Here is a 57,671-nt window from a genome sequence, read left to right on the forward strand (position 1 = left end):
AGTTATGAAAATTAATGTGCAAGAAGGCGATTTTGTAAATGAAGGAGATGTATTATTAGAAATTGAATAGGGAGATATAGGGGGAAGCGAATTGAAACTACCTAATTTTGCTGTCATTAAAGAAGTCGGGCCACGTGATGGCTTACAAAATGAAAAAAAGATTGTTGGCACAAAAGATAAAGTAAAATGGATTCAATTACTTACAGAGGCGGGATTATCGTACGTTGAAGTTTCCTCATTCGTTCACCCTAAATGGGTCCCTGCATTAGCAGATGCAAATGATGTGTTTTCTGAGCTGAAAAGGGATCCAAATGTTACATATGCAGCGCTTGTTCCAAATCAAAATGGTTTGGAACGAGCTTTTTTGCAAAATGTAGATGAGGTGAATGTTTTTTTATCAGCAAGTGAATCTCATAATAAAAGTAATATTAATAAATCAATTAAAGAAGCATTAGTTGTAATTGAAGATATAACAAAACAGGCAATATTCGAAGGGAAAAAGGTAAGAGGCTATGTTTCTACTGTATTTGGATGTCCTTATGAAGGAGATATAAGTGCCACAGCGGTTGACGAATTATGTAATCAACTATTTTCATACGGCATTTATGAAGTATCTCTTGGTGACACGATTGGTGTAGCGAATCCACTACAAGTAGAGCGAGTATTAGAGCATTTATTAAAGAAATATGATGCTTCGCAGTTTGCAATGCACTTCCATAATACGTATGGAATGGCTCTGGCGAATGTAGTTAAGTCATTAGAATATGGTATTACAACATTTGATAGTTCTTGTGGTGGTCTTGGTGGATGTCCATATGCACCAGGAGCATCAGGCAATGTTGCAACCGATGACTTAGTTCATATGCTTCATAAGTTAGGGGTCCAAACGAATATTGATGAAGAGAAGTTATTGAAAGCGAGTCAATTCATTCAAAGTAAATTAAATATCCAATTACCGAGTCATGTGTATAGAGCGCTTCAACATAAAACGATAAGTAGGTGAGAAGATGCTACAACTACAAAACATTTCAGTTAATTATGTAACACCTCACGTTATAAAGATTTCGTTATATCGTGAAAGACAAGCAAACTCATTATCTTTAGCGTTATTAGAAGAGTTACAAAACATATTAACTCAAATAAGTGAAGAGTCCAATACTCGTGTAGTTATTTTAACAGGTGCTGGTGAAAAAGCGTTTTGTGCTGGTGCTGATTTAAAAGAACGTGCTGGTATGAATGAGGAACAAGTTCGCCATGCTGTTAGTATGATTCGCACTACTATGGAGATGGTTGAACAATTACCACAGCCAGTTATTGCTGCTATAAACGGAATCGCCCTTGGTGGTGGTACGGAATTAAGTTTAGCTTGTGATTTTAGAATTGCGGCTGAATCTGCAAGTCTTGGTCTTACTGAAACTACACTTGCAATTATACCAGGAGCAGGTGGTACGCAACGTTTACCAAGATTAATTGGTGTTGGTAGAGCGAAAGAATTAATTTATACAGGCAGACGTATTTCAGCGCAAGAAGCAAAAGAATATGGTTTAGTAGAATTTGTTGTACCAGCTCATTTACTTGAAGAGAAAGCGATTGAAATAGCAGAGAAAATTGCTAGTAATGGTCCTATTGCTGTTCGATTAGCAAAAGAAGCAATTTCAAACGGTATTCAAGTTGATTTACATACCGGATTACAAATGGAAAAACAAGCGTATGAAGGTGTAATCCATACGAAAGATAGATTAGAAGGATTACAAGCATTCAAGGAAAAACGCACACCAATGTATAAGGGGGAGTAAATATGTTAGACCAAAAACAACAATCGAATACATTTGAAGAACGAGTTGAAGCGATTAAACAAGGCGGCGCACCAAAGTATCATGAACAAAATAAAGCAAAAGGAAAACTATTCGTTCGAGATCGCTTAGCTCTTTTATTTGATAATGGTGAATATGTAGAAGATGCATTATTTGCAAATTGTGAACAAACAGGATTACCTGCTGATGGTGTTATAACGGCAACGGGTAAAATACATGGTCGTACTGCATGCGTAATGGCAAATGATTCAACGGTAAAGGCTGGATCATGGGGCGCACGTACAGTTGAAAAGATTTTACGTATTCAAGAAACGGCAGAAAAATTACGTGTTCCGTTATTTTATTTAGTTGACTCTGCTGGAGCGCGTATTACAGATCAAGTAGAAATGTTCCCAGGGCGCCGCGGTGCAGGAAGAATCTTCTACAATCAAGTGAAATTATCAGGTAAAGTTCCTCAAGTATGCTTATTATTTGGACCTTCGGCAGCTGGTGGCGCATATATTCCAGCCTTTTGTGACATTGTTATGATGGTAGAAGGAAATGCATCTATGTACTTAGGTTCTCCTCGTATGGCGGAGATGGTTATCGGCGAGAAGGTAACTTTAGAGGAGATGGGCGGAGCTCGTATGCATTGCTCTGTATCAGGATGCGGAGATGTTTTATGTAAAACAGAAGAAGATGCGATTACACAAGCAAGACAATACATTTCATATTTTCCAAACAACTACTTAGAGAAGACTCCATTGGTTACACCTCAAGAACCGAAACAATTCGAAAAAACGTTAGAACAAATCATTCCAGAAAATCAAAATGCTCCTTTCAATATGAAAGATCTCATTAATAGAGTTATTGATGAAGGTTCTTTCTATGAAGTGAAAAAATTATTTGCTCAAGAACTAATTACAGGCTTGGCACGTATTGATGGTAAGCCAGTTGGTATTATTGCAAATCAACCGCGTATGAAAGGCGGCGTATTATTCCACGATTCAGCGGATAAAGCAGCGAAGTTTATTAATTTATGTGATGCATATCATATTCCATTGTTATTCCTTGCAGATGTACCTGGATTTATGATTGGTACAAAAGTAGAGCGTGCTGGTATTATTCGTCATGGTGCAAAGATGATTTCTGCAATGAGTGAAGCAACTGTACCGAAAATTTCTATCGTTGTTCGTAAAGCATACGGTGCTGGTTTATATGCAATGGCAGGTCCAGCCTTTGAACCAGATTGCTGCCTAGCATTACCGACAGCTTCTATTGCAGTAATGGGTCCAGAAGCGGCAGTCAATGCTGTCTATGCAAATAAGATTGCAGCTTTACCAGAAGAAGAGCGTGATAGCTTCATTGCTGAAAAACGCGAAGAGTATAAGAAAGATATTGATATTTACCATTTAGCATCAGAGATGGTCATTGATGGTATTGTTCATCCAAACAATTTAAGAGAAGAGTTAAAAGGACGATTCGAAATGTATATGAGTAAATATCAAGTATTTACAGATCGTAAACATCCTGTTTATCCAGTTTAAAAGCCCTATTTAGGGCTTTCTTGCTCAAAAAGTCAAGGAGGGGAAAACATTGAAACAAGCAGTTTGGTTTCCAACAGAAGAATATAAAGAAAAAACGCGTTTATATGGTTGGATGAAATCATTGGGCTATGAAGATTATGAAACGTTTTATAATAAATCTATTGAAGAAACAGATTGGTTTTGGGGAGAAGCTGAGAGAGCGGTTGGCTATCAATGGATGAAGCCTTATACAGAAGTGCTAGATTTAGAAAATGGTACGCCGTTTGCACAGTGGTATAATGGCGGAACATGTAACGTTGTAGAATCAGTTTTATCACGCTGGCTTGCAGATGATGAAACAAGAACGCAACCAGCACTACAGTACGTGGGGGAAAATGGAACTTCAAAATCATTTACATATGAAGAGCTTGACAACTGGGTAAGTCGCGTTGCAAACGGTTTGAAACATGCGGGTATTGAAAAAGGTGACCGTGTAACAATTTATATGCCGATGATTCCAGAAACAGTTGTTGCAATGTTAGCTGTTATGAAAATCGGAGCAATTATTTCACCAATATTCTCAGGATTTGCGTCTGATGCAGTCATGACCCGTGTTCAAGCGGCAGGATCAAAAATGATCATTACTGCAGATGGTTTTTCACGCCGAGGTAAAGTTGTTTCATTAAAAGACGAAGTAGATAAAGCTTGCGAACATTGTCCAACTGTTGAAAAAGTTGTTATTGTTCGTCATGCAGGAAATGATTTTACACCACATAATTATGATTTCCCATGGAGTGCGCTAGAAAAAGAAAAACCATTTACACATGCTGAAGAGATGAATAGTGATGATCCGTTAATGCTCATTTATACATCAGGTACAACTGGGAAACCGAAAGGAACAGTACATACACATGCTGGTTTCCCTTTGAAATCTGCATTTGATGCAGGATTTGGAATGAACATCAAACAAGGTGACCGCGTATTATGGGTAACTGATATGGGCTGGATGATGGGACCGTTTTTACTATTCGGCTCTCTCATTAATGGAGCAACGATGGTTATGTACGAAGGTGTTCCAGATTTCCCAGAAGCAGATCGTTTATGGGAGACCGTTGATAAATATGAAATTACACATCTCGGTATATCACCAACATTAATTCGTGCGTTAATGGCAAAGGGTGATGAGTATGTAAATAAACATTCGCTCAAGAGTTTAGAAGTATTCGCATCAACAGGTGAACCTTGGAATCCAGATCCTTGGATGTGGCTATTTGAAACAGTTGGAAAAAATAATGTACCAATTTGTAACTATTCAGGCGGAACTGAAATTTCTGGTGGGATTTTCGGAAACGTCCTTATTAAACCGATTGCACCGATTAGTTTTAACGCTTCTTTACCAGGAATGGCAGCAGTTGTGCTCGATGATCAAGGCAATCCAATTCGTGATGAAGTTGGAGAATTATGTTTAGAGAAACCTTGGGTTGGTATGACGAAAAGTTTCTGGGAAGACGATGAGCGTTATGTGAACACGTATTGGTCACGTTTTGAAAATAAATGGGTTCATGGTGACTGGGTGATTTATGATGGTGAGCAATATATTATTACAGGACGCTCAGATGATACGTTAAACATTGCTGGAAAACGTATTGGACCTGCAGAATATGAATCTATTCTTGTGAAGCATAATGATGTCATAGAAGCTGCCGCGATTGGTGTACCTGATGATGTAAAAGGTGAAGTTTGTCATTGTTTTGTAGTATTAAGGGACAATGTAACATTCACAGGAGAGTTAAAGAAAGAATTAATGAGTTTAGTAAACTCTCATATCGGAAAAGCATTGTGTCCAAAGGATATTCACGTTGTAGAAGATTTACCAAAAACACGTAATTCTAAAGTAATGCGACGCGTCATTAAAGCTGCTTACTTAGGAAAAGAATTAGGGGATTTATCATCGCTTGTAAATCCTGAAGTAGTTCCGTTTATTCAGGGGTTACAGTCTAGTAAATTATAAAATGAGGAATGAGCTCTATGTAAATAGAGCTCATTTTTAATGTTTATAAAAGAAACGAGGAAAGAAGTAAAATTGAAGTAACAAAATTTTACTATTAGTGTTAAGTATGTCTGTTTTATAGTTTTTATCAAAATACGATATTGTGTCATGTTTATTCATTGGAGTAATTAAATTTTGTTAAGGATGAAATTTAGTGAAGCGAAAAGTAATGAATAAAAAGAGAAATCCCCGGGGGACAGGTATTCACTAAGAGAGATGATATCATCGTAAATTTTCAGGGGATTGTAATAGTGGATATGTCAAAAATGTGTACAGATTTCCTATTAAAGTGATTTTTAATAGAAAAAGGGAAGAAATTAAGTTCACTCGTTCTTAAGATCTTTCCCCTTAACATGTACTATTTGTTCGTTGTTCTATATACGTTTTAATGTGGTAAATCTTCAACATGTAAAGATTGAGTACTGTCCTTTTTGTTTAAAGTATGTGCCTGCTGAGATGCTTCTTGCATTTGCTCTTGGGCCTTACTAGGAGTATTCAACGCATCTGATGACACATGTTCAAGTTGTTGACTTAATAGATCTTTTTTATCCATGTTATGTAGCTCCTTTTTTAACTTAGATATAAAACGAAGTGTTTTTAAGTAGTTACGTGGGTATTATGTATCTTTGAATGGAATTATATACATAAAATATATTGAGAATATAACTAATTATAAAAATTACTTGTGATGACAAGTTTAAGAAATATAAAGATTATTAGTTCTTAATAAAAACGTTATTTTAGTAGGGTGTTACGAAAACTCATTTGAAAGTAACATCCTAATGATAAAAAAGAGCACTGCAAATCAGTGCTCATCTTATCAGAAATTGTTTAGCTCTTAAAAATAAAATCATTACGGACAATTCACAATGGTAATAATGACGCTAGCCATTGTTCCAGGAGAATCAAGAAGTGAAGCAGTAACGGTTACTGTTCCAGGCCCATTAGCGGCTAGAAATACAGCGGTAAAGTTACCTGAAGCATTGGTAATGACAGCAAGAGGAACCATGAAAGCAAGAGAGGGGTTACTAAATGAAAAACTGACCACTACCCCTGGAGTAGGACTACCGTTTACTAATACTTGACCCGAAAAAAATAACGTATTATTTCCTTGAGTGGATACACATGCTGTGGTTTCGTTAGAAGTCAAGGTAATAGATGCAGGCCCAGCAGGAAGATTAAATCCAGTAGGTCCAGTGGGTCCAGTTGATCCGGTTGGTCCAGTTGATCCGGTTGATCCAGTTGATCCAGTTGGTCCGGTTGGTCCGGTTGGTCCGGTTGATCCAGTTGGTCCGGTTGGTCCGGTTGATCCAGTTGGTCCGGTTGGTCCGGTTGATCCAGTTGGTCCGGTTGGTCCGGTTAATCCAGTTGATCCAGTAGCTCCTGTAGAACCGGTGGGACCGGTAGGGAATTGGAAGGGTTGAACAGGTGGAAGTGTAGGTCCAATAGAACCCGGATTAAGTGCAGCAAAAGATAAAAACTCGTCCATTATTTATCACCTCTATAAATCGTATTACTAATAGTAAATGTAATGATAGAGCAAAGTGAAATGGACAAGTGGTTGTATTTTAACAAATTAAATAAAATAGTTATATGATAGAAAGAGAGATTAGTATGATTCCTTTAGAAATTAAATATAAAAAGGCGATTATCTTCAAATCGCCTTTTGGGTAATGCAGTGTAATTTTATTCAGTTATTTGAAATATAGTTTCATTCGGTTTAGAAAATCCATACAGTTTCCTTGCGAATTTTAAAATTTCTTCTTCACTACTTGTTAAAGCCTTAACGTCATTCTTAAGGGAATGACTATCCTTCTTTACAGAAGATAACTTTTGTTGCTCCGTATTAAGCATGATTTGTTTTTCTTTAATCATTTCTTGTTGGTTATTCAAAGAATATTGAAGGACAAAAATTATAGGTAATATAAAAGCCAATGTAGTTATAATACGGCGTCTTGTTTTTTTATATTACCTTGTTGGGTATTAGGGTTCACTTGCTGTGAGAGTATATTAGAATTTGATTGGTGTGATGATACTTTTGGGATGATTCCCATTAAAATGCCTCCATTACTGATTGTAGAATTTAAAACGTTTAAAAGTATTATAAATGTTCAATAGAGATTTTAGAAGATATTTTAATATAGGTGAGTTTTGTAAAGTTTAAATAAAACCTTTATTTAAATAAAAGAAACCCTGATTGTCTGTGGGGCTCCTGAAGACAATGAAAGTACGCGACTAATTAAAGATTCCATGAATTTTTTGGTGAAAATACTGGTAAATTCGCTGAATTAATGAGAGCATATAAAGCTTTATACGTATGTGAAGTAATTAAAAATCGACTTATAAGAGTCAGCTTGTTTTTTCTTAATACTTCACCCAATCAGTAAATATATACCTGTTGAAATCTTTACGTGTTCATTGACAAAAAGCTGACTATATTCAGTCAGCTTTTTGTGTAATACATTCTAGTATTTATCGGTTCCAAAAGACATATTGTTTCCTTTAAGTTGACATTGAAAACATTACCAATTTTTCCTTTTACAATGGCAACAAATAAAGAAACATTTACAACGACACTTATTTCGTTTAGAACTCCAATCATCATCACAATGACGCTTTTCTTTAGATTTCCACCAATCATCATTACAATGCTTTTCCTTAGAACTCCAATCATCATTACAATGAGATTTTTCTTTAGATTTCCACCAGTCATCACAACAATGATTTTTCTGAGAACTCCAGCAATCATTTTTCCAGGACATCCTTTTCTACCTCCTTTCAATAGGATTCATATTATTCTATGTTTTAATAAAAAAATGGCTTGTTTATTAACCTACTATTTTACCTTTATATAATAGAGTGCTTTCTACTTGATATAGAGTGCTTTCTACTTGATATAGAGTTCATACAAACTATGCTAATTTTCAAGAGATAGTAGAGAGAACTATTATTTATGATATTGTTCAATAAACACTTGTTGAAGAAAACGTTTTGATTATAAATAATATCTTATTTTGGAGTACGCTTTTCTGAATGTATATTTCACAATAGCGAAGGAAAAACATACTATATTAGCGCAAAAAAAGTCTATGTATATGTGAAGCGATGGGAAATCTGGTGCATCTTTAAGGGGCGACTTATTTAAAAGAAAAAAGATTTGTTTTAGAAAGTGGTGTCTAAATATTAAATGAGGTAGGACTAAATCCAAGGCCTCTCATCAAACAAGCTTTTAATTAGGCGAGGTATGTTTTTATAGTTAATAATGAAAGAAAAGTTTAGTACAATCGTTTGTTTTTTTCTTTCTATGTGTTTGCCTCGTACCCTTTTAAGTTAGTGGACATACTTTACTAATAGAAAGGATTAGGGGGTGAGGTATTGGGTTCTCGATTTAATAATTGTAAAAAGAAGTGTACATGTAAACAGGATGATTGTTGGGAAGTATTCGAAGAGTGTAAAAAAGAACAGCATGAGAAATGTGATAATTCTTGTGTACAAGGAATTAGAGATGAACTTAAGAAATTAATTAATCGAACAGTTCAAATTAACACAGAGGGACGTACTTATGTAGGTACTGTTGCGTCTGTAAGTTGTGATGTAGTTAAGCTGGCAGCTATTCCTGGATCGGTTGGAGTAATTATTTCCATTTGCAAAATTGAAGCAATTTTCCCACCGGTTACAACGATTACTGCTGACTTTGATTTTAATGGTATTGATGTAGCAAACAAAGCATAATTATGCTTCTTTTTTGTAAAGCCATTCAAATGAATGGCTTTATTTTAATTTCATATAACAGGAGAATATATTCTTTATATAGAAATAAGTTTGAGGTTATAAAGTATGATGTACGAAAGGAGCATGGAAGTGATTAAACTAGAAACCTTTAAAAAATCTGATTTTAAACAATTAATAAATTGGATTAATTTCGAAGAATTTCTAATACAATGGTCGGGAAATGCATTTACATATCCTTTAAATGAACAGCAATTAGAAAAATATATAGAAAGCTCAAATACTCTAGCATTCAAAGTAATAGATGAAGAGACTAAAGAAGTAATTGGTCATATCTCACTTGGACAAATTGACAATATAAATAAATCTGCAAGGATTGGAAAAGTGCTAGTTGGTGATACGAAAATGCGAGGGCGTTCTATAGGGAAACATATGATGAAAGCAGTACTACAAATTGCATTTGAAGAATTAAAACTACATAGAGTAACTCTAGGTGTTTATGATTTTAATACATCGGCCATTGCATGTTATGAAAAAATAGGATTTGTAAAAGAAGGTTTATTAAGAGAGTCAAAAAAAGTAGGAGATACATACTGGAATTTATGGGAAATGAGTATGTTAGAATATGAATGGAGCGATAAAAAATAATAGTTTTCTATAATTATGTTATGTTAATTAAAAGGGGTATGGTGGGAAATTATGAATAAAAAAATGAAAATCATTACAGTTGCAGCTGTTTCAGGAGGAGGTAAAACTACTGTTACAGAAAGATTAAGTCAAAAGTTAACAAATTCAAAAGCATTGTATTTTGATAGCTATAACTTTGATAACGGCCCTGCTGATATTTGTAAATGGATTGATGATGGAGCAAATTATGATGAATGGGTACTTACACCGCTAATTAATGATATTCAGCGTTCTATACAAGATAGTAGTTTTGATTATATTATTGTAGATTATCCTTTTGCATACTTAAATAGTGAAATGCGAGAAGTTATTGATGTAACTATATTTATCGATACGCCTTTAGATATAGCGATGGCTAGAAGAATTTTACGAGATTTTAAGGAAGATACAATAGATGAAATACATAATGATTTGAAACATTACATGACATTTGCGAGAAAAGCTTATTTAGAGGCAATCCATACTGTTAAGCCGAATTCGGATATTATATTGGATGGCTCTTTATCTGTAAGTGAAATAATTAATCATGCTGTAGAGGAAATTGGTCGAAGAGAATTGATTGTCAATGGTTAAATGTATAGAAGAATATGTACAAGTTGACGATTTTAAAATGTATACGAAAAAGTTCCAAGGAAAGAAGCTGCAGCCAGTTATTATAATGGAGGCAGGTTATGGCGATTATTCAAAGACATGGGATCATATCGCTGAAGAGTTGACGGAATATGGGACGGTACTTACATATGATCGAGCGGGCTTAGGAAAAAGTGGGAAGAGTTCCAAGCGACGTATTAGTTCTGAAATGGTAAAAGATTTAAGAAGTTGCTTAGCGCAACTACGATTGAAACCACCTTATATTTTTGTAGGACATTCTTTTGGCGGTATAAATGCACGTTTATTTGCGACTGCTTATCCCAAAGATATGTTGGGAATAGTTTTGGTTGATTCGACACCGGAAAATTATAAAGAAGATTTTCTACCAATCATGTCCCCAGAATTTCAAGAAGCTTACTATAAACAATTTGTATATGAAAGTTCTTATGAAGAGTTTATGTTTAGTCTAGGCGAAGCAGGTAAACATTGTCAGTCAACTAGAAATATTCCACTTGTCGTGTTAGCTGCTAGTAAAAAAGCTTTTTATTCGCAAGCTGCACAACTGAAGTGGTTACAGTTGCAAGAAGAATTGTTACGATTATCAAGCAATAATAAATTTGTAATTGCAGAACAAAGCGGTCACTATATTCAAAAAGATGAGCCACATTATGTAATAGAGGCTGTTAGGTGGATAATTGGAGTAGGGGAGAGATAAATATGTACACTTTATTTCGATACAATTGGCAGGTAAGAGATGATTGGTTTAAGTGGTGTGAGCAACTTTCAGAGGAAGAATTACTCCGCAAACGTGTTGGTGGTGTTGGGAGTATTTTAGAAACATTGTTTCATATTGTAGATGTTGAATATAGCTGGATTAGTGCGCTTCAAGGAAAAGAAGATAATGCACCGCAGTTTAAAGAGTATCAATCAATCCAGAAAGTGAAAGCGTTATCTAATTTATATAAACGAGAATTAGAAATTTTTTTGCAGTTGTGGTCATCTAGCCTAGAATGTAAGATATTAAAAGCTTCGTGGACAGATAAAACATATACATACGGTGAAGTTTTAAGACATGTAATTGTGCATGAAATTCACCATATCGGTCAGCTATCTATATGGGCGAGAGAATTAAATCTTCAGCCTGTTTCAGCGAATTTAATTGGAAGAGGACTATAGATTTAGAAACCGGCGTGCACTGTAAATGCAAGCCGGTTTTTATATAAAAGAAGATTTCCTAGTTGAAATCCTCGGATTTTTTCTGACGTATATGTAAAAACATTAAAATTGTAATGATGAAGAAAATCAACAATGTTTGTATGATCAAATTTTTAAATTGAAGCAAAACTGTCCAAGATGTAACAGCATCTTTAAAGGCTTGGATTGCAGAGTACGAGGAAGGATCAAAACCATACTGTAGTAACTTTTTTGTTTCAATAAAAGTACTGTTTTCATCATCGGCCTCTAATATTACTGAAATAAGTCTAGTATCTCCTCGCTTTGCTGTACTGACAAAACTATAATTACCATTAGTTGAAAAACTAGTTTGCAAGCCGTCAACACCTTGGAGTTTAATGTTTTTATTAAGGGAATAAATCATTTTATTAGTGTTGAAAACTTTGGAATCTTTGAAGGTAAATTGGTAAGAGGTTAGCTTCGTAATATTCAATACATCTGGAAAGTCTGTTACTAATTGTGTTGCTAGTTTAGCTACGTCTATTGTTGTTGTAGTTGATTGTTTATTCGTATCGTTATTCATTCCAGTAGCATTTAGAAACGGGGATGATTGTGATAGCTTTAATTGTTTTGCTTTTTCATTCATTAAAAGTGTAAAGTTATCTTCGTTTCCAGCAATGTGTTCTGCAAGGGCAAGTGCGGAACGATTATTCCCTGTCAAAAACAATGCATGAAGTAAATCTCGAACCGTCGTTTTATCTTTCGAAGTTACTTGTATTGGACTCGTTTCTGCTCGGAAAACTTCGTTACTTATTTTTACTAACTCATCTAACTGTATTTTCCCTTCATTCAGTTGTTCCATTGCGATATACTCTGTCATTAATTTAGATAAAGTAGCTGATTGTATAGGAATTTCTTCATTTTTTTTATAAATAACTTCACCTGAATTAGCATCTATTAAAATAGCTGATTTAGCTTGAATAATTGGACCGTTTACATAAAGGTAAAAATATAAAACGATAAGTGCTGTGATAACAAAAGATAATAATAAAATTGCGAACTTTTTCAAGAATTGCATAAGCGATCCTCCTACTATGACATCAATAATAATATTGTAAAAAGGAATGCTTAATTAGGAAGAAAGAAAAGGTAAAGAATTTCTAAAGAATTATAAAATATTATTAAATTTTGGGTTTTAATGGAAAAAAGGTCCGATTTCTTATAGGGTAAGAAATTGGACCTGACATTAAGTGGTATTAACATTTATATGGTTGTAGTTTTACAGTGAAAGTTGTTTTTTTATCATCACTATATACTTCAATTGTTCCTTTATGCAATTCGACAATACTTTTTGCAATTGCCAATCCGAGTCCAGATCCACCAGTGTTCGTAGAGCGAGATTTTTCAACGCGATAAAAACGTTCAAAAATATGAGGTAAATCCGTACTAGGAATAGGTTGGCCGTAATTTGTTATATCTATATTAATCATATTATTGCTTTCATAGGCAGCAAGGTCGATATATCCACCGTCGTTTCCATAAGCGATAGCATTTATAATAAGATTTTCAAACACTCGCACTAATTTGTCTCCATCAGCTAATACCATGAGTTTTTGAGATGGGAAAGAAGGTCGACATTCTATATTTGCTTCTTGAACTTGTATGCGGAATTGAACAGTTAATTGTCCAAGTAGCTCTACAATATCAATGGGGACAGAATATAAACTTAATTCTTTATTTTGAACACGTGTATATTCAAACAAGTCATTCATTAATGCATTAAGACGGGTTACTTTATCGTAAATGACTTGTATATAATAGCGTAATTCCACTTCATCTCTATAATTATCATGGTGGATTAAATTCACGTATCCAACTATAGAGGTAAGAGGAGTACGTAAATCATGTGATACATTTGTAATAAGTTCACTTTTTGCTTGTTCTGCCTGTCTCTCTTCATCAATTGAGACTTTCAATTGTTCAACAATTTGATTAACCCCGGTCGCTAACTCTTCTAGATAATTATGATTTACGATAGAAACTTTATGATTGAAGTTTCCATTTGCAATATAACGAATCTCTTCTATCATTTTTTTTATACAAGTTTCATAATAAATCTTTCTTTCATGACGATAAAAAATGTATAGGTAGGATGAGAAAATAGAAAATAAAAATAAATAAGAGACAATCATCATCCATAGAGATTCCTTTATTCCTTTATATTTTTCATAACCAAAAATTCTAATGAATTCTTTTCCGAGTTCGCTTAACGTAAGTGAACTTTCAATTACACTTGTAACAAGACGGTATATAATTAATTCAGTTATAGGGGTAAGTATGATAGCTAACGAGAACCAAAAAATTAACTTCCATTTAGGGATATCTTTTAATATATCAAATGCTTCATTTCTCAATTTTATAGCCTACTCCCCAAACAGTATGAATAAACTTCTCTCCATTCATTACTGTTTCAAGTTTATCCCGTAAATTACTAATGTGAACCATTACAGTTTTATTTGAACCATAACCATCTTCATTCCAAACACGTTCAAAAATTTCTTCGGAGCTAAATACTCTTCCAGTATTACTCGCAAGTAAATATAAAATATCAAATTCAATAGATGTAAGTTTAATATATTCTCCATTTACTTTAACAGTATGATTATGTTTGTGTATTTCAGCAGAACGAATATGAAGAATACCATCTTCATTCTTTTGAGAAGTAGTATTTTGGAAAGATGATCTTCGTAGCAAAGCTTTCACTCTAGCTACTAATTCTAATGGATTGAATGGTTTAATCATATAATCATCTGCGCCTGTCATAAGACCTAATATTTTATCCATATCTTCTGCTTTTGCACTCAGCATAAGAATAGGTACAGTGTTATTCTCACGAACTTCCTGGCAAACTTCTAATCCATTTCGTTTTGGCATCATAATATCCAAAATCAAAAGGTCAACTTCATATGTAGAAATCATTTGCAATGCCTCGTCGCCATCGTATGCTTTATAAATGTTATAGCCTTCATTTCGCAAATAAACAGCAAGTAATTCAACAATTTCTTTATCATCATCAATAATTAATATGTTTTTATTCATTATGTAGTTCCTTTCCTAACAAATCATTAACATTACTATAATATCAAACATTTATGTATTTTGTAGCAATGATTTGCCATAAAATTTCATGTAACGTATAAAAAGGGGATTAAAACATTCATAACGAATACAAATAAAAAGGATATTTAAATACAACGTTATATTGAAGGTCATTCATCAGTGGCTAGAAGATGCATATTGGCAGTTAAAAGAAATTATAGAGTAGAGAGGGTATAAGAATGCAATTAAAAGAATATATGAATCAAACATTTCCTGGGGTTACATTAGTACCGCATATATACTTTCAGTGGGAAAATCATTTGCATTTTCATTTTGGGGAAGGGAAATATCAAAATGTAGAAGGTACCGACGATTTAAATATGGAATATTTCTCTCAACTTTATACATATAATAAACACTTATTTGAAGATATATTTTCAAAAGAAGATGAAGTATTTTTAGTTACAAATGTTTATCGATTTAAAAAGGAAAACGTGAAAAATTCGCAGAAAATAAATGTATATAATCGATTTATTAAAAAGAGGGATCTAAAGTTCCAAATAAGACAAGAAACATTACCTTTTCTATTTGAAGATGAAGAAGCTAATTTATATTGTACATATCAATTTTCATTAAAGTGTTTTGCTAGCGATATAAAGTATAAACCGCTTATTCAAGCTGCGAATCATGAAGATTTTCCAGGTCTTAATCCTCGTTTTGGACGTAAGGAAGAGATTTCTTATCCAGATGTATTTCTCATAAATGCATCGAAAGATATTATCATGTTTATTTACGATGATAGAGGATGTGAAGTAATTGCGAAGAATAAAGAAACAATACGAAATTTATATGAGAAATATAAAGTGTGGATTCCAGATTATGAACGAGAAAGTATAGATAACTTATTTACATGACAACAATGGGGGAAGTGAAGTGTGTAATGAAACGTATTGCAATCGTATCAGCGTGGGAACCAGAACTTACGTATTTGCATCAAGTTTATCCAAGTGAACGCATTGAAAAAAGAGCAGCTTGGGAATTTCATTTTCATTATATTAATAATATGGAAGTTATTTCCGTGATAACTGGAGTTGGAAAAGTAAGTTGTGCAAGTTGTGTACAATTATTAATTAGTGAGTTTCAGCCAGATGAGTTGTTTATGACAGGGATATGCGGAAGTTTATCAAATAAGGTGAAAAATGGTCATATTGTAGTAGCACTTAATGCAATACAACATGACGTTACTGCTGCTGGTTCGGGGGAAGATGTTTTTAATTTATATAATGGTAGAACAGCACCTATTGAAACTACAAAGTCAATTGTAAGAAGAATAAAAAAGATACGATCTTATGATCCGATTCATTTCGGTACATTTTTATCTGGAGATCAACGTATCCGTAGTTCAGAAATGAGATATTTACTCCATACTGTATATGGAGCTTTAGCGGTTGATCAAGAGGTGGCAGCTTTCGCTTATGTATGCCAAATCAATAAAAAGCCTTTTCTATGTTTAAAAGCTGCTTCAGATCAAGCGAATGATAAAACGAAAGAGGAACAAAAAATCTATAAAATGTTGGCATGTGAACGAGCGTGCGAGCATTTAATTGCTTTTTTACGTGTGTATGAGATTAATGTAGTAAATAATAGATAGTAAGAGGGGTTAATATTGGAAAGTACAAATAAAATAGCTATTCTGGGTGCAAACGGAAAAGCCGGGAAATTCCTTGTAAACGAAGCATTAGAAAAGGGATATCAAGTAAAAATATTAACGAGAAATTCTAATAATATGACGATAACTAATGAAAATTTAGAGACTATTATTGGGGATGCACGTGATTTTTCTTCAATACGTGAATTACTTAAAGGTTGTCGAGCTGTAATTAATGCGGTAGGTCAACCGAAAAATGAATCTTATATTTTTAGCACAGTAACGAAGCATATTTTAGAAGCAATGAAGGAGTTTGAAATAAAACGATATATTGTAATTTCTGGAGGTTCTTTAAATGTTACAGGAGATCAGAAGGGGATTGTAAATAAAATGGGAGCTACCTTGTTTAAAGTTTTTTTATCAAAAATGATGCAAGATAAATATAAAGAATTACAAATTATCCAAAGTAGTGAAGTAGATTGGACAATTGTTAGATTACCATTTGTTATAGAGGGAAATGGTATTGGAAATATAAAAAAGAGTTTAGTTGATATGCCAGGAATCAAAATACAAAATGGGGATATTGCACCGTTTATTATAAAACAAATTAACAGTGAGAAATATGTAGGGAAGTGCCCGTTTATTTCAAATTAAATGGTTTAATTAAAAGTTAAAGAATGATGGGTAGATTGGAACTAGTACATTTTACGTATTTGAATGCTAAGTTTAACACGAGTAAGTGGGGGAGAATTTTATATGATTCAATACAAAAGATGCAGTGAAGTAAGTATAGATTTAGTGTATGAAGCTTTTAAAGATGGATTTTCAGATTACATTATTAAAATGGAAGTTTCAAAAGAAGATTTTATAAAAAGGTTTTTGGGACCAGAAGGGAATTCACTAAAACATTCCTTTCTTGCTTTAGACGGTAACAAATCTGTTGGTGTAATACTTGGCGGAATAAAGGATTATGAAAACATAAAAACAATGCGTTGTGGAACACTAGCGGTTCATCCTAATTACCGCGGTATTGGTGTGAGTCAAAAATTATTTGAACTGCATAAAGAAGAGGCGCTTCAAAATGAGTGTAAGCAACTTTTTCTTGAAGTCATTGTAGGCAATGACCGAGCGATTCATTTTTATACGAAATTAGGCTATGAAAAAGTGTACGATCTATCTTATTATAATTTAAAAGATATGACTAAAATAATAAATAAAGATTGTAAGGGAATTGAAGTAAAACAATTAGATTTCGCATCTTTTAAAGTTGAAATTCAGAAATGGTTACACTTCCATATAAATTGGCAAAATGATATGGATTATATCGAAAAAACAAATAATACATTTTACGGTGCATATGTCGATAATGATTTAAAGGGTTCAATATGTATGAATGAACAAGGTAAAATTAGTTTTATTTTCGTAGACAAAGACTTTAGAAATCGTAGTATTGGATCAAAATTATTACAAGTAGCAATAGATGAGTTGAATTTAGCAAGTTTATCAATTGGGTTTCCAAACAACAATTTACTGGAAGGGTTTTTAAAGAAAACTGGATTTGAAAAGAATTCATTAGCACAATATGAAATGTATGTATTGCTATAAAAAGCGAAAGGAGTCATTCTTACGCTTTTTATTTTTGTGCTATATTGATATTTTACTTTGTATAATATTCTTTTTTTATGTAGAATAGATAGGATGGGAGGGGATGAAATGAATAATGGATTAAAGTTTAAGATTTTTGAATTGCATTGTTTCGTTCAAAAGACTTATTCTGATATTAAAATAGCATGTGATATTGCTATTTATCAAGAAAACACTTCTAAATATTTAATTTCATTAGGGTTTTTAAATAAATCATATATGACTTATATAGAAGCAAAAAGATTTTATCGTGAAAATGAAGAACTTATAAGTGTAGAATTTGATAATTTCTTTGATACATATGATAAATTAGAACAAGAATTAAAAAAAGTTATTTCAACTGAAGATAAGAATCCTTCATTGCTACATAACAGGCTTGATCAGTTTCAGCAAAAAGTTGAAAATATAAATGACCTAATAAAAGTATTGCAAAACGCTCGTTAAAGAATACTTTTTCTTTTTCATATAGAAAGTATGCATTAAAAACATATTAGGGATATGACATATTGAAGAGATGACTTTTGTTGATGACAGAAGTCATCTTTTTATCATACAGTTTTGCGCAATGTGATGTACTTTTTATTTTTGATAGGAATACATTTAAGCAGTTTCATATTTTAGGAAATTATACGAGGAAAATAAAATGAAGAATAAAAAAGAAATAGCTATAGTTGCATTAACAACAGGACTAGTATTAACAAGTGTTACACCATATGGAGTAGCTTATGCAGAAGAAACGGGTCAAATGCAAGTTGAAATTCAAGAGGATTCGTTCCGTACAGGTGAACTTACACAACCATCACAAAAGACGCCAGAGAATGTAGTGAAAGATGCACTTAAGGAAAAGACCGAGCATGCTTTGTCTTCAAAACAAGTTAGTGGAGACAAAGGGGTAGATTACAACGTTGTTCAAAAACGTAGTTCTTATGATGGGACTACACTTGTGCGTATGCAACAAATATATGAAGGTAAAGAAGTATATGGACACCAATTGACTGCTCATGTAGATAAAAAGGGTATTATTAAAAGTATTTCAGGAGAAAGTGCACAAAATTTAACACAAGAAGATTTAAAGAATGCTAGTAATTTATCAAAAGAAGAAGCAAAACAACATATTTATACGAAGTACGGGAACGATATTAAATTTATTTCTGAGCCAGAAGTTAAGGAAGTTATTTTTGTAAATGAAAATAATGGACAGGCTAGCAATGCATATCAAGTTACATTTACTGCTGCAACACCAAACTATGTATCTGGAACTTATTTAGTGAATGCTCATAATGGTGATATGTTGAAAAATATGGTGCAAGAGTCAAGCTTAAAAGTAAGTGAAGAGCAAGTGGAATCTTTAAAGGAAACTAAAAAAAGCAATTCCATATCATTAACCGGAACTGGTAAAGATGATTTAGGGATAACTCGCACATTTGGTATTTCTGAACAAAGTAATGGGAAATATGCGCTTGCAGATTACACAAGAGGGCAAGGAATTGAGACATATGATGTGAATTATAGAGATATTAGTTTTGAAGGAAAATATTATCCTGGTATATTAGCAACTAGCACTTCAACAACATTTAATGATCCAAAGGCAGTAAGTGCTCATTTTTTAGCAACAAAGGTATATGATTTTTATAAAGATAAATATAAGCGTAATAGTTTTGATAATAAGGGGAACAAAGTAGTATCAGTTGTACATGCATGGGATTCTGGAGAAACAGATGATCCTAAAAATTGGAGTAATGCATTTAGTGCTAATGTTAACAATGTTAGTATGCTAATATATGGCGATTCAATGGTTAGAGCATTTGACATAGCGGGTCATGAATTTACGCATGCGGTTACATCTAGCGAATCTAATCTTGAATTTTTCGGAGAATCCGGCGCAATTAACGAGGCGTTATCGGATATTATGGGAACGGCTATTGAGAAATATATAAATAATGGAGAATTTAATTGGACAATAGGAGAACAAAGCGGCTCAGTTTTACGTAATATGAAAAATCCATCTTCAATCAATTTTTTTGATGGAGTACCGTATCCAGATGATTATAGCAAATACAGTGATTTAAACGGAGAAGATAATGAGGGCGTTCATTTCAACTCAAGTATTATTAATAAAGTCGCGTATTTAATTGCACAAGGTGGCACTCATAACGGTGTAACTGTAAATGGTATTGGTGAAGATAAAATGTTTGATATTTTCTATTATGCAAATACTGATGAGTTGAACATGACTTCTAATTTCTCTGAATTAAGATTAGCGTGTCTTAAAGTTGCAACAAACAAATATGGAGCGAACTCAATTGAGGGTGAAGCGGTCCAAAAAGCTTTTGATGCAGCAAAAATCAAAGAAACAGTGAAAGAAAACGAAAAAACTGCAGAAAACCAAGTCCCTGAATTAACTGTACCGCTTACAATTACACTGCGTGTTGGTGATACATTTGACCCGATGAGTAATGTAAAAGCTGTTGATAATGAAGATGGTGATTTAACAAATAAAGTAAAACATAAAGGCGATGTAGATACTTCTAAACTAGGTACATACATTGTGGATTACTCGGTCGTTGACTCTCAAGGGGGGAATGCAACGGCTACACAGACTGTAATTGTAGAGGGAAATGGAGAAACATTAGATTTAAAACCTACATTAACAGCCCCTGTTGGAGCGACAATTCATGTAGGAGATTCATTTGATCCAATGGAAAAAGTATTAGCTATTGATAAAGAAGACGGTGATCTTACTTCTAAAGTAAAACTTAATGGTGAAGTAGATACCTCTAAAGCCGGTACTTACGTATTAACGTACACAGTTACAGATTCTAAAGGTCATGAAGTAACTGTGAAACAAACTGTAACGGTCAAAGTTAGAGGTGAAGTTAAAAATGAAATACCAATACTAAAAGTACCTGCTACAACTACAATTACTGAGGGGGATCAATTCGATCCAATGGTAGGAGTATCAGCTACTCATAAGGAAAACGGTGACCTTACTTCTAAAGTAGTTTATGAAGGAGATGTAGATACCTCTAAAGCTGGTACTTTTGAAATAATATATAGTGTCACAGATTCTGTAGGTAATGAGGTACATGCAATACAAAAAGTATTAGTGAAGGATAAAGACACTAGCAAAGCTAAAGGTATTACTAATAACAGTAATAACAGTAATAACGGTAATATCCCGAACTGCATTAATTCTGATAAAAAAGAATCTACATATAAAGAGCTTCCCAACACGGGTGCAAGTGAAACAAACAGTACAGCAATGGGCATATGGATGATTATTGTCGGTACAGTACTCACTTTGGTTCGCAAATTTAGAAAGATATAAAAATAATAGTAGGGATTATTTATCACACAATAATTATTAGATGAATTTTTTACTTAATAAGATTTTAGTATTTAAGTAGTGTATTTTGCTTCTATAAAAATTTGTGCTTGGACGCTATTTTGCCTACAGATCTACATTACATATAAAGCACGTTACTATTCTCATTCAAATAAAAGAATAGTAACGTGTTTTTTAGATTTAAAAATAGCCTAAATTTAAAAGGTCATGGATGTGGAAGTAATTCTAATCTGCCATTAATAAGTTACTAAAAACACTTTGTTTTAATGAAAGTTTAACTCTATATGACAACATGAGATTTTCGGTATTTACCAGGTGTTTCGTTAGTGAATTTTTTAAAAATTTTAGTGAAATAGCTTTGATCACTAAAGTTGAGCGAAGTACATATGTCTGATAAGGGATAGGTTGTGAAAGTTAATAATTTTTTTGCTTCTTCAATTCGTTCACGTTGAATGTACTCAATTAATGAAATACCGACTTCTTTTTTGAATAATATAGATAAATAATCTGAATTTACGTTTGCAAATTTAGCAAGTTGTTTAACAGATATTTGATTGTAAATATTTTCAAAAATATAGTTTTTACAAATAGCGATAGTCTTGGAGTATTTCTGTACTTTTTGTGCTTTTACACGGTCTGCAAAAGTACAGAAAACATTTCTTAATAAATCCCAAACAGATTCTGTGTCTTTTAAATCCTCTGTCTTTTGAATGTGTAGATCGTAAATCTTGTAAGCAATCCCGGAAGGAAGTCCTCCTTTTATAGCATATCTAGTAGCAAGTGTGATGGATGAAATACAAATGTTTTTATGACGTCTTAATTGATGGAATGAAGATAAGGATGAAAGAGTCTCTTGTTGGAATTCGTAATAATATTTGAGTACGCTTTCTTTATCCCCGTTTTCTATAGCTCCAAGTAGTTGCTGCTCTATATACAAATTATGACAGATAGATTCGTTTTTTTGCATTGAAATATATACATCCTCGTTTAAGATACTGCTATGACTTACATGAAATGAGTCACTGTTATTTGAAAAGGTACTTACATCTGAATTTTTTTTATAGAGAATGTTATAGAACAATATTGCTATATTTACAAAGAAATTTTGATCTTTGACTGACAATGAAAAATAATGGTCTCTTGTTCTTTTATAATTCGAAATAAAATTAAGGTTACTATCCGTTTTACTTGTAGAAAAATTCACATGTGTCAAGGGCCCAATAATAACAGTACCGTTCACTATATAATCGCTCTTTATGTGAATTAAAATGAAGTGCCCTAAATATTGGTGTGTTCTGAAGATAGGCGAATTAAATGAATCATTTTTTTGAAAAAGAACATGTAACTGTTCTGTTTTTGATTTATAGAACGAATGTGAATCATCTTTTGATGTAAATTCTAAAAGAATATTTTTGTTACAATCTAAAAAACAAACTGGAATTTCGAAAGATTGGAAAAACATATTACAAATGTACTCTATCTCGACTAGACTGAGCTTTTTAGTCATATTATTCCTCCTTACAGTTGTGCGTAATAGTTGAATGTTTACATATTCCTTTTTTTCATAAGTAGAAACGGAAAAAATTTATCTATAAAAATTATAAACTTCTAAGAATAATACCATAATTTAACATGGTTAGCACATATTATTTGAATATACAGGTAATATTTTTAGGGAGTAACGTAAAATATGAATTGTTACACTTATTCGTTGGTCATTGCTTATATGTATCAAAAATGATTAAGATTGGATTTTAAATAGGGATAGGAAGGGAGAGATTAATGAATTGAATTTAAGTTAAGTAATTAATGAAAATTAGCGATAGAAGTAAATGGGTAACGATTTTTGAAGTAGAAATATAAGTGTAATTTAGGGAGAAACCTACATATATCATACGGAGAGACAACGTAATAATAGAAAATAAGAAGAGTGAATAAGTGATTGTAAACAATGGATTGTTGGACGACTATGTTTTAGGTTACTCGTTTAAATCTGGTACTTGGCACACTATTGCTTTTAAGAGGGTAATAGTAATAAAGAGATCTTTAAAATGATAGAAGTAGTAAAGGGGATAAGAGAAATGAAAAAAATATTTAGTGTGCTTTTAGTATTTTTCTTAACATTTTCTACATGGTCTAGTGTATTAGTGAAGGCAGCTTCACCATCCAAAGGTACTTTAACGATTCATAAATATGAACAAGAAAAAGATGGCGCACCGGGGCTAGAAGGTGATGGCTCTGCAAATCAAGAGGTACCAACAAATGCGAAACCGTTAAAAGGTGTAACGTTTGAAGTGAAAAGGGTTGCATCGTTTGAAAAAATTTCAAACGATGGGAAAATCGTGAAAGAAGATGTGAAGCCTGTAATGGGAGCAACTCCAACTCAAGTAGTAACAGATGATAACGGACAAGCTGTATTAAAAGATCTTCCGCTAGGACGTTATGAAGTGAAAGAAGTGGCAGGACCTCCGCATGTTAACCTAAATCCAAATACGTATACAGTGGATATTCCATTAACGAATAAAGAGGGTAAGGTGCTAAACTATGATGTTCATATGTATCCGAAAAATGAGATTAAACGTGGTGCAGTTGATTTAGTAAAGACTGGTGCAAATGAAAAAGCATTAGCAGGTGCAGTATTCTCTTTATTTAAAAAAGATGGTACAGAAGTGAAAAAAGAGTTAGCAACAGATGGTAATGGGCATATTCGCGTGCAAGGATTAGAGTATGGGGAATACTATTTCCAAGAGACAAGAGCGCCGAAAGGGTATGTACTAGATCCGACTAAACACGAGTTTTTTATAAAGACCTCCGGAACTATTAACGAAGATGGAACAATTACTTCTGGTACAGTAGTTAAAGTAGAAGTGCAAAACTATGAAGAACCAAATATTGATAAAAAGATAAACGGGAAATTGGAAGCGTTACCAATTAATCCGTTAACTAATTACAATTATGATATCAAAACATTAATTCCAGAAGACATTAAAGAATACAAAAAATATGTAGTAACAGATACTTTAGACAATCGTTTAATGATTCAAGGGAAACCAGTCGTGAAAATTGATGGAGTTGAAGTAAATGCAAGTATTGTAGAGGTAGCTGTAGAAGGCCAAAAAGTAACAGCTACAGTAAAAGATTTCACAAAGTTAGATGGTAAAAAAGAATTTCATTTACAAATTAAATCACAAGTAAAAGAAGGCGTACTATCTGGTTCGGAAATTTTAAATACAGCAAAAATTGATTTTATAAATAAAAATGATGTAATTGGAGAAAAGGAATCTAAACCTGTAGTTGTTGTTCCGACAACTGGAATTATTGAGTTAACAAAAGTTGATGGTGCTGATAAGAAGAAATTAAAAGGTGCGGAGTTTGTACTTAAAGATAAAAATGGAAAAATAGTTGTTGTGGCAGGTAAAGAAGTCACAGGTGTATCAGATGAAAATGGTGTTATTAAATGGACTAACATTCCGTATGGAGACTATCAAATTTTTGAAACGAAAGCACCAACTTATACAAAAGAAGATGGTACAAAAGCTTCATATCAATTATTAAAGGACCCTATTGATGTAAAGATTAGCGAAAATAATCAAACGGTTAAATTAACGATTGAAAATAATAAAAGTGGATGGATTCTTCCTGTAACGGGTGGTATCGGAACGACTCTATTTACTGTACTAGGCCTTGCGTTAATGGCTACAGCGGCATTTGTTTTCTTTAGAAAAAAGTTTGCTAATAATTAAGGTTTTAGGAACATGTAACCAAATGATGTGAAAAGGGGAGAAGCAAAATGCTTCCCTCTTTTCGATATTTTAGTATATGTAGAGGTGGAAATATGAAACGAAATCTTGTTTTAGGAGGTATTTTTTTATTTGGATTAGCTATTTTTTTATATCCTACTATTAGTAATTGGTTGGCGACTCGTGCACATTATTCTGAGATTAGCTCCTACGATAAGAAGATCAAAGCACTACAAAAGAAAGAAGTTGAACGTAGGGAAAAAGAAGCAACCGAATATAATAAACAAGTTCAAACTTCCATGAAAACATTTGCAGATCCATTTTCTGAAGAAAAAAATAATCATCAAGCATATGCCGATGCGTTAAATTTAGGTGATGTAATGGGGTATATTGAAATATCGAAAATTAATATAAAACTGCCAATCTATCAAGGGACCTCTGAGGAAGTATTGAGTCGGGGGGTAGGTCATTTAGAATATTCTTCACTTCCGGTAGGTGGAGAAAATACGCATACTATTTTAACAGGGCATCGTGGTTTACCATCAGCAAAATTATTTACAGATTTAGATAAGTTGAGTGAAGGAGATCTTTTTTATATTCATTCTTTAGACAAAATTCTTGCTTATAAAGTAGATCAAATTAAAGTAGTGTTACCACACGAAACGGACGATTTAAAAATTGTGGAAAAGAAAGATTATATAACATTAATTACATGTACGCCTTATGGAGTAAACACAAATAGATTACTGGTTCGAGGTGGGCGTGTGGAGTTTAACGAGAAAGAAAAACAAAAAATGCGTAAAGAGATATTTATGTTTAATAAGTGGACCGTAGTAGTCTTAATCCTATTATTATGTGTGTTACTAGTCGCAATTTATAAGAAAAAATTAACTCGATAGAATGAATTTATTTATCCTGTATTAATGGGCAGTGGGACCGAAAATCCAGAGATAAGCAAAGAAGGTATATAGGGGATGAAGTAAATCCTCACTGAAAAAAGTTTCACTTTATTCGACTGTAGAAAAAATACGGTAAAGGTGGGGACAAAGGAATTGAGGTTACGATTAAAGTTGGTAAGTATTCATTTTATGGTTTTGTTACTGTTATGTGTAAGTTTTGTCGTATATGCACCAAAAGAAGCATATGGATCCACGACTAACTTAGAAGGTCTAGGGGATATATCGCGTTATAATGCTGTTGTCTTTGGTAACCATATAGCAGTAGGTGGAGACATTGAAGGAGCAATTGCAGTTCAAGGTGATATGGATGCATCTGGTTATACAATTGTAGGTGCAGCAGCGGGAACATCTAATATAGTTGGGGAAAAATGGGATGATGAGGGATATCCATCCTTGTTATTGTCAGGAAAATTTAAAAAATCAAGAGAGGAATCTTTTATCATTCAAAACGGAATAGTCGTAATGACAAAAGAGAGTGATCCAAATCGTATCATACAATCTTCTTATGATCGTATCGTTTATAAAGAAAAACTAGAAATTGACGCGAAATTTAATGAATTTCACAACATAGTGAACCAAGTCAGTAAAAATGCTGGTCAATATAAAACGAATACCCCAATTCCAAATATGAGTTATGGAATCGGAAAAGATATAAACAATCCTAATATTTATGTTTCATCAGAACTGGTAGGGAAAATCAATTTAGATATAAGAGATGTCTTTTTACCTAATGCTAAAGGAAAAGATTTTATCGTTATGTATTCGGATGCAATAGAGGTTACATTTAAAAATGGTGCTATCTTATATGACACGAACAATATTGGTAGGGCTACAGATATAATTCCTACATCACAACCCTACTCTCCTAATTCACCGTTCACTGAGTTATATGGGAAGGTGATTTGGGTTTTTCCTAATGCAAAAAAGATCACAACAGAGGGATATGGTGTCGTTGGGAGTGTGTTTGCTCCAAATGCTGTATTAGAAACAAAAGGCGGTTCGATTAATGGACAAGCATTTGTCGGTGCAGTACAACAAACTGGTGGATTTGAATTTCACAATTTCAAATTTAATTGGCAACATTGGAACAAGCCTAGTACAGGAAAAGTAAAGATAAAAAAAGTAGATAGTAATAATGATAATAAAGAATTGATGGGGGCAAAGTTTCATATTGAAGATTCAAATAAAAAAGTAGTTGGTGAGTTAGTAACAAATGAAAAAGGAGAAGCGATATCAAAAGAATTACCAATAGGTAACTATACTCTTGTGGAAACAGAAGCGCCTAAAGGTTACGAATTATTAAAAGATAAAATAGTTGTAAAAATAGAAAAAGATGCAGTAGTAGAAATTAAAATAGGAAATAAGAAATTACCAGATCCGATGGGGAAAATGAAGCTAGTGAAAGTAGATACGGGAGATAAAAATAAAAAGCTAGCAGGGGCAAAGTTTCATATTGAAGATTCAAATAAAAAAGTAGTTGGTGAGTTAGTAACAGATGAAAAAGGGGAAGCGATATCAAAAGAATTACCAATAGGTAACTATACTCTTGTGGAAACAGAAGCGCCTAAAGGTTACGAATTATTAAAAGATAAAATAGTTGTAAAAATAGAAAAAGATGCAGTAGTAGAAATTAAAATAGGAAATAAGAAATTACCAGATCTAATGGGGAAAATGAAGCTAGTGAAAGTAGATACGGGAGATAAAAATAAAAAGCTAGCAGGGGCAAAGTTTCATATTGAAGATTCAAATAAAAAAGTAGTTGGTGAGTTAGTAACAGATGAAAAAGGGGAAGCGATATCAAAAGAATTACCAATAGGTAACTATACTCTTGTGGAAACAGAAGCGCCTAAAGGTTACGAATTATTAAAAGATAAAATAGTTGTAAAAATAGAAAAAGATGCAGTAGTAGAAATTAAAATAGGAAATAAGAAATTACCAGATCTAATGGGGAAAATGAAGTTAGTAAAAGTGGATACGAGCGATAAAAATAAAAAGCTAGCAGGGGCAAAGTTTCATATTGAAGATTCAAATAAAAAAGTAGTTGGTGAGTTAGTAACAGATGAAAAAGGAGAAGCGATATCAAAAGAATTGCCAATAGGTAACTATACCCTAGTGGAAGTAGAAGCACCTAAAGGTTATGAATTATTAAAAGATAAAATAGCTGTAAAAATAGAAAAAGATACAGTAGTAGAAATTAAAATAGGGAATAAGAAATTACCAGATCCGACTGGGCAATTTGAAATTGAGAAAGTTGATGATAAGGATATTAATTTAAAACTAAAAGGTGCTGTATTTCAAGTTTTAGATAAAGAAGGTAAAGAAGTTACTAGATTAACAACGGATGAAAAAGGAAAGGTGATTTCCAATCAGTTAGTACTTGGAAAGTATACGATTAAAGAAATAAAAGCGCCAAACGGATATATGTTACTTAGAGATCCAATAGAAATAGAAATTACAGAAGCGGTTAGGACACAAAAACTAACAGTGAAAAATGTGAAAAATAATTGGGTAATCCCCAATACTGGTGGCAGCGGAACAACAAGTTTTTACGTGATTGGTTTTGTGCTAATGTTTGGCGTGCTATATTTCTGTAAGAAAAATCGTTACATTAGATAGTTTTTAGGGGATGAGTTCGGTATTGTAATAGATTCATGCTACTAAATTTGTTAAAGAAGGAAGGATAATAGTAAACATAGAATATATTAATAATTAAAATGTTTACGAGGTGAAAGTGATGGCAATAAAACAAGACGAAATTAAAGTAGTAGTCGGAGCTGGGGTGTTTAATAATAATCCAGGTTGGTTACAAACGCAAGAAGATGAACTTAATTTACTAGATAAAGCTACGTGGGAAGAAAGATTTGAATACAATTCTATTTCAGCTATTTTAGCTGAGCATGTATGGGAACACCTTACATTTGAAGAAGGTGTAAGGGCAGCAGAAATTTGTTATCAATTTTTAAAACCAGCAGGACATATTCGTTGTGGTGTTCCTGATGCATTCTTCCGAGATGAAGCATACCAAAATATAGTTCAAATAGGCGGACCTGGCCCGAAAGATCATCCAGCAGCAAGTCATAAAATTGTTCATAATTATAAAACATTAACGAAAATGTTTGAAATTGCTGAATTTGAGGTAGTTTTACTTGAATATTGTGATGAAAATGGACAGTTTTATTACAACGAATGGGATGCAAACGACGGTGTTATTTTCCGTTCGAAAAGATATGATTCTAGAAATAAAGGTGATAAACTTGGTTTTCCATCTTTAATTGTTGATGCGATTAAGCGGTAAGTCATTCAATAAAAGCAAGGGTTAATATTATAATTTCATGAGTCGCAAATGCGGCTTTTTTTATTGGTATGTAATATGTAAGAGATTATTTATGATAATTAATACTTCATTAAAGATTTATTTTATATATAAAATCGGGTAAAATAAAAGAAGAACATATATTCTGTTTAAGAGTAGGGGGCAATATATATGATAGCTGAAATTGAAAAAGTAACTGATGGATATATTGTAAAGTTTGAACGACAATTTTCATATACGATAGAGGAAGTTTGGTCTGTTTTAACAGAAAACAGTAAGCTAAAAAAATGGATGTCTAATTTACAAATTGAAAGTCTTAAAACAGGTGGAATAATAAAGTTCGACATGATGGACGGTTCATTAATAAATATTGATATTTTAGAGTGTCAACTAAACACAGTGCTTGAATTTACTTGGGATAAAGATCGTATCCGATTTGAAATACATAAAGAGGAAAATGGTACTCTTTTACTTCTTAAAGAATACATTCATGAGTTAACAGATCATACACCGAAAGATATAGCTGGTTGGCATATTTGTTTAGATCTTTTTTCTTCCGTTCTAGAAGGAGAAGAAAAAGAATTTTCTAAAGATGAATGGCAACAGTGGTTTGGAATATATAAGGATAAGGTTCTTGAAGTGAGAGGATAATTTCGTAAGAGATTATATTTATTGTGTAATTATTACATTGTAAAAATGGTTTTGATGAAAAATAAGAATAGAGGTTAATATGAAAGTAAATCAATTAATTGCTAATAACATAAATAAATTAGATACAGTTATTCCATTTAATAAGTCGTTTGGAATCGCTGGTTTATCAGGATCGGGTAAAACAACTTTTTGTCAAACGATTGGCGAAGAATCAAAAAAACGATTAGTTTCTTTATTGCCAAAGGCTGAATATCAATATTTATTTCCTAATATCATGGAAACAAATTTTAGTGCTATTAAGATAGAAGATATGCCTTTAGTTCTTTTTCTAGGAAAATCATCGATTTCTTCCAATCCACGTTCAACGATAGGTACTCATACTGGTGTGTTTACTGAAGTTCGCGAAAAACTTGCCGAAGTATTTCATCTTTCCCCTGAGGTTTTTTCGTTTAATAATCAGTTAGGTTGGTGTACTGGTTGTAAAGGCCGAGGCACTACTAAAAATATTGAGTGTAAAAAATGTAAGGGAAAACGTTATAGCGAAGAAATCGAACAACATACTATAGATTTATTTGCTAAACCACATACAATTTCAAATATTAATGATTTAAGTGTTGAGTCTATTCTTTCGTTAGCGGAAGAGTTAAATATTAGTGAAGCGAAGCAACATATACTGCAAAATATAATTAATATGAACATTGGTTATTTAACATTAAATCGAATTATGGGTACGTTGTCAGGTGGAGAGTTAACAAGACTTTATTTGGCTGAATTTATGGCAGTAAGCGAAAATACTGTAATTATTATTGATGAGATTTCAGTTGGACTTGATCATGAAACATTATTACAAATATTAGAAGAGATTAAGCAGTTAGGGTGTAAAAATCAAATTTGGCTCATTGATCATTCAGATACTGTACTGGATACAACAGATGAGCAATTGTTCTTTGGACCTGGTAGCGGTAAATATGGTGGACAAATTGTGAAAGAATCGCCAAGACCAAAACCAATACTGTCGGATCTAAATAAAGAAGTACTAACAGAATATTATACATTCCAAGAATTATATTGCCGTAATATCCAAATGGCGGAGTTTCAAATCCCTAAAAATAGGCTTGTGACGGTTACTGGAGAATCTGGATGCGGGAAATCTACACTTGTCAATGAATGTTTAGCTACAGATTTTTTGAAACGATATCCAAAAGATAAATTAGTTATGGTCGGACAAGATCGAAATCAATCCATTACAAGTCGATCGACTGTAGCCACTTTCCTAGATATTAAAAAGAAACTCACAAAGTATAGCGAAGAAATTGATGATATTTTTGAGCGTTCTATTGAGGATATTATAGATGAACTCCCAAATGAAGATATTGCGTATAAACGCTTGAGTCTATTAATTAAATTAGGACTAGGTTATTTAACGTTAGAACGAAAAACACAAACATTATCAACAGGTGAGTTCCAATGTGTTCATTTAGTTTCGGAGTTATTTGCAAACACTAGAAATCCACATACATTATTTATTTTTGATGAGCCTTCAAAAGGTTTATCACAAAATATTTTAAATCAATTTATAGATAGTGTTAGAGGGATATTGCAAGATGAATCAGTCTCTATCATTATGATTGAACATAATAGTTACATGCTAGAAAGCTCTGATTATATTGTAGATTTCGGGAAAAGACAGCTTGAATCTATAAAGCATCTTGATGTAGTAAGTCATGAAGATTATTATCGTCAAAAAAGCAGTGTGAATAATGTTGAGCAAATACATATTTCTTCAGCACTTAAGCAAAAAGAAGGCGTTCACTATTTAGAAGAAAATCATATTAAGTATTTTAAAAATGCGGAAAACATTTATAAGGGTGGTATTTTAAAAAGTTTATCATCAATGGCCCGTTTAATTTATGGCGAATATGAATCTGATACAATTGCACCTGTTGTTGCTATTGATCTTGAAAGACATTTATATAGTCAATATAGTTTCTTATTTGAAATTGGTGGATTAATTAATCATATTGTAGCTGCTCATCCAACTAATAAAGATACGAGAAGTTTTGATTTCTATTCACAGGACAACCATTGTCCATCTTGTTCTGGACGTCTTCAAATTGAAGTTTTCGATAAAGATATTACAATTCAAGATAAAAACGTTCCATTTTGGGACGGTTTATTTGATCCGGAAATCATGAAAGTATTAAAATTTTATCAATATGAAAAAATAGAATTTCTATTTGAAGAAATTAAAAATGAGCTTGGTCACGATTTGTCAAAGAGCTATAACGATATGTCAGAAGAAGAAAAGCATACGTTTTGGTACGGATATTTTGAAAAATCATTTTATGATAAAAAAGGAAAGACACGCAGAACATGGGTAGGATTTAATACGATTATTGGTGGATATATTGTTATTTCAAAAGCAGCTATTAAAGAGGAAATTAAGACTTCTAAAGAAATGATGACATGTCCAATTTGTGAGGGGACGGTATTAAATCATCATAAACCGCTTAAATTTGGTAACGTCGATATTCGTGAAATCATCAATCAACCAGTTGATGAAGTGTTGAAAATAGTCGGTGATTTACCTGCACTTCATAAATTGAAATCTATTGTTGGTGGCGATATGAAATTGACAGAAGATGTTTCGTTATTGCCAAGAAAAGCACAAGTTGCACTGAAAATGTTTGAATTAGAACAGGTAAGCTTTTCAAACTATGAAATGGTGTTACAAAATGTCTTACCATTTTGGGACGAAATAAAAGGAAATATTGAATCCATTAGTGTTCATAATCAAGTAACTGTTTGTGATTTCCCTAATGCATATGAAACGAGAGAAACCATTATAGATAAATATTTCACAAATGGTAAATATAAAAAACTTACGTATGTATACGAAGCGTTTGGATACAAAAAGTTAGTTACCCAAATTAACAAAATTAAAAAAAGTAATCCATGTCCATTCTGTAAAGGTAAGAAAGTTATAACGGAAGATAATCTACATGATGGTGTCTTTAAACTAACAATCCCATGTGTAACTTGTACTGCAACTGGTATTAATGACGAAGGACTAAAAGAAATTGTTGAGGGCGTGGATGTACAAACATGGTTAAATGGAAAAGTTTGTGATGTTGTGGATGAAAGCTTATTAACAGAAGCTGTTTCGCAAATACCAATTTTTAATCGTATTCGAGAATTGGATAAACGAGATATGATGGCGGTTTATGAATGTCTTGAGAGTAATCAGTAAAGTTATATTAGTTTATGTATTATTAACATAACTTATATAAAACGTATATTCTTTATAATGTTTATAATAACGCACTATGAGTATTACAAGGTAATGAAAGAAGATCCAATTTCTTAATGTGAAAATTAAGGAATTGGATTTTTTAGTATTTTTATGTCCCGTATACTACATTTCCAACTAAGATATGGAGGAGAGATAGAAAAATAAAAGGGACAAACAGTTGATATATTATGTAATTATTATATTATAAAAGTGATTGGTAGGGGTAAAAACAGTTCGCAAGTAATATATTTTGATTATAATATCTCTGTTCTGTTGTCTGATTTTTCATATTTAACAGAAATATATACTTGAATGAAGTATATATTTCTGTTAAATTTATCCTATGGACAGAACAAGTTTAATTAAAGGTCATTTAGAAATGTGTGTATTATCTATTTTGTCGAAAAAGAAAAGTTATGGTTATGAGATTATGAAAGAACTTGAAGTAAACAATTTAAAATTGAAAGGAGTAGGAAGTATTTACCCCATATTAACTAAGTTGAAAAATCAAGAGTGGGTTAATACTTATCAAGTAGTAACAGACAGTGGTAAAGTTAGGATTTATTATGAAATTAATGAAAACGGAAAAATACGTCTTGAGAAGAAAATTAATGAGTGGTTAGAATTGCAATCAGATATTCAAACATTATTAAAAAGCGGTTTGAAAGGAGACCTTCTGAAATGAGGAATAGATTGATAGGTAAAGAAAAGCAATTTTTAACAGACGTACTTAAGGAATTAAAGCAATACGATATTAGTTTAGAAGAAAGGAAAAATATTAAGCGACAAATATTAGAACATATTCAAGAATGTCGTGAACATGGTGAAGATAGTATAGATGATTTAGGTACACCTCAATTATTTGTTCAAGATTATTTAGAAATAAATGAGATTGATTTACAAGTTAAAATGAAACAACTTAAAAATGAAAAGGGGAAATTAAACACATCTATCTTACGCGGCATATTCATCGCAATTATTACTTACCTCATCTCGCAAACTACATTCACAATATTTTTAACTAGATCATCTAATCCAACTAATAGTAAAAATACATTTCAGTATAATCTTTTATATCGTATTTCAGAAAATCAATGGTGGAATTCATTATTAATAATGATTAGTTTTATGTTCTCTGTAGTAGTATTTATTAGTTTAGTAAGTTATAAAAAACGAAAGCTGTCTAAAGCATAATGAAGAATACGATCTATAAAATGTCTCTAATTTATATTCTTTGTAATGTATTAATGTTATGTATTACAGATTCAAAAGTTTATGCTCAGCAAAATATTAAAATTGCATTAGATAAGTATATTGAAAAATTTATAAAGGAGCAGAACATTCCAGGAGCTTCTGTTGCAATTGTACATAATAAAGATGTATTTTTCACAAAAACGATGGGGATTACTGGAGAATCTGAAAAAAAGGTAACTAGTAAAACCCCATTTGCAATCGGCTCAATAAGTAAATCTTTATCAGCTTTAGCTATAGTGAAATTAATAGAAGATAAAAAATTAAAATTAGAGGATCCAGTTCAACGGTATCTTCCTTGGTTTAAACTAAAATATCCTAAAATATCCTCAACTATAAAAATCCAACATCTACTAACTCATACAAGCGGAATCAGTACATATGAGGGCTTAGCATTATCAGATAAGCAATCCGAAAATTCTACAGCATTACAAGAAAATGTAATGAAACTATCAAATGTAAAATTAACTGCTCCACCAGGTGAAAAATATCAATATAGTAATGCGAATTATATAATACTTGGTGCGCTTATTGAGGCCGTCACAAATGAAACATATTCATCATATTTGGAAAAGCATATTTTTCAGCCATTAAATATGAATGGCGCGGCAGCAAGTAAAGAAACTGCATATGAAAAAGGTTATTTAACAGGTTATCAGTCGTGGTTTGGCATACCAAGAAAAAGTGTAGTGTCCTATGATAATGCAGGGGCACCGTATGGCTATATTACTGCAAATTTAGAAGATATGATTCAATATATTATGTTTTTGAATCGGCCAGAGGATGCTCAATTTTTAAAGCAAGAAAACATGGATCTTTATCTTTCACCACTTTATCAAATAAATTCAGAAAAAAGTTATGGTTTTGGATTAAGAACCACAAATATAAATGAAAGCGAAACGATGATTTGGCATTCAGGATCAACGCCCGATGCTCGTGCAGAAATATTTACTTTAAATAAAAGTGGCTGGAGTGGTGTGATTTTAACGAATAAAAATCATGTATTAGAAGAAACCGCACTATCAGTATTGAAAAAGGGGATTATTAGTATTTTGAATGGAGAAGAACCGGTTGATCCCCCTAAAAACATACCATTTACACAAATTGTTATGTCTATAGTTATATTCGCGCTTTTCACTACATCAATTATGTTAATTAAAAAATATAAACATAAGAAAACAGTTAAAAGACTAACTTGGTTATTTATAGGGAGTCTATTTCTACTAGTATCTATTATTTTCATCCCGCTTCTTACTTATAGTACAAACTCACCATGGCATACGATTAAAATATTTGCGGCAGATGTAGCTTTACTTATAAGTATTATAGTAATTTTATTAGCTGTGAACGGATTAATATCAATCTTTATAGCCTTAAGAAGGAAAAAGGTACAGAGGTAAATAATTAAAGAAATATAATTTAAGCGTTATAAACAGTTGACTCTCACACGATGTCATTGTTTAAGGTTAAGTTGAACTTCGAAATAGATGTAATTTATAGGAGGAAAACATGTTTAAAATAGGGGATTTTTCAAAACTATCTTCCATTAGTATTCGTATGTTGAGGCACTACGATAAAGTGGAATTATTACAACCAGTAAAAATCGATGAACAAAGTGGATATCGATACTATTCAGCAGCTCAATTAAAGAAAGTAAATCGAATTCAAATGTTAAAAGGTATGGGATTTAATATTGCTAGTATTAAAGAAATAGTAGAATCCGATAATATAGATGGTATAAAGGAACAATTTTTAAATCGTAGTGCTCAAATTAAGGAAGACATGAATAACCTCCAAAAACAATTACGTCTTCTCGAAGCCTCAATAAAAACGATGAGAGAGGATGTTGTTGAGATGAACTATCATGTTTCAATAAAAGAAATTCCAGAAAGAAATGTAGCTAGTGTTAGAAAGATTATTCCATCTTATAATCGCGAAGGAGATTTATGGGGTATATTAATGCAAGAAATACAAATGAAAGATATTAGTATTGCCCATCCGAGTTATAGTATTGCGGTTTTCCATGATCGCGAATACAAAGAAAATGATGTAGATGTAGAAATACAGTTAAGTATTTTAGGTAAACATGAAAATACAAATGATGTTACATTTAAAAATATTGGATCAACTCATGTAGCGTCTATAACAGTTAATGGAAGTTATGAACAAATGACAGCTGTAAATGAGGCTGCAGCAAAATGGATTGAGACAGAAGGTTATGAATTAGCAGGTCCGATGTTTAATATTTATCATGTGAGCCCAGCGATGGAATCGGATCCTAATAAGTGGGTTACAGAAGTGTGTTATCCAGTTAAATGATGATAAAGAAAAAAGGCATTAATTATATGCCTTTTTTCTTTATGGGGGGTACCGTCACGGAAATGCGGATTTAAAACGCTAAGCCTATTTTCCTGACGATTCTCCCGTTTTTAACAACGTTAAGAAAGTTTCAGTGGTCTTAAAAAATCTAATGAGATCACTTTCTCTGAATTAAAATGGTATTCTCCTAGCAAATTAATATGTTCCCAGCAAAAAGGTGACATATGGTGCAAGATTACGGTTATGGCGGGTGTAAACCAACCAGAACGTGATCTTATCCGTATGCGGTAGCGTGAAGGAATTGAACTGGCTAAGAAAGAAGAAAAGTTTAAAGGTCGGTTAAAGAAGTACCATAAACATCATGCAGTAAAGCTTAATAAAGAGGGAGATATGACTGTAAATCAAATTTGTGAAATTACAAATGTGTCTAGGTTCTCATTATATAGAAAGCTATCGGAAAGGAACAGTTGATGAGTTATACTAAAAATAGGAAATATACAATTGAAAATAAATTTCATATAGAGGTGGAATTATATGCCTAAAATTGACAATATGTTAGCAATTCTATGGATGCTTTGTTCAGGTGAAAAAATTACTGCAAAACAAATTTCAGAAAAGTTAGAGATGAATATAAGGACTGTGTATCGTTATATTGATACAATTTCAACAAGTGGCGTACCTATCATTTCCGAACCAGGACATAACGGTGGATACACTTTATTGAACAATTTTATTGAGGCTCCTCTTTTTTTTGATTTTGAGGAGCAAACTGCACTATTTCACGCTGCTGTTTTTGCAGAAGAAGCCGGATATTATGGAGGTGAAGCACTAAATAGGGCCATTTCAAAACTAAGTAAATACTCAAATCAAGAGCAGGAAACAAAGATAAACCAACATTTAGCTAGTCTTGAAGTAATAAGTCGATTAAGTTCACTCTCTAGGGAACCTTTTTTGAAGGAGTTGGAGCAGGCCGTAGCTGACGGGTACTCAGTAAAAATTCTTTACCATAAAAGTGGCGAAAAGCAATTAAATTATAGATTGGTCGATCCGTACAAAATTATCTATTGGAATAATAAGTGGTATGTGATTGGATTTTGTCATCTTAGGAATGATATCCGTAGTTTTAGAGTAGATCGAATTGAAAGTCTAATGCTAACAGAAAATAAGTTTAACCGACCAAAAAATTTTTCAGCACGTGACTTTTTTATAAAAGGTCTTCTTCCAACTATAGAAGATAAGGAAGGGACTATTTCTTTGGTTATTAATGGGGATAAAAGTGTATTGGCTGATATTTGCCAACATTGGTTTTTAGGACATTATTTACAAGAACGGACTTCAAATCAAGCAGTTTTTCTTCTTGAAAAAGATATAATACATACATATGTACCTTATTTACTTTTACCGTACAATAAATCTATTAAAGTTATTGAGCCAATAAGTCTTAAGAAAAGACTTATTGAAGTACTTTCGGAATTAATAAAATTTCATCAAGTATGATAACTTCCCTGACGTTAACTGTCAGGGAATTTATATTATAATAGTTATATAAATTGTGATTGGAGTGTTATTGGATGCAAACAAAAAAAGCATTTCTATATGTATTTAATACAATGTCGGACTGGGAATATGGATATTTAATTGCTGAATTAAACTCAGGAAGATATTTCAAAAAAGATTTAGCACCTTTAAAAGTAATTACAGTAGGAGCTAATAAAGAAATGATTACTACTATGGGAGGACTGAGCATAAAACCAGATATTTCCCTTGATGAATGTACTCTTGAGAGTAAAGATCTTTTAATTTTACCAGGAGGGACTACTTGGAGTGAAGAAATTCATCAACCGATCTTGGAAAGAATTGGCCAAGCTTTAAAGCTTGGTACTATTGTTGCTGCAATTTGTGGTGCAACTGAGGGCCTCGCGAATATGGGATACTTAGATGCTAGAAAGCATACAAGTAATAACTTAGAATATACAAAAATGGTATGTCCTAACTATAAAGGAGAAAAGTTCTATGAGTTGGGATCTGCGGTATCTGATGCGAATTTAGTTACTGCATCAGGAATAGCTCCTCTGGAATTTGCAATGGAGGTACTGAAAAAAATAGATGTATTTACACCAGATACATTACATTCATGGTATAACCTAAATAAGACTCATAAACCTGAATACTTCTTCCAGTTAATGAATTCAATAAATAAATGAAGTAACTGAAAAGCTCAATTTCTCTATTTTGATTTGTAGAGAAGTTGGGCTTTTTAATTTTGAATTTCCTTATCGTTGTAAATTCGTATTTTCCTGAGGCTACCCTTTTATCAACTTATCCGTAAATATCAAGAGAAATTACTTCTTGATTCGATTCGTCAACTACTGTCAAAATTTTATTTGCAAATGTACAAAATGATCGGAGTGTAATGGATATTTTCGTTCTTCAATTTTAATTAACCAATCATACATAATTATCTTTCCATCCATAGTAACTTTTTTCGATCGTATTGATCAATCATTACACCAACTAAAGGGCCGAATAAAACAATTGGAAAATTAATAGCAAATAAAGAACTCATAATTACAGCTGAACCGGTTAATTGATAGGCAATCCAAGGCAATGCAAAATTATATAGTGAATCCCCAATTCGTGAAATGAGTAAACCAAAAATGAAAATCTTGTATTCTTTAGAGAAAGTTGTCTTAATGGTAAGCCTGCGTTCTAGTATAAATTTCACAACTGTTTGAACCACCTTTATTATAGAGGAATTTGAAAATCATCCGTCCAATACTTGTTATATATAGAATTCTGTAATTTTTAGATGAATCCTACTTTTTATAGGTATTTTTAAAATCTAAAGGAGGAAATAAAAATGAAGGCAGTATTATGAAAAAGATTTAAGTGCGAACAGGATGGGGAGAAAATTCATTAACAAAGTATAGACATTCGTGGAAAGAAACAGTACCTGAGTATATAGCGCAAAACCTACTTGATGCTGTGTGTTGGATTGAAGATAATTTAAATACATAATAAGATTATAGTAAACTATTTTATTCAAAGGTCGTTAGGAGGGGGAATATTGATACATATAGATAAGAATGTGCGAACAGCTGGTGCGTATGTAATATATAAGAATTTATTTGTTTTTCAAGTTGGTCCAACGAATAAAGGTGATACATTAGGTGTAGTAAGGCTCGGAGGACATAAAGAAGGGGATGAAACAGCAGTAGAAACCGCTAAAAGAGAAGTGAAAGAAGAAGCTACTATCGATATTGCTATATTGAGTTCACCATGTACATATTATAAAAAGAATTGGGATGCACAATCAAAGAAAATGAAAGTAGAAAATGAAATCAATCCAATATTAATTATTGATAGTCCAGATGAAACTTTATCTACTATGTATATGGCACATGCAGAAAATGAACCAACTCCATCTTCTGAAACGAACGGGCTTTTATTACTTTCAGTAAATGATATTAGGCTTATTTGTAGTAAGGAAATAACACTAAATGATTATGTTAAGCAAGATGGAATAGCTGTATTGAAAGAAAAAATGAATAAAGAGTTAATCTTACAACCTTTTCCGCAACTAATGTTTTTAGCAGAACTTTTAAAAAATGATCCTGTATTGCTTCAACAGTTTCTAAATTAGCAACAAAAAGCCACCTTAATAAGTGGCTTTTGTTTTAAATAATTTAATGATAAGTGTATCCTCCATCAGGAAATAATACATTACCCGTAGTAAAACTATTTTGCATTAAATATAGTACAGTGTGCGCAATTTCATCATTATATCCAGCTCGCTGTACAAGAGAAAGAGATTTATAAGCTTCATAAGCAGCTAATCTATTTTCATTTTGTTCATTCTCTCTTTGTATCGTTCCGGGAGAAACAACATTAACTCTAATTGGAGCTAGTTCAACAGCTAAAGCTTTCCCTAAACTTTCAATAGCGCCATTACATGCACCGTAAGCAGGCGCTCCTTTAAGTGGTCTTTGACTAAATGCACCGGACATTAATACGATAGATCCAGTGTTTGAGAGAAAAGGAACTGCATATTTTACAGCATAATATTGTGGCCAAAACTTTCCGATAAAGCTACTTTCAGCAATATTATCTGTAGCGGTTATTGGTCCAAGTGAGTAGGAGGCACCTGGTGTAAATAAATGATCAAAATTGCCAACCCTTTTGAAAAAATCTTGTAATTGATTTTTATCTTGGTTATCCAATACATAAGTTTGAAGATGATTGTTATTTATTACTTCTTGAGCAAACATTAATTTTTCTTTCGAACGCCCTGCAATAATAACATGTGCGCCTTGTTCAATTGCTTGTTGTGCTGTTGCAAACCCAATACCAGAACTCCCACCAATGATAACGATACGGCTACCTTTTAATGTAGTAATAGACATATTTAAGCCACTCCTTTAATAAAAACGTTAAAATAAAGCTATTATGTCTTTATTATTCGCTAAAAGATAGCAAGTGAAAAGTACGCACTTTTTATGTACATAGTCGCATATTTCGTACTAATCACTATTCATGCGGATATGCAATGTGAAAAAAATTTGTGATATCAGAGGAGAGGTGTGAAAAATGGATTTACAAGAACCGAAGTTAAAAGGGGTAATAGCAACATTACAAATAATCGGTGGGAAATGGAAACCACTTATTTTGTTTATATTATTAACAGACGGAACAAAACGGTTTGGTGAATTAAAGCGATTAATACCAGATATATCTCAAGGGACGTTAGCGAAGCAATTGCGTGAATTAGAGCAAGATCAACTAATAGAACGCGAAATTTATCAAGAAATACCACCTAAAGTGGAATATAGTTTATCTGAGCATGGAAAAACAGTAAGTACTGTGTTAGATAGCATGTGTGGTTGGGGAAGAAGACATTTAGAATATATTAATGAAGATGAACTGTAAAAATATTATGTAAACTGAAATGTATAAAGCTATTATTTTGATAATTTGTATTTTATAATATACTGAATTAAATGATGTTATCGTACATATATTCTTTTAATTGTGGTGGGCTGAATTTATGTATAGCTCGAAGTAAGTAGTTGTTTGGGATTGAGAGATGCGTACTTGATATAAAAGGAGATTTACGAATATATAAACTATGATTCTATTTCGGGGATGATCAGGATTAAACATTTTATGTATATTAACAAAGGGGAAATAATAAAATGAACGAATTAGAGTACAAAAACTTTTATGATAAAGTAGGAAGATTAAATGGATGGGATTTTAGTAAAATAAAATGTGAAACTGTAGGCGATTCATGGGACTTTTATAGAGAGGTAAAAGAAAGATGCAAACCATCACATATTTTACTAGATGTTGGTACAGGTGGAGGAGAAAATGTACTTAACATAGCATCTTCAGCTAAATTATTAGTTGGAATAGATAATTCTAACGGAATGATTGAAAAAGCACATTCCAATTTGAGAAAATCAGATGTACAAAATGTTGAGTTTCTTCAAATGGACTCTGAAGCTTTAACGTTTCCACATGCGCATTTTGATATTGCTTCTAGTTGTCACGCACCGTTTATAGCATCCGAATTAGCAAAAGTAATGAAAAAAGGTGCTTTGTTTTTAACACAACAAGTTAGCGAACATGATAAATTGAACCTGAAAGAGGCTTTTGGAAGAGGACAATGCTTAGGCGAAAGAGATGGGACTTTAAAAGAAAAGTATATGGGTGAACTTATTAATGCAGGATTTAAACTCGTGCAAGTACGTGAATATGATGTTACTGATTATTACAGTACGCCTGAAGATCTTATTTTCTTGTTAAAACATACACCTATTATTCCTAGATTTGGGGAAGAGGATTTTACTATTTTACAAAAGTTCATTGATGCAAATAGTTCTAAAAAAGGGATTCGTACGAATTCAAAAAGGTTTATGATTATTGCTGTTAAATTATAATGTGTTATAGAGTAAAAGCTGCTTTTCTTTCAAAAAAGCAGCTTTTTGTGTGGAAAAGAAGGTTAGATGGTCTTCATTACTAGAGATTGGAGTTAAGGGCCTTGGTATAGAAATAAATAATAAAGTATGTTGGCATGCGAGAGGTACAACAATGATTAATATTGTAAGAGGTATGCATAAGGACGAAACATTGGGATTATCCGAAAGTTATAGTAGAAGAAATAAGAAAACATCGGTAAAGTTAAGTATAAATCCAAAAGGTTGATTTTTGTAATATATAAAAATCAACCTTTTGGAGCGTATGTAATATAGAAAAAACGTATAGAGTAAGTAAGATTTTTGCTTACAGTTTTATTTTTTAGCAGGTGTATTTCCCATCGCGATAGAAATTCTATTCCAACTATTAATTTGATTAATAATCAAGATAAGGTCAATATATTGTTTTTCATCATAATGTTCACATACTCGTTTGTATAGGGAATCAGGAACTCTTTTAGTAGGAATGAGTGTAATATGCTCGGCTAGTTCAATAGCGAGTTTTTCTTCTGCTGTATAAAAAGTACATTCATCCCAAGTACTTAAGCAATAAATTCTTTGTTCAGTCTCTCCCATTTTTCGTGCATCAGATGTATGTAAATCTAAGCAGTAAGCACAGCCATTGATCTGAGAAACTCTAATTTTAATAAGTTCTCTAATCGTGCGATTAATCGTAGATTGCTTTGTGTACTTTTCCATGTCCATCATAATTTTCATAGCATCAGGTGCAGCTTCATAGTAGGAAATTCTTTGAGTCACAATACAACACTCCTTTTAGTTTAAGATATATGGCATTAGCCGAAAATGTTAAATTAACTGTTCTAATACAAAAGTATTAGAACAGTTAATTAAAGTTTCAATCTTCAGGTGGATTTTTCCTGTTAGTTTTTGAAATACAATACTAATAGATATAATGAATTTGGAGGTTAATTATAATGATTACACATATATCAGATATAAAACTACAAACGGTTTCCATAGAAGGGGTAAAACAAGTTTATAAGGACATATTATCTTTTCCAATAAAAAAAGAAACAGCATCATTTATTCAATTTGAAGTCACACCGTATACAACAATTAGTTTTCAAGAAGTATATGAACCAATTGCACCTGCGCATTTCGCTTTTGAGATTCCATATTCAAAATTTCATAAAACAGCAAAATGGCTTGAAAAGTCTGGGTTACTTATAGTGAAATGGAAAGATGGAAATACAATTGGTGAAGAGAATGGCCTATTCAATTTATATTTTAAAGACGGTGATGGAAATCTACTCGAAATTATCGCACATGGTTATGTTAAAGAAGATGTATTAGTACCGCATTCCCCTTTAAACATTTTATATGTAAGGGAAATCGGACTTCCCGTTAAAAGTGTGCCTGTATTTACAGAATGGTTGAAATCAAATCTAAATATGAAAACGATGGAAGATGGGGATATTTTCAACTTTGTTATAGGTGGCACAGTATATATTGTTGCAACTTGGTGGCAGCGGCCTTGGATCCCAATTGCGATGAAAGCTTTACCACCAAAAGTACACGTAACATTCGGAACAACAGATCAAGCATTTTTACAGCAAATCCAAATTAACTTTAAGAAAAATAGTGTCCCATTTCAATTTAAATATAATGAAGTATCATTTATTGAGCAGGGGTATGCATTTTCAATTGTGTATACACCACATTTTCCTTCCGATATTCCTAGTAAATTAAACTTACCGCTTTCTATTTAAGGATGGAAAGTAGTAAGTTTTTATATATTCATGGAGAAGGGTTTCAGTATAATTACACTGAATTTATAGAGGCGTATACTAGTAGCTAAAATGCTGTTGTTTAACTAAATTTCCTTGTAGTTAAACAACAGCGTTTTTAAACATTAATATAGGTATATTTAGTTTCGATTTTCATCCTATAAAGGTTCATTATCCGTACTTGTTCTTCAGTTAATTCTTCTTTATCCCAATACATATGCATTAAGCTATATTCAAAAATTTCCTTTAATTTAATAAACGATGGAAACTTGTCTATCATCTCTTTAGGTAGTTCATTTTCCTCTTGATACCCGGCAAATAGTGCTTTTGTAATAGAATGTTCATAGTCTGCTATATTCCCATTTCCAGCAAATGAATATTCTATCGCACTATAAATAGGAACTGCTAAATCAAATATGTAAAAATGTTTTTCACAGTCTTGAAAATCAATCATTGTTAAGTTTGAATTGTTTTCAACTAAAATGTTTTCTAACCATAAATCGCCGTGAATTAAGCCGTAATTTGAAGTGGATTTTTGTAGCTCTTTTATAGAAGTTAAAACGTCAGATGCAATTTCTCTTATAGTAGTTTCTTCTTTAGAGATATACTTAAGAAAATTATATTCTTCATTTTCATACCAATCGTTTATATGTTTAACCGGATTTGTCTGTTCAAAGCTTTTAGAAATGCGATGTAATTTTCCAATTTGTTTACCAAGTTTTTTAAATATATTAGAATTCCAATCACACCTCGGTAAATGCATACCTGGAGCAGCTTTATATAATACAGCAAAAATCTCCTTGTCTAATGGAAACTTTTCTACAAAATTTCCTTGTAAAGAAGGGATTATTGGTGGAACACCTAAGCCGTTTTGATATAAAAAATTCGTATATGTAACTTCTTCTAATTGTTCTGCATATGTTTTGTAGTTTGTAATTCTAATGAAATAAGTACCTTGTTGTGCGTTACATTGATACATTTCATTCGTTATGGGTTTAATGTTAATAAAATTTAATGGATATCGTTCATTTATTAATTGGAGTATTTCTTTTTCTAGCTCGTTCATTGTAACGTCCTTTCCGAACTTATATTTTTTATTTGAGAACTAAAAGATTCGTAATTTACAACATTTGTGTTTTATTTTTGATTTCCTTTAAAATGAAGCATGAAGTAATGAATGGCTCATTTTATAAAACACAAAAAATATCAAAAGAAAGAAACGAACCTCTTTTATACTTATAAATAAGGAGTGAAGGAAATGAATGAACATATACAGCAGATGATTGATTGGATTGGGAGCAATTTAAAAGAAGAATTTTCATTAAATGAATTATCGCGTTATATGGGTTATTCTCCGTATTACTGTTCCTTTAAATTTCACCAAGTAACAGGCATTAGTATTAGGCGCTATATTCTTTTAAGAAGACTGTATTTATCTACGGAGGATTTGAAGAATGATAGAAAGATAATAGATATTGCATTAGATTATGATTATTCTTCGCAAGAGGCTTATAGTAGGGCTTTCAAAAATGTTTTTGGAATGAATCCAAGAGAATACCAACTTAACAACATGCCTATTCAATCATTTGTTAAACTCAATATAAATAAAGAAGGGGAGTTTAAAATGAATATTTCTAGAAAATTTGAGGTTGAGCAGTTACGTAGCAATAATAATGAGTTGTTTGATAAAGATGTATTAAACATATTGAATGGTCAAATGATGTATGAAGAATTTAAAACGGAGAAGTTAATGGGTGAGTCTGATTATGCCCCATTTAACGAAGCGATGTGTGTAAACACGGCTACTATACAAGTTTTTAATGAAGAGTTTATTAAAACAAGAGCAGAAGGACATAATAGTTCAGTAGAAAGTTATACAAAAAAAGTTATAGATCCGTTAGAAAATCTTTTTACGAAAAAGTATAAATGCATTGTTTTATGGTTTGGTGAAGATATGTTCTGCCAAATGAACTTACTAACCATACTTTCATACTTAGAACAATCTTGTTATGAAGGGAAGGTATACTTAAATAGCTTCCGAGAAGATGAATTTAAAGTAAGTCAACTTGAACTAGAATTAGGAAATTATTCTTCTATATACGATGAAGTAGTAGTGAATCATAAAAAAACATCCTATAAAGTACCACCTGTAATGTATCAAGCTATAGACTTATATTTAAATATGTTAAAAGAAGATAATATCGTAGTGAAATTCATCTCTACAAATAAAGATTTATCAACTCGAGAATTATTAACAAAGTTGTTTAAACTCTTTCCGACAATCGGATATGGTGATTCTCAGTACATAGAACTAATAAATAAAATAAAATAAAGAAGGAAGCTGAACCTAAAATATAGGAACAGCTTCTTTCTTACAATTGTTCAAGTAACGCTAATTCGTCCTCTACAAATAACATTAGTTCTTTAATTGTTTCGCCAGAAAAATCAAAATGAATTCCAGCTACTTCATATACTTCCGTTAAAGATCTAGAGCTACCTAATGATAAAGCCTTTTTATAATTTTCTATTGCTTGTTTAGGATTCTCTTTATATTGTTTATACATTTGCAACGCACCAATTTGTGCGATAGCATATTCGATGTAATAGAATGGTATTTCGAATATGTGTAGTATAGGTAACCAACCAGTTGCAATCCAATTTTCATACCCTTCAATATTTACGACGTTCGATTGGTAAGTGTTATGTAATTCTAAATACTTTGCATTTCTTTCTTTAGCAGTATGATTAGGATTCTCATACATCCAATGTTGGAATTGATCAACGATAAGCATTTGTGGTAAATACTTAACAATATCTTTAAAGAAATCTAATTTTGCTTTTATAAATTCTTCTGTATTCTCATAAAATGTATCCCAATACTCCATCGAAAATAATTCCATCGTCATGCTAGCGAGTTCTGCTGATTCTGAAGGGATTTCTAAATATTTTTGAAGTTTTAACTGCTTCATACATTCATTATGAATACTATGGCCCATTTCATGGAGGAAAGTAGTAACATCATAATGTGTATGATTGAGATTCATGAAAATAAAAGATAATTGAGAAGCAGGTAAATATTCGCAAAAACCTCCTGGTCCTTTTCCTTTACGACTTTCTAAATCTAAGCAATTATTTTTACGCATACGGTCCAGTAATGTAGAAAATTCAGGATCTAGTTTGTGTAAAATATGAGAACTTTTTTCGATTAATTCACTCGCGTTTTCGATAGGTTTTAATGCTTTTTGATTTGGTGCGGTTGCTTTTAGATCCCATGGACGAAGACTATCTACTTGAAGTTCAGATGTTTTCTCATTAAATATTTTATCGATAAGTGGTACTACGTATTTACGAATAGATTCAGCAAGCTCATAGCAATCTTCAGGTGTATAATCAAATCGTTCATGTTTTTTAAACATATAATCACGATAATTATGTAATTGAATGTTTTGCGCCTTTTGGTGACGGATTACGATTAATTCATTTAATATATGTTGTAATGTATCTTCAACAGATAAGAATGTTTCAGAAATGAGCGTTTTTGCTTTTTTTCGTATATGACGATCGGGATCTTGTAAGTAAGACTGTAGTTCAGTAATTGTTTTTTCTTCACCGTCCCATTGTGCAGTTAAACCACCTGTAATTTCGAAGTACTCGGTTACTAGTTTGTCTTCGTTTACTTCTAAATCAATGTTCTTTTCACAAAATAATGTTTGCGCATTCATTATTTTTTTATCTAGTAAGCTATACGTTTTTGGATCAAGTTCCATTCGAAAAGGGGACTCTAAATATTTATTATCAAATGAATTTTGATAACGTTTCAAAAGAGGCCAGACAAATTGTTGGTCATATTCAAAAGTATCTTTTATTTTTTTATTATCTGTACTACATTGAAAGGCGATATAGTGCGATGTTAATTGTTCTTCAATTTCCCAAATGAATGTAGATTGTTTTTTTAACCAGTTTTCAAGTTCTAGTTTTGAAGAAATCACTTCATTTTCTAAAGTAGAAAGAGTGTTTTCTAATTCTAGAACGTTACTAATATCAATCGTATTTAAGCGCTGCATGACATATCCCTCACTTTTTATTTATTCATGGAGATATTCTATTTATTAATTGTAATTTCCTTGTTAAAAGAAGGAAATGTGAAATAATGTTAAAGTTTACAGTAATAGAAGGGATGTATTTCTGTTTGCTTAAGAATGAGGAATCTTTTTAAGTCCTTACATAAGGGAGTGAAATAATGTATAAGTATTTACATATTTTTAATGATATAGAAAACATGATTCAACGTGGAGTGATAAAAGAAGGAAAGAAATTACCGTCTATACGATCACTTGTTACGCAATATGAATGCAATAAGGCGACAGTTATACGGGCACTACATGAATTAGAAAAGCGTCATATTATTTATTCCGTCCCTCAAAGTGGATACTACGTTGTTCGAAAATCAGGGGAGGTTGTAGAAAATGAAGAGATAATTGATTTTGCTTCCTCAGCACCAGATCCAGATGTTTTTCCATATTTAGATTTTCAACATTGTATAAATAAAGCCATTGATACATATAAAAATGACTTGTTTGTATATGGGACGCCAAAAGGTTTACCGTCTTTAATTCCGGTTATTCAAAAACAACTGGCAAACTATCAAGTCTTCACTAAAGAAGAAAATATTTTTATAACGTCAGGTGTACAGCAGGCGCTAGCAATATTAACTTCTATACCATTTCCAAATGAAAATGAAACGATATTAATTGAACAACCAACATATCATCTATATATTGAATATCTAGAAATAAACAAAATTCCTGTAATCGGTATTAAACGTACGAATGAAGGTATTGACTTAAATGAATTGGAACGCATTTTTCGAACAGGTAAAATAAAATTCTTTTATACAATACCAAGATATCATCATCCGCTCGGAACTTCTTACTCTAAAGATGAGAAAGAAAAAATTGTGTTATTGGCTAAGAAATATAATGTATATATAGTTGAAGATGATTATTTAGCAGATTTAGAAATGGATTCAAAAGCAGATCCGTTATATAGCTTGGATAATGGGAAGCATGTCATATATTTGAAAAGTTATTCAAAGATTATTTTTCCAGGTTTACGAGTTGGTGTAGCCGTTATTCCACCGGTTATCGCGAATGCTTTCCATACATATAAAAAAATTTTAGATATCGATAGCCCGATGATATCCCAAGCTGCTTTAGAAATTTATATAAAGAGTGGCATGTTTGAACGTCATAAAAATAAAATTAAATCTTCCTATCACGATAGATCTAAAAAACTAGCAGAAACAGTAGAAAGAATGCATAATGAAAACCCGCTTTTATTTACATATACAAAGAAAAATGCAATTGGAATCCACACTTGTTTAGAATTACATAAAACGAGTATTTCAGAAATGTTTTTACAAAGACTAGGTGAAATGCAAATAAGTATTGATACGATTGATAACAATTATGTGAGGGGTTTTCCGAAAGAAAGACTATTAAAGTTAAACGTATCGAATGTAAAGGAAGCAAGGATTGAAGAAGGAATTCGTAAAGTAATTAAGGAAATCAAACAAGCGGAACGTCTAAGTTTTCAATTTAAAAAAGAATAAAATGAATAAGGGGGTTTGTTGTGAGACGCAAAATAATTCTCTTGTTTTTGTGTATCGCTATAATAATTGGAGCTATCGTTGTGATTAAATTTTATAAAAAAGATGATCAATGCATTGCAGTTGGTAAGTATTCAAGAGGTATTATCGTAGATCAAAATAACGAACCTATATCTAATGTGAAAATTTATGAAGATTCTATTGAAAGTAAGGAACGCAGCATTTCAAATGCACAAGGTGAATTTGAAATACCACATGGAGTTTGTGGTGAGATTGTATTACAATTTGTTACTCCAGATGGTGAAACCTATACGAGGAAATATGATAGCAATCATATACCGGAAATGATAGAACTGAGTTATAAAAAGTAAAAGAAAAGTGTTACGTTAATACTTTTTAGAGCACTCAATTGCTGAGTGCTCTTTTTGTTTAGGACATAATTGTTTTAAATGGAAATAAAATACCAATAGATGATATGCTTAAAGTATAGCATTTATTTTGAATAGGAGGGTGATCGAGTCTATGGGGGTACGTATAGTCGATGATTTACAGCAATTATCGTTGTTACTAATGTTTTTAAGTACATTTATATTTTACAGATATTTAAAAAAGGTAAGACGAGAGAGAAAATTGACTGGTTTTGAATGGACAATGTATTTTGTCACTCAATTTGCGACAGTAATTTGGGCAATGACTTATTTTATTAAACATTTAGCTGAATCGTAAATTCTAACCATCTAATCTAGTTTACTGTTATCTACTAGGGAAATAAATATAGTCTGTGTCTAAATCAATGACGACATCGCTCATGACGTCTTCTTGTAGTGACTTTGGAATTTTTTCATATTGATAGCGTACACAAAACAAGCTTAGAAGATCTTCATTAGATAGCTCTTCATTTTTTACATTTAAATACATTAGTATTAACTTGTCAAGAGAACAGTTACAGCCAATGACATACTCATTAATTCTATATCCATCAAATTCAATTATCATATTATCACTGTTGGGTGCTAGCCAACTTTATAGCTTAAATTTTAGATGAATCTATTATACACTGTTTGAAATTTAGTGAGAAAATATTTTTATAAAATGAGAGGGTTATAAATGGAACAAAATAAATTAGTTTTAGAGAGACCAAAACGGCTTAAGTGGGAAACACGCGAAATTAAGTCTATACAGGATGATGAAATTATCGTTAAAACAAATGCAGGTGCAATAAGTATTGGAGCAGAGTTACCACAGTATAAAGAATCGGATGTTACAGATATAAATCCTATGTATCCAAGAAAAACTGGATATGAAAGTTATGGTGAAGTTATTCAAGTTGGTAATAAAGTAACAAATTTAAACGTAGGTGATAAAGTAGTCTCTTTTTATGGACATGAAACAGTAGGAATAGTTAAGGGAGATAAAATAATTCGAGTGCCTAGTTATATAAAATCTAAAGTTGCTTTATTATCTATTCTTTCGTGTGATGCTGCTAAAGGGGTATTGAAACTAGACCCGCGACGGGATGAAAAAGTACTCATTACTGGAATGGGAGTGATTGGTTTACTCGCTTGTTATTTTTTAAAATACTATGTAGGTGTTGAGCATGTGGATGTTGTTGAGCCTAATAAAAATAGAAGAGAATTTGCAAAGAAGTTTGGTGCGAAAAACCTCTTTGATTCGGAAGAGAAACTTATAGATACGTATAATTACGGTTTGGAATGTTCTGCTACAAATAGAGGGTTTCACACATTGCAAAAGGCTATTAAAAGTAATGGGGCTATATGTATTCTTTCTGATGGTAATATAGAAGACTTAACATTAATCGCCGACTTTTATCGAAAAGAATTGCAAATCATTGGTTCAAGTGACGGTTATGATTATCAAAAACATGCAGATTGGTTTTTTAGTCAGATAGAAAGAACACCATGGATAGAAGAGATTTTTCAACATGAGATTCATTATACTGCACTTGAAAAATGTTTTGAGGAATTAAGTGAAGGGATAATTACTCCTTTAAAAGTATTTGTTTCATATGAACAAAATGACCGGGTACTTGTCACATAGCCCACATATGTTTCGACACTAATATGATAACAGAGCGCGGAGTAACATGTACGGGGATTTTTTAATAGGTACAACGGGTTGTGAAAACAGAGAATGGTTTTTGCTCTTTCATTATGTACAAATAGTATATTATCTTTCTCAATGTACATATTAAGTAAAGAGTTTAATATCAAACATAAAAAGGGGGGGATAATATGAATGAAAATAAGAAAAATGAAGAATTGATTAAATTTAAAAAACAATGGTTTAATGAAGATAATCAGCCAGTAGCTGGTATAGAGTTAGCTTTACCACCTGATATAGGCAGCATGTTAGACTCGAAATCAGTTGATGATGAAAGTGGAGAGAGTAATAATGAATAAGTCTAATCTATGCATCCATGTGGGTGCTTTTTATTTTTTTGACAATGGAGGATGGATCATCAAACCCTTATTGAAAAAAGATTGATCAAAATAGATTATTTTCCAGTATATGTAAGTTTGATTTTTGCAAAAAAGTTTAATTAAAATGCATTTAGAATGCTATATGAAATGGGAATGCTAGTAACATTCACCATTAAAGGATTGGGCAATTATGAATATAATTTGGGAAAGTATTATTTTAATTCTTACTGGAATGATTGCATTAAAAATGACAGGTAGTAATTCTGTTAGCCAAATGACGAGAGCTGAAATAATTATAGTAGTTTCAATTGGACGTATTATTGTAGAGCCTGTCTTAAGTAGGAAAGTAGTCCCATCTATATTTGCAGCTGTAATATTTGCAAGCATACTTCTTATCATTCATTTTTTTGAATTGAAATCAAAGAAGGTGGAGCAATTCCTCAATGGCAGTAGCATTGTAATTGTTGAAAATGGAGAAATTGTAAAAGAGAATTTGATGAAAGCGAAAATGTCGGAACAACAACTATATATGCAATTAAGAGAAAAAGGAATTCATGATTTAATGAGTTTACAGCAAGTTACGGCCGAACCGAATGGCCGTATTGGCTACCGATTAATACAGCAAGCGCAACCGATAACTTTAGAAATGCTAGAAAAAATATTAGGTCAGCAAAAAATAAAAAAATAATTTCTCTTTTGATAAGCTAATACTACACGGAAGTATTGGCTTTTTTATATTTTCTCTAGACGTAATGGTTAATATTTAGAATAGATATTCAGCCAATCTTTAAATTAGATATAGGCTTATTAATATGCTATATTCAATGGACCTATAGTGACTGTGGGGGAAAAAAGCAGCGTTAAAATTAATAGGTCTTTCATGTGATGCTATACATGAGATAAGAATAAGGAGATAAAAATAAAATGGAATTTTGGGAATCAAGCTTTATTGAGAAACAAACGATGTGGGGTTTTGAACCTACAGAATCTGCAATTTTGACAAAAGATTTTTTTCTAGAAAAGAACGTTAAAGACATACTAGTTCCGGGTATTGGATATGGTAGAAACGCAAAGGTATTTATCGAAAATGGTATAAATGTAACTGGCATTGAAATTTCAAAAACTGCAATTGATTTAGCAAGAGAAAACGGACTAGAAGATGTTAGTATGTATCACGGTTCGGTAAACGAAATGCCTTTTGATAATAAACTTTATGATGGGATATTTAGTCATGCACTTCTTCATTTATTGAATGAGCAGGAAAGAGAGAAATTTATTAAAGCTTGTTATAATCAGTTAAAACCAGGTGGATATATGGTTTTCACAACTGTTTCTAAAAAAGCTCCAATGTATGGAAAAGGAAAACAGTTGGATAAAGATTATTATGAGGTAATGGAAGGCGTAAAAATGTTCTTCTATGATTCTGAATCTGTAAAACAAGATTTTAATAAATGTGGGCTAGTACAAGTTTCAGAAATTGATGAACCAAATAAGATTATGGAAAATAAACCTTCAATTAATTTCTTAATGATAAAATGTAAGAAAGAACTATAAATAAAAGTTATTAACAATTACTAAAGATGTTTATATATTGATTATGCACAAATAAAAAGGACAAGCATATAATAGAAATACCTATTAACTTTAAGTAACCTTAACTTTCTTTAATAGGATATCTCAAAATCCCCAAAAAGAGCACTTGCGGAAACAAGTGCTCTTTTATTTTTTGTTTCATAAATATTTAAAGTTACAAATTTCATACAAAAAATGAATCTGAGAGAAAGAGTCACATTTTTATTATACGATTATTTCTGAACGACAAACGTAATAGCATTTGTTTTTAATTGAATTTCTCTTTCGTTTCGGACTATATTATAAGCTAATTCTTTTATTTCAATTTTTATTTCTTGCCATTCCTTATAAATGCTTTTTAATAGATATATCATATGTTCAGTAGGAAGGTTAATTTCAATTAAAGCATCTAATTTTTCGTTCGTATGTAAGTCAATTTCTTGTATGTTCGAGTTAATAATGAAACAATTGATACCACCAGTCTTTGTATCTTTTTTCATAGAATGGAGCACGTTTTTTAAATCTTCTTCTGATTGAACATGCTCTAAACTTGATACTGCAACGATATAATCAAAAGTATCAGGTTGGATGTAGTAGTTTTCAGTTGCTGCTTTTTCTGTTTTTATAACTTCAAAAACATCATGTTCTTTACTATAAATTTGTAATTTTGTTAAAGCGGAATCCAGTAAGTCCACACAAGTAACAGTGCCGTTATTATTTTTTATTATTTGTGCAATTGGAATGCTATTTCTTCCAACGCCAGTGCCTAGATCAAGTACTTGTAAGTTATTTTGTCCTTCAAAGTACTCCATTAAGTCCATAACTGTTTTAACCGGTTTGTAAAGCCAAGAGCCAGTTTCAAATAGTTTGTATTGTTCATAGCAAAGGTCATGATATTTCTTTTCTTCTTGTCTTATGTATTTAATACGATTCATTGTGTTTCAACTCCAATACTTTCATTCTAACGAGGTCCTTTAGCTAAACTTGCTAAAGCATCTAAAACTAATTCTATATTACTGATCAAGATTTTCACCTCGCTTTATAAGATATTTATATAATTCGATAAGAATATAGGTAAACCTGTTAGCCAGAGATATTAAGATTTTTACTGTGGAAAACTGATTTTATTAAGTGATTAAAAAAATGTATAAACATGGAGAGGAAAATGCATATGATGTTTTATGAAATTGTTTGCTTTTCTTGTAAAAATATATTTCGTGTTTACGAAGGTAGTGAAAAATATAAACGATTTAAAGAGAAAACGAAGGGGACATATTGTTGTGATGAATGTAGCCATAAAATTCAATTAGAAGCGATAAAGCATTTATTTAGATAGCTTTTATGCCCGGAAAAGTTTGACAATAAAAGCATTATAAATTATCATATGAAAAAAACTAATATATAAAGTGGCATGGAAGAGAAGAGTAGTTAAGAAAGAATACGTACAGAGAGCTCTGGTAGCTGAGAAAGAGCGGTATACATCTTGACGAAAAAAGACTTGGAGCTGCGCAAGGAACTAATTTGTTTAGGGATGGTGCGACGGATTCTCCCGTTATAGAGATAGGGTATAAGCATATTTTGCCGTACCTGAAGAGGTTAATATGGCGACGTATTAACAAACTGAGGTGGTACCGCGAAGCTAACAACTCTCGTCCTCAAGATGAATAATCTTGGGGGTGGGAGTTTTTTTATTGCATAAATTTGAAAAAATGAAAACAAATAATAATTGAGGTGAATAACATATGCATTGGGCGTATGAAGTAGCACAGGAATTAATTAGAAAACATCCAAATAAAGAAACTTTTGTTTGCGCATCTGGAATCAGTCCATCTGGTTCTGTTCATATCGGGAACTTTCGCGAAATAATAACGACTTATTTCGTTGTAAGAGCACTTCAAGATTTAGGGAAAAAGACTCGTTTTATATTTTCATGGGATGATTATGATAGGTTTAGAAAAGTCCCTAAAAATATTGATCCATCTTTTGCAAAATATATTGGTATGCCATACTGTGATATTCCAGATCCATATGGCTGTCATAACTCGTATGCAGAGCATTTTGAAAAAGAGTTTGAGAAATCGCTTCAAGTATTTGGGATTGAAGTGGAATTCATATACCAACATGCTGAATATAGAAGCGGAAGGTATAACAAAAACATATTAGAGGCTTTATATAAAAGAAAAGAAATATATGATATTTTAATGAGATTTAAAACTGGGGAGTGTAGTGAAGAAGAGCGAGAGAGCTTTTATCCGGTTACGTTATATTGTGAGAGATGCAGGAAAGATGCAACAACGATTACACATTTTGATGAAGTATTAAAAACAGTACGGTATGAATGTGAATGTGGAAATGAAAATGAGTTATCGGTATTAAATACAAATAAAATGAAATTGAATTGGAAAATCGATTGGCCGATGAGGTGGATGATAGAGGATGTTATTTTTGAACCGGGTGGAAGAGATCATTCATCAGAAACGGGTAGTTATAATGTATCAAAGGAAATTGCGATGGAAATATTCAATCGTGAAGCTCCTCATTATGTTTCTTATGATTTCATTGGCATTAAAGGGAATCATGAAAAAATGTCTAGTTCTTCAGGGAATAGTATTACACCTAGCGAGCTGTTAAAAGTGTATTTGCCCGAAGTGATTCTTTTTATGTTTGCTAAATATAGACCAAACGCAGCTTTTCATATCGGCCTTGATGAAGATGTGATTCGCAATTATACAGAGTATGAACGATTAAAAGATAGTTATGAAAATAAAACGCTCAAAAATGAAGATTTATTTGATGCAATTAAACTCTCTAAAGTTGATAGCGGGTTTAAAGAGTATCCAAAGTTTAATCAGGTTGCTGGAACGTTACCGCTATTAAATTTTGATTCATCTATTTTACAAGGTATATTAGAAAAAATAGATAGGAGTTATGCATTAGTTGCTATGATAGCGATATGTAACCGCGCAGAATATTGGATAAGAAACTTTCAATCTGAAAAATTAATTGCGGTAAATCAAGAGAGAAATACAGAGTTTTACAACACATTTGATGAAAGACAGAAAGAATGGTTAGTAGAAGTTTGCAACATACTTCGTTCTAACAAAGATTACTCTAACTTAATGGAACAATTGTATTCGATTTGTCATCATGAAAATAAAAAAATAATGAAAGAAAATCAAAAACAATTATTTATTATTATATATAGGCTCATTATAAATCAGTCTAGCGGCCCACGTATACCGTTATTAATACATGTAGTAGGCATTGAAAAATTCATCACATTATTAGATTTCTAAAAAATAAAGGAAACGCAAGTACTCAGAGATCTAAGCTAAGTACTTGCGTTTCATATTTTGCTACCGTGAATACATTTTCGGACATTCATCACCACGTGGTTCATAAAAACAATGACTTTTAAACTGTCCTACAAACGGCTGATTATACCATTCAGGTGGACAAGCACCAACTGGACGGAAATACCAAAGAGCCCAACGTGCTGGCCAGCGCCATTCACCT

At 32.0% G+C, this 57,671-nt stretch carries 57 protein-coding genes, 5 pseudogenes and 1 other annotated feature (2 of these 63 cut by a window edge); of the genes and pseudogenes, 46 read left to right on the plus strand and 16 right to left on the minus strand.

Going from position 1 to position 57,671, the window contains the following annotated elements:
- The 5 genes in view from J0835_RS12205 to J0835_RS12225 are tightly spaced (at most 49 nt apart) and all read left to right on the plus strand, a layout consistent with a single transcriptional unit that may run on beyond the window.
- A protein-coding gene (locus J0835_RS12205) for an acetyl-CoA carboxylase biotin carboxyl carrier protein subunit (protein WP_001987345.1) crosses the window boundary here: on the plus strand, positions 1 to 70 show its end. Its footprint begins 146 nt before the window's first position; 70 of the gene's 216 nt are visible here — the last part of the coding sequence; its start codon lies beyond the left edge, outside the window; the stop codon is at positions 68 to 70.
- A 21-nt stretch (positions 71 to 91) separates the two neighbouring features.
- Positions 92 to 1,003 (plus strand): hydroxymethylglutaryl-CoA lyase, encoded by a 912-nt coding sequence (mvaB, locus tag J0835_RS12210; protein WP_046955915.1) that lies wholly within the window; start codon positions 92 to 94, stop codon positions 1,001 to 1,003.
- Between the two features lie 4 nt (positions 1,004 to 1,007).
- A complete protein-coding gene (locus J0835_RS12215; RefSeq protein WP_087980476.1) occupies positions 1,008 to 1,796 on the plus strand; it encodes an enoyl-CoA hydratase in 789 nt (262 codons plus the stop codon).
- A 2-nt stretch (positions 1,797 to 1,798) separates the two neighbouring features.
- Positions 1,799 to 3,340, plus strand: coding sequence for an acyl-CoA carboxylase subunit beta (locus J0835_RS12220; RefSeq protein WP_075306983.1), 1,542 nt, complete (start codon positions 1,799 to 1,801; stop codon positions 3,338 to 3,340).
- Between the two features lie 49 nt (positions 3,341 to 3,389).
- Positions 3,390 to 5,330 carry an AMP-binding protein gene (locus tag J0835_RS12225; protein WP_087980477.1) on the plus strand — a complete coding sequence of 647 codons (1,941 nt, stop codon included), beginning with the start codon at positions 3,390 to 3,392 and terminating at the stop codon, positions 5,328 to 5,330.
- A 424-nt stretch (positions 5,331 to 5,754) separates the two neighbouring features.
- Here the strand turns inward: J0835_RS12225 and J0835_RS12230 are convergent, their stop codons facing one another.
- Positions 5,755 to 5,922: a hypothetical protein gene (locus tag J0835_RS12230; protein ID WP_176373337.1), complete on the minus strand. Its 168-nt coding sequence runs from the start codon at positions 5,920 to 5,922 to the stop codon at positions 5,755 to 5,757.
- 316 nt (positions 5,923 to 6,238) lie between these two features.
- Between J0835_RS12230 and J0835_RS12235 the strand changes: the two genes are divergently transcribed.
- Entirely contained in the window at positions 6,239 to 6,454 is a 216-nt protein-coding gene (locus J0835_RS12235; RefSeq protein WP_240514096.1) for a hypothetical protein, read from the plus strand.
- Between the two features lie 45 nt (positions 6,455 to 6,499).
- The gene (locus J0835_RS12240; RefSeq protein ID WP_254913053.1) at positions 6,500 to 6,793 is read left to right on the plus strand and encodes a hypothetical protein; all 294 of its coding nucleotides are present in this window, start codon (positions 6,500 to 6,502) and stop codon (positions 6,791 to 6,793) included.
- Between the two features lie 8 nt (positions 6,794 to 6,801).
- Here the strand turns inward: J0835_RS12240 and J0835_RS12245 are convergent.
- From J0835_RS12245 to J0835_RS12255, 3 genes and pseudogenes are all read right to left on the minus strand, one after another.
- Positions 6,802 to 6,858: pseudogene (locus tag J0835_RS12245) on the minus strand (exosporium leader peptide-containing protein); the annotation flags it as partial.
- 197 nt (positions 6,859 to 7,055) lie between these two features.
- A pseudogene (locus J0835_RS12250) lies at positions 7,056 to 7,423 on the minus strand (FtsB family cell division protein).
- Between the two features lie 389 nt (positions 7,424 to 7,812).
- The gene (locus J0835_RS12255) at positions 7,813 to 8,118 is read right to left on the minus strand and encodes a hypothetical protein (protein WP_087980479.1); all 306 of its coding nucleotides are present in this window, start codon (positions 8,116 to 8,118) and stop codon (positions 7,813 to 7,815) included.
- A gap of 626 nt (positions 8,119 to 8,744) precedes the next feature.
- Between J0835_RS12255 and J0835_RS12260 the strand changes: the two genes are divergently transcribed.
- From J0835_RS12260 to J0835_RS12280, 5 genes are all read left to right on the plus strand, one after another.
- Positions 8,745 to 9,101 carry a hypothetical protein gene (locus J0835_RS12260; protein ID WP_046955923.1) on the plus strand — a complete coding sequence of 119 codons (357 nt, stop codon included), beginning with the start codon at positions 8,745 to 8,747 and terminating at the stop codon, positions 9,099 to 9,101.
- Positions 9,102 to 9,206: 105 nt separating this feature from the next.
- Entirely contained in the window at positions 9,207 to 9,746 is a 540-nt protein-coding gene (locus tag J0835_RS12265) for a GNAT family N-acetyltransferase (RefSeq protein WP_140386758.1), read from the plus strand.
- A gap of 51 nt (positions 9,747 to 9,797) precedes the next feature.
- Entirely contained in the window at positions 9,798 to 10,358 is a 561-nt protein-coding gene (locus J0835_RS12270; RefSeq protein WP_087980480.1) for an AAA family ATPase, read from the plus strand.
- Positions 10,351 to 11,091 carry an alpha/beta fold hydrolase gene (locus J0835_RS12275; protein WP_087980481.1) on the plus strand — a complete coding sequence of 247 codons (741 nt, stop codon included), beginning with the start codon at positions 10,351 to 10,353 and terminating at the stop codon, positions 11,089 to 11,091. Before J0835_RS12270 ends, J0835_RS12275 begins: the two co-directional genes overlap by 8 nt.
- Before the next feature lie 2 nt (positions 11,092 to 11,093).
- Entirely contained in the window at positions 11,094 to 11,552 is a 459-nt protein-coding gene (locus tag J0835_RS12280; RefSeq protein ID WP_087980482.1) for a DinB family protein, read from the plus strand.
- Between the two features lie 58 nt (positions 11,553 to 11,610).
- Here J0835_RS12280 and J0835_RS12285 read toward each other — a convergent pair whose 3' ends face one another.
- The 3 genes from J0835_RS12285 to J0835_RS12295 all read right to left on the minus strand — a co-directional run bounded on the left by J0835_RS12285 (position 11,611) and on the right by J0835_RS12295 (position 14,648).
- Positions 11,611 to 12,627: a D-alanyl-D-alanine carboxypeptidase family protein gene (locus tag J0835_RS12285; protein WP_087980483.1), complete on the minus strand. Its 1,017-nt coding sequence runs from the start codon at positions 12,625 to 12,627 to the stop codon at positions 11,611 to 11,613.
- Positions 12,628 to 12,805: 178 nt separating this feature from the next.
- Positions 12,806 to 13,963 (minus strand): sensor histidine kinase, encoded by a 1,158-nt coding sequence (locus J0835_RS12290; protein ID WP_087980484.1) that lies wholly within the window; start codon positions 13,961 to 13,963, stop codon positions 12,806 to 12,808.
- Positions 13,953 to 14,648 (minus strand): response regulator transcription factor, encoded by a 696-nt coding sequence (locus tag J0835_RS12295; protein WP_063224878.1) that lies wholly within the window; start codon positions 14,646 to 14,648, stop codon positions 13,953 to 13,955. Before J0835_RS12295 ends, J0835_RS12290 begins: the two co-directional genes overlap by 11 nt.
- Before the next feature lie 239 nt (positions 14,649 to 14,887).
- Here J0835_RS12295 and J0835_RS12300 point away from each other — a divergent pair, with 239 nt between their 5' ends.
- From J0835_RS12300 to J0835_RS12325, 6 genes are all read left to right on the plus strand, one after another.
- Positions 14,888 to 15,562 carry a DUF3885 domain-containing protein gene (locus J0835_RS12300; protein ID WP_140386759.1) on the plus strand — a complete coding sequence of 225 codons (675 nt, stop codon included), beginning with the start codon at positions 14,888 to 14,890 and terminating at the stop codon, positions 15,560 to 15,562.
- The gene (locus tag J0835_RS12305) at positions 15,559 to 16,299 is read left to right on the plus strand and encodes a phosphorylase family protein (protein ID WP_140386760.1); all 741 of its coding nucleotides are present in this window, start codon (positions 15,559 to 15,561) and stop codon (positions 16,297 to 16,299) included. The genes J0835_RS12300 and J0835_RS12305 overlap by 4 nt, the downstream gene beginning before the upstream one ends.
- Positions 16,300 to 16,314: 15 nt before the next feature.
- Positions 16,315 to 16,950, plus strand: coding sequence for an SDR family oxidoreductase (locus J0835_RS12310; protein ID WP_087980486.1), 636 nt, complete (start codon positions 16,315 to 16,317; stop codon positions 16,948 to 16,950).
- A 102-nt stretch (positions 16,951 to 17,052) separates the two neighbouring features.
- Complete coding sequence (locus J0835_RS12315) at positions 17,053 to 17,901, plus strand: GNAT family N-acetyltransferase (protein WP_087980487.1); 849 nt, start codon at positions 17,053 to 17,055, stop codon at positions 17,899 to 17,901.
- Between the two features lie 108 nt (positions 17,902 to 18,009).
- Entirely contained in the window at positions 18,010 to 18,384 is a 375-nt protein-coding gene (locus tag J0835_RS12320; protein ID WP_001059012.1) for a hypothetical protein, read from the plus strand.
- Positions 18,385 to 18,583: 199 nt separating this feature from the next.
- On the plus strand, positions 18,584 to 21,268 hold the full coding sequence (locus J0835_RS12325) for a M4 family metallopeptidase (RefSeq protein WP_087980488.1): 2,685 nt from the start codon (positions 18,584 to 18,586) through the stop codon (positions 21,266 to 21,268).
- A 298-nt stretch (positions 21,269 to 21,566) separates the two neighbouring features.
- Here J0835_RS12325 and J0835_RS12330 read toward each other — a convergent pair whose 3' ends face one another.
- A complete protein-coding gene (locus tag J0835_RS12330; RefSeq protein WP_140386761.1) occupies positions 21,567 to 22,793 on the minus strand; it encodes an AraC family transcriptional regulator in 1,227 nt (408 codons plus the stop codon).
- Between the two features lie 574 nt (positions 22,794 to 23,367).
- Here J0835_RS12330 and J0835_RS12335 point away from each other — a divergent pair.
- From J0835_RS12335 to J0835_RS12395, 13 genes and pseudogenes are all read left to right on the plus strand, one after another.
- Positions 23,368 to 25,029: a SpaA isopeptide-forming pilin-related protein gene (locus tag J0835_RS12335; RefSeq protein ID WP_087980831.1), complete on the plus strand. Its 1,662-nt coding sequence runs from the start codon at positions 23,368 to 23,370 to the stop codon at positions 25,027 to 25,029.
- 92 nt (positions 25,030 to 25,121) lie between these two features.
- The gene (locus J0835_RS12340) at positions 25,122 to 25,925 is read left to right on the plus strand and encodes a class C sortase (RefSeq protein WP_087980489.1); all 804 of its coding nucleotides are present in this window, start codon (positions 25,122 to 25,124) and stop codon (positions 25,923 to 25,925) included.
- 153 nt (positions 25,926 to 26,078) lie between these two features.
- On the plus strand, positions 26,079 to 28,601 hold the full coding sequence (locus tag J0835_RS12345; RefSeq protein WP_333728125.1) for an MSCRAMM family protein: 2,523 nt from the start codon (positions 26,079 to 26,081) through the stop codon (positions 28,599 to 28,601).
- Between the two features lie 118 nt (positions 28,602 to 28,719).
- A complete protein-coding gene (locus tag J0835_RS12350) occupies positions 28,720 to 29,280 on the plus strand; it encodes a class I SAM-dependent methyltransferase (protein ID WP_087980491.1) in 561 nt (186 codons plus the stop codon).
- 189 nt (positions 29,281 to 29,469) lie between these two features.
- A complete protein-coding gene (locus tag J0835_RS12355; protein WP_087980492.1) occupies positions 29,470 to 29,949 on the plus strand; it encodes an SRPBCC family protein in 480 nt (159 codons plus the stop codon).
- Between the two features lie 79 nt (positions 29,950 to 30,028).
- Positions 30,029 to 33,199 carry an ATP-binding cassette domain-containing protein gene (locus J0835_RS12360; protein WP_087980493.1) on the plus strand — a complete coding sequence of 1,057 codons (3,171 nt, stop codon included), beginning with the start codon at positions 30,029 to 30,031 and terminating at the stop codon, positions 33,197 to 33,199.
- Positions 33,200 to 33,620: 421 nt separating this feature from the next.
- Complete coding sequence (locus tag J0835_RS12365; RefSeq protein ID WP_000338007.1) at positions 33,621 to 33,926, plus strand: PadR family transcriptional regulator; 306 nt, start codon at positions 33,621 to 33,623, stop codon at positions 33,924 to 33,926.
- Positions 33,923 to 34,435: a hypothetical protein gene (locus tag J0835_RS12370; protein ID WP_140386764.1), complete on the plus strand. Its 513-nt coding sequence runs from the start codon at positions 33,923 to 33,925 to the stop codon at positions 34,433 to 34,435. The genes J0835_RS12365 and J0835_RS12370 overlap by 4 nt, the downstream gene beginning before the upstream one ends.
- Positions 34,435 to 35,892 (plus strand): serine hydrolase domain-containing protein, encoded by a 1,458-nt coding sequence (locus J0835_RS12375; protein ID WP_087980494.1) that lies wholly within the window; start codon positions 34,435 to 34,437, stop codon positions 35,890 to 35,892. The genes J0835_RS12370 and J0835_RS12375 overlap by 1 nt, the downstream gene beginning before the upstream one ends.
- A gap of 109 nt (positions 35,893 to 36,001) precedes the next feature.
- A complete protein-coding gene (locus J0835_RS12380) occupies positions 36,002 to 36,811 on the plus strand; it encodes a MerR family transcriptional regulator (protein ID WP_087980495.1) in 810 nt (269 codons plus the stop codon).
- 234 nt (positions 36,812 to 37,045) lie between these two features.
- Positions 37,046 to 37,282 (plus strand): annotated as a pseudogene (locus J0835_RS12385) (helix-turn-helix domain-containing protein); the annotation flags it as partial.
- A gap of 63 nt (positions 37,283 to 37,345) precedes the next feature.
- Positions 37,346 to 38,308 carry a helix-turn-helix transcriptional regulator gene (locus tag J0835_RS12390; protein ID WP_087980496.1) on the plus strand — a complete coding sequence of 321 codons (963 nt, stop codon included), beginning with the start codon at positions 37,346 to 37,348 and terminating at the stop codon, positions 38,306 to 38,308.
- A 74-nt stretch (positions 38,309 to 38,382) separates the two neighbouring features.
- Complete coding sequence (locus J0835_RS12395) at positions 38,383 to 39,015, plus strand: type 1 glutamine amidotransferase family protein (protein WP_087980497.1); 633 nt, start codon at positions 38,383 to 38,385, stop codon at positions 39,013 to 39,015.
- 269 nt (positions 39,016 to 39,284) lie between these two features.
- Here J0835_RS12395 and J0835_RS12400 read toward each other — a convergent pair.
- Positions 39,285 to 39,536, minus strand: a pseudogene (locus J0835_RS12400) (MFS transporter); the annotation flags it as partial.
- Positions 39,537 to 39,878: 342 nt separating this feature from the next.
- Between J0835_RS12400 and J0835_RS12405 the strand changes: the two are divergent.
- Complete coding sequence (locus tag J0835_RS12405; RefSeq protein ID WP_087980498.1) at positions 39,879 to 40,454, plus strand: NUDIX hydrolase; 576 nt, start codon at positions 39,879 to 39,881, stop codon at positions 40,452 to 40,454.
- 43 nt (positions 40,455 to 40,497) lie between these two features.
- Here J0835_RS12405 and J0835_RS12410 read toward each other — a convergent pair whose 3' ends face one another.
- On the minus strand, positions 40,498 to 41,214 hold the full coding sequence (locus J0835_RS12410) for an SDR family oxidoreductase (protein ID WP_087980499.1): 717 nt from the start codon (positions 41,212 to 41,214) through the stop codon (positions 40,498 to 40,500).
- 184 nt (positions 41,215 to 41,398) lie between these two features.
- Here J0835_RS12410 and J0835_RS12415 point away from each other — a divergent pair, with 184 nt between their 5' ends.
- The 3 genes and pseudogenes from J0835_RS12415 to J0835_RS12425 all read left to right on the plus strand — a co-directional run.
- Positions 41,399 to 41,737 carry a winged helix-turn-helix transcriptional regulator gene (locus J0835_RS12415; protein ID WP_087980500.1) on the plus strand — a complete coding sequence of 113 codons (339 nt, stop codon included), beginning with the start codon at positions 41,399 to 41,401 and terminating at the stop codon, positions 41,735 to 41,737.
- A 266-nt stretch (positions 41,738 to 42,003) separates the two neighbouring features.
- Positions 42,004 to 42,750, plus strand: coding sequence for a class I SAM-dependent methyltransferase (locus J0835_RS12420; RefSeq protein WP_087980501.1), 747 nt, complete (start codon positions 42,004 to 42,006; stop codon positions 42,748 to 42,750).
- Positions 42,751 to 42,802: 52 nt separating this feature from the next.
- A pseudogene (locus J0835_RS12425) lies at positions 42,803 to 42,955 on the plus strand (alpha/beta hydrolase); the annotation flags it as partial.
- A gap of 146 nt (positions 42,956 to 43,101) precedes the next feature.
- Here the strand turns inward: J0835_RS12425 and J0835_RS12430 are convergent.
- The gene (locus tag J0835_RS12430; protein ID WP_000194103.1) at positions 43,102 to 43,545 is read right to left on the minus strand and encodes a carboxymuconolactone decarboxylase family protein; all 444 of its coding nucleotides are present in this window, start codon (positions 43,543 to 43,545) and stop codon (positions 43,102 to 43,104) included.
- A gap of 176 nt (positions 43,546 to 43,721) precedes the next feature.
- Between J0835_RS12430 and J0835_RS12435 the strand changes: the two genes are divergently transcribed.
- Positions 43,722 to 44,516, plus strand: coding sequence for a VOC family protein (locus tag J0835_RS12435; protein ID WP_087980502.1), 795 nt, complete (start codon positions 43,722 to 43,724; stop codon positions 44,514 to 44,516).
- Between the two features lie 136 nt (positions 44,517 to 44,652).
- On the opposite strand, the gene J0835_RS12440 is transcribed toward J0835_RS12435, so the two are convergent.
- Positions 44,653 to 45,600, minus strand: a complete 948-nt coding sequence (locus J0835_RS12440) for a phosphotransferase enzyme family protein (protein ID WP_087980503.1) — start codon at positions 45,598 to 45,600, stop codon at positions 44,653 to 44,655.
- Positions 45,601 to 45,792: 192 nt separating this feature from the next.
- On the opposite strand from J0835_RS12440, the gene J0835_RS12445 reads away from it, so the two are divergent.
- The gene (locus J0835_RS12445; protein WP_087980504.1) at positions 45,793 to 46,866 is read left to right on the plus strand and encodes a helix-turn-helix domain-containing protein; all 1,074 of its coding nucleotides are present in this window, start codon (positions 45,793 to 45,795) and stop codon (positions 46,864 to 46,866) included.
- 40 nt (positions 46,867 to 46,906) lie between these two features.
- On the opposite strand, the gene J0835_RS12450 is transcribed toward J0835_RS12445, so the two are convergent.
- Complete coding sequence (locus tag J0835_RS12450; RefSeq protein ID WP_087980505.1) at positions 46,907 to 48,598, minus strand: M3 family oligoendopeptidase; 1,692 nt, start codon at positions 48,596 to 48,598, stop codon at positions 46,907 to 46,909.
- Between the two features lie 176 nt (positions 48,599 to 48,774).
- Here J0835_RS12450 and J0835_RS12455 point away from each other — a divergent pair, with 176 nt between their 5' ends.
- From J0835_RS12455 to J0835_RS12465, 3 genes are all read left to right on the plus strand, one after another.
- Positions 48,775 to 50,145, plus strand: a complete 1,371-nt coding sequence (locus tag J0835_RS12455) for an aminotransferase-like domain-containing protein (protein ID WP_087980506.1) — start codon at positions 48,775 to 48,777, stop codon at positions 50,143 to 50,145.
- Positions 50,146 to 50,165: 20 nt separating this feature from the next.
- Positions 50,166 to 50,513 carry a carboxypeptidase regulatory-like domain-containing protein gene (locus J0835_RS12460; protein ID WP_087980507.1) on the plus strand — a complete coding sequence of 116 codons (348 nt, stop codon included), beginning with the start codon at positions 50,166 to 50,168 and terminating at the stop codon, positions 50,511 to 50,513.
- 151 nt (positions 50,514 to 50,664) lie between these two features.
- Positions 50,665 to 50,868 carry a hypothetical protein gene (locus J0835_RS12465; protein WP_087980508.1) on the plus strand — a complete coding sequence of 68 codons (204 nt, stop codon included), beginning with the start codon at positions 50,665 to 50,667 and terminating at the stop codon, positions 50,866 to 50,868.
- Positions 50,869 to 50,895: 27 nt separating this feature from the next.
- Here the strand turns inward: J0835_RS12465 and J0835_RS12470 are convergent, their stop codons facing one another.
- On the minus strand, positions 50,896 to 51,138 hold the full coding sequence (locus J0835_RS12470; RefSeq protein ID WP_087980509.1) for a hypothetical protein: 243 nt from the start codon (positions 51,136 to 51,138) through the stop codon (positions 50,896 to 50,898).
- A gap of 111 nt (positions 51,139 to 51,249) precedes the next feature.
- Between J0835_RS12470 and J0835_RS12475 the strand changes: the two genes are divergently transcribed.
- The 4 genes from J0835_RS12475 to J0835_RS12490 all read left to right on the plus strand — a co-directional run bounded on the left by J0835_RS12475 (position 51,250) and on the right by J0835_RS12490 (position 54,137).
- Complete coding sequence (locus J0835_RS12475; protein ID WP_087980510.1) at positions 51,250 to 52,200, plus strand: zinc-binding dehydrogenase; 951 nt, start codon at positions 51,250 to 51,252, stop codon at positions 52,198 to 52,200.
- Positions 52,201 to 52,394: 194 nt separating this feature from the next.
- Positions 52,395 to 52,562, plus strand: a complete 168-nt coding sequence (locus J0835_RS12480) for a hypothetical protein (protein WP_061530792.1) — start codon at positions 52,395 to 52,397, stop codon at positions 52,560 to 52,562.
- Between the two features lie 211 nt (positions 52,563 to 52,773).
- Positions 52,774 to 53,271: a DUF421 domain-containing protein gene (locus tag J0835_RS12485; RefSeq protein ID WP_087980511.1), complete on the plus strand. Its 498-nt coding sequence runs from the start codon at positions 52,774 to 52,776 to the stop codon at positions 53,269 to 53,271.
- Between the two features lie 236 nt (positions 53,272 to 53,507).
- Positions 53,508 to 54,137, plus strand: a complete 630-nt coding sequence (locus J0835_RS12490; protein WP_087980512.1) for a class I SAM-dependent methyltransferase — start codon at positions 53,508 to 53,510, stop codon at positions 54,135 to 54,137.
- Positions 54,138 to 54,388: 251 nt separating this feature from the next.
- Here the strand turns inward: J0835_RS12490 and J0835_RS12495 are convergent, their stop codons facing one another.
- Positions 54,389 to 55,090: a class I SAM-dependent methyltransferase gene (locus J0835_RS12495; protein WP_087980513.1), complete on the minus strand. Its 702-nt coding sequence runs from the start codon at positions 55,088 to 55,090 to the stop codon at positions 54,389 to 54,391.
- Between the two features lie 230 nt (positions 55,091 to 55,320).
- Between J0835_RS12495 and J0835_RS12500 the strand changes: the two genes are divergently transcribed.
- A complete protein-coding gene (locus tag J0835_RS12500; protein WP_016134570.1) occupies positions 55,321 to 55,491 on the plus strand; it encodes a DUF2197 domain-containing protein in 171 nt (56 codons plus the stop codon).
- 67 nt (positions 55,492 to 55,558) lie between these two features.
- Positions 55,559 to 55,815, plus strand: a binding site (T-box leader).
- Between the two features lie 82 nt (positions 55,816 to 55,897).
- Positions 55,898 to 57,451 (plus strand): lysine--tRNA ligase, encoded by a 1,554-nt coding sequence (gene lysS / locus J0835_RS12505; protein WP_087980514.1) that lies wholly within the window; start codon positions 55,898 to 55,900, stop codon positions 57,449 to 57,451.
- 60 nt (positions 57,452 to 57,511) lie between these two features.
- Here the strand turns inward: lysS and J0835_RS12510 are convergent, their stop codons facing one another.
- A protein-coding gene (locus J0835_RS12510) for a cell wall hydrolase (protein WP_048547071.1) crosses the window boundary here: on the minus strand, positions 57,512 to 57,671 show its end. Its footprint extends 269 nt past the window's final position; only the last 160 of its 429 coding nucleotides appear in the window; the start codon falls outside the window, past its right edge; the stop codon is at positions 57,512 to 57,514.

The sequence above is a fragment of the Bacillus cereus group sp. Sample62 genome (assembly GCF_036851315.1).
Lineage (GTDB): Bacteria > Bacillota > Bacilli > Bacillales > Bacillaceae_G > Bacillus_A > Bacillus_A wiedmannii.

Coding starts and splice junctions, on each gene's coding strand:
- J0835_RS12265 (WP_140386758.1), top strand. CDS start 9,207: ATGATGTACGAAAGGAGCATGGAAGTGATTAAACTAGAAACCTTTAAA.
- J0835_RS12435 (WP_087980502.1), top strand. CDS start 43,722: ATGATTACACATATATCAGATATAAAACTACAAACGGTTTCCATAGAA.
- J0835_RS12300 (WP_140386759.1), top strand. CDS start 14,888: ATGCAATTAAAAGAATATATGAATCAAACATTTCCTGGGGTTACATTA.
- J0835_RS12295 (WP_063224878.1), bottom strand. CDS start 14,648: ATGAATAAAAACATATTAATTATTGATGATGATAAAGAAATTGTTGAA.
- J0835_RS12230 (WP_176373337.1), bottom strand. CDS start 5,922: ATGGATAAAAAAGATCTATTAAGTCAACAACTTGAACATGTGTCATCA.
- J0835_RS12375 (WP_087980494.1), top strand. CDS start 34,435: ATGAAGAATACGATCTATAAAATGTCTCTAATTTATATTCTTTGTAAT.
- J0835_RS12220 (WP_075306983.1), top strand. CDS start 1,799: ATGTTAGACCAAAAACAACAATCGAATACATTTGAAGAACGAGTTGAA.
- J0835_RS12490 (WP_087980512.1), top strand. CDS start 53,508: ATGGAATTTTGGGAATCAAGCTTTATTGAGAAACAAACGATGTGGGGT.
- J0835_RS12380 (WP_087980495.1), top strand. CDS start 36,002: ATGTTTAAAATAGGGGATTTTTCAAAACTATCTTCCATTAGTATTCGT.
- J0835_RS12280 (WP_087980482.1), top strand. CDS start 11,094: ATGTACACTTTATTTCGATACAATTGGCAGGTAAGAGATGATTGGTTT.
- J0835_RS12215 (WP_087980476.1), top strand. CDS start 1,008: ATGCTACAACTACAAAACATTTCAGTTAATTATGTAACACCTCACGTT.
- J0835_RS12335 (WP_087980831.1), top strand. CDS start 23,368: ATGAAAAAAATATTTAGTGTGCTTTTAGTATTTTTCTTAACATTTTCT.
- J0835_RS12340 (WP_087980489.1), top strand. CDS start 25,122: ATGAAACGAAATCTTGTTTTAGGAGGTATTTTTTTATTTGGATTAGCT.
- J0835_RS12305 (WP_140386760.1), top strand. CDS start 15,559: ATGACAACAATGGGGGAAGTGAAGTGTGTAATGAAACGTATTGCAATC.
- J0835_RS12235 (WP_240514096.1), top strand. CDS start 6,239: ATGGTAATAATGACGCTAGCCATTGTTCCAGGAGAATCAAGAAGTGAA.
- lysS (WP_087980514.1), top strand. CDS start 55,898: ATGCATTGGGCGTATGAAGTAGCACAGGAATTAATTAGAAAACATCCA.
- J0835_RS12455 (WP_087980506.1), top strand. CDS start 48,775: ATGTATAAGTATTTACATATTTTTAATGATATAGAAAACATGATTCAA.
- J0835_RS12470 (WP_087980509.1), bottom strand. CDS start 51,138: ATGATAATTGAATTTGATGGATATAGAATTAATGAGTATGTCATTGGC.
- J0835_RS12360 (WP_087980493.1), top strand. CDS start 30,029: ATGAAAGTAAATCAATTAATTGCTAATAACATAAATAAATTAGATACA.
- J0835_RS12500 (WP_016134570.1), top strand. CDS start 55,321: ATGCATATGATGTTTTATGAAATTGTTTGCTTTTCTTGTAAAAATATA.
- J0835_RS12355 (WP_087980492.1), top strand. CDS start 29,470: ATGATAGCTGAAATTGAAAAAGTAACTGATGGATATATTGTAAAGTTT.
- J0835_RS12270 (WP_087980480.1), top strand. CDS start 9,798: ATGAATAAAAAAATGAAAATCATTACAGTTGCAGCTGTTTCAGGAGGA.
- J0835_RS12420 (WP_087980501.1), top strand. CDS start 42,004: ATGAACGAATTAGAGTACAAAAACTTTTATGATAAAGTAGGAAGATTA.
- J0835_RS12485 (WP_087980511.1), top strand. CDS start 52,774: ATGAATATAATTTGGGAAAGTATTATTTTAATTCTTACTGGAATGATT.
- J0835_RS12475 (WP_087980510.1), top strand. CDS start 51,250: ATGGAACAAAATAAATTAGTTTTAGAGAGACCAAAACGGCTTAAGTGG.
- J0835_RS12370 (WP_140386764.1), top strand. CDS start 33,923: ATGAGGAATAGATTGATAGGTAAAGAAAAGCAATTTTTAACAGACGTA.
- J0835_RS12325 (WP_087980488.1), top strand. CDS start 18,584: ATGAAGAATAAAAAAGAAATAGCTATAGTTGCATTAACAACAGGACTA.
- J0835_RS12285 (WP_087980483.1), bottom strand. CDS start 12,627: ATGCAATTCTTGAAAAAGTTCGCAATTTTATTATTATCTTTTGTTATC.
- J0835_RS12390 (WP_087980496.1), top strand. CDS start 37,346: ATGCCTAAAATTGACAATATGTTAGCAATTCTATGGATGCTTTGTTCA.
- J0835_RS12440 (WP_087980503.1), bottom strand. CDS start 45,600: ATGAACGAGCTAGAAAAAGAAATACTCCAATTAATAAATGAACGATAT.
- J0835_RS12465 (WP_087980508.1), top strand. CDS start 50,665: ATGGGGGTACGTATAGTCGATGATTTACAGCAATTATCGTTGTTACTA.
- J0835_RS12350 (WP_087980491.1), top strand. CDS start 28,720: ATGGCAATAAAACAAGACGAAATTAAAGTAGTAGTCGGAGCTGGGGTG.
- J0835_RS12495 (WP_087980513.1), bottom strand. CDS start 55,090: ATGAATCGTATTAAATACATAAGACAAGAAGAAAAGAAATATCATGAC.
- J0835_RS12320 (WP_001059012.1), top strand. CDS start 18,010: ATGAATAATGGATTAAAGTTTAAGATTTTTGAATTGCATTGTTTCGTT.
- J0835_RS12410 (WP_087980499.1), bottom strand. CDS start 41,214: ATGTCTATTACTACATTAAAAGGTAGCCGTATCGTTATCATTGGTGGG.
- J0835_RS12315 (WP_087980487.1), top strand. CDS start 17,053: ATGATTCAATACAAAAGATGCAGTGAAGTAAGTATAGATTTAGTGTAT.
- J0835_RS12365 (WP_000338007.1), top strand. CDS start 33,621: ATGTGTGTATTATCTATTTTGTCGAAAAAGAAAAGTTATGGTTATGAG.
- J0835_RS12450 (WP_087980505.1), bottom strand. CDS start 48,598: ATGCAGCGCTTAAATACGATTGATATTAGTAACGTTCTAGAATTAGAA.
- J0835_RS12415 (WP_087980500.1), top strand. CDS start 41,399: ATGGATTTACAAGAACCGAAGTTAAAAGGGGTAATAGCAACATTACAA.
- J0835_RS12330 (WP_140386761.1), bottom strand. CDS start 22,793: ATGACTAAAAAGCTCAGTCTAGTCGAGATAGAGTACATTTGTAATATG.
- J0835_RS12255 (WP_087980479.1), bottom strand. CDS start 8,118: ATGATTGCTGGAGTTCTCAGAAAAATCATTGTTGTGATGACTGGTGGA.
- J0835_RS12480 (WP_061530792.1), top strand. CDS start 52,395: ATGAATGAAAATAAGAAAAATGAAGAATTGATTAAATTTAAAAAACAA.
- J0835_RS12445 (WP_087980504.1), top strand. CDS start 45,793: ATGAATGAACATATACAGCAGATGATTGATTGGATTGGGAGCAATTTA.
- J0835_RS12395 (WP_087980497.1), top strand. CDS start 38,383: ATGCAAACAAAAAAAGCATTTCTATATGTATTTAATACAATGTCGGAC.
- J0835_RS12275 (WP_087980481.1), top strand. CDS start 10,351: ATGGTTAAATGTATAGAAGAATATGTACAAGTTGACGATTTTAAAATG.